Origin of the sequence: Klebsiella sp. D-Nf1 (assembly GCF_002810515.1) — a bacterium.
Taxonomy (GTDB): domain Bacteria; phylum Pseudomonadota; class Gammaproteobacteria; order Enterobacterales; family Enterobacteriaceae; genus Klebsiella; species Klebsiella variicola.
In genome coordinates this window covers 282,186-337,775 of the sequence record NZ_PIOK01000002.1, presented here as the reverse complement: position 1 = coordinate 337,775, position 55,590 = coordinate 282,186, and the positions used below count along the sequence as shown (strand labels likewise).

Annotated in this window: 59 protein-coding genes and 1 tRNA gene (2 of these 60 running past the window's edge); 29 read left to right on the top strand and 31 right to left on the bottom strand. The window is 56.8% G+C overall.

Translation table 11 applies throughout. The features are described 5' to 3' along the window. From mrkC to mrkA, 3 genes are all read right to left on the bottom strand, one after another. Window positions 1-2,311, bottom strand: partial view of a type 3 fimbria usher protein MrkC gene (gene mrkC, locus CWM54_RS11645; protein ID WP_100697155.1) — the 5' portion only. Its footprint begins 176 nt before the window's first position; 2,311 of the gene's 2,487 nt are visible here — the first part of the coding sequence; its start codon is at window positions 2,309-2,311; its stop codon lies beyond the left edge, outside the window. A gap of 11 nt (window positions 2,312-2,322) precedes the next feature. Beyond that, the gene (mrkB, locus tag CWM54_RS11640; RefSeq protein ID WP_061153388.1) at window positions 2,323-3,024 is read right to left on the bottom strand and encodes a type 3 fimbria chaperone MrkB; all 702 of its coding nucleotides are present in this window, start codon (window positions 3,022-3,024) and stop codon (window positions 2,323-2,325) included. 95 nt (window positions 3,025-3,119) lie between these two features. Then, on the bottom strand, window positions 3,120-3,728 hold the full coding sequence (gene mrkA / locus CWM54_RS11635; RefSeq protein ID WP_008806369.1) for a type 3 fimbria major subunit MrkA: 609 nt from the start codon (window positions 3,726-3,728) through the stop codon (window positions 3,120-3,122). 715 nt (window positions 3,729-4,443) lie between these two features. Between mrkA and CWM54_RS11630 the strand changes: the two genes are divergently transcribed. After that, window positions 4,444-4,653 (top strand): DUF1471 domain-containing protein, encoded by a 210-nt coding sequence (locus tag CWM54_RS11630; RefSeq protein ID WP_002916131.1) that lies wholly within the window; start codon window positions 4,444-4,446, stop codon window positions 4,651-4,653. 95 nt (window positions 4,654-4,748) lie between these two features. On the opposite strand, the gene CWM54_RS11625 is transcribed toward CWM54_RS11630, so the two are convergent. Continuing rightward, a complete protein-coding gene (locus tag CWM54_RS11625; protein ID WP_100697153.1) occupies window positions 4,749-5,645 on the bottom strand; it encodes an EamA family transporter in 897 nt (298 codons plus the stop codon). Window positions 5,646-5,726: 81 nt separating this feature from the next. On the opposite strand from CWM54_RS11625, the gene CWM54_RS11620 reads away from it, so the two are divergent. Continuing rightward, the gene (locus tag CWM54_RS11620) at window positions 5,727-6,233 is read left to right on the top strand and encodes a MarR family winged helix-turn-helix transcriptional regulator (protein ID WP_100697151.1); all 507 of its coding nucleotides are present in this window, start codon (window positions 5,727-5,729) and stop codon (window positions 6,231-6,233) included. On the opposite strand, the gene CWM54_RS11615 is transcribed toward CWM54_RS11620, so the two are convergent. From CWM54_RS11615 to yehD, 5 genes are all read right to left on the bottom strand, one after another. Beyond that, complete coding sequence (locus tag CWM54_RS11615) at window positions 6,230-7,186, bottom strand: nickel/cobalt transporter (RefSeq protein WP_100697149.1); 957 nt, start codon at window positions 7,184-7,186, stop codon at window positions 6,230-6,232. The two genes, CWM54_RS11620 and CWM54_RS11615, sit on opposite strands and share 4 nt — an antisense overlap. A gap of 154 nt (window positions 7,187-7,340) precedes the next feature. Next, entirely contained in the window at window positions 7,341-8,330 is a 990-nt protein-coding gene (locus CWM54_RS11610; RefSeq protein WP_100697147.1) for a fimbrial protein, read from the bottom strand. Window positions 8,331-8,342: 12 nt separating this feature from the next. Further along, window positions 8,343-10,823, bottom strand: coding sequence for a fimbrial biogenesis outer membrane usher protein (locus CWM54_RS11605; RefSeq protein ID WP_100697145.1), 2,481 nt, complete (start codon window positions 10,821-10,823; stop codon window positions 8,343-8,345). 12 nt (window positions 10,824-10,835) lie between these two features. After that, window positions 10,836-11,519 carry a fimbria/pilus periplasmic chaperone gene (locus CWM54_RS11600; RefSeq protein WP_061153383.1) on the bottom strand — a complete coding sequence of 228 codons (684 nt, stop codon included), beginning with the start codon at window positions 11,517-11,519 and terminating at the stop codon, window positions 10,836-10,838. 61 nt (window positions 11,520-11,580) lie between these two features. Further along, complete coding sequence (yehD, locus tag CWM54_RS11595) at window positions 11,581-12,123, bottom strand: fimbrial protein YehD (RefSeq protein WP_061153382.1); 543 nt, start codon at window positions 12,121-12,123, stop codon at window positions 11,581-11,583. A gap of 351 nt (window positions 12,124-12,474) precedes the next feature. On the opposite strand from yehD, the gene CWM54_RS11590 reads away from it, so the two are divergent. Then, window positions 12,475-12,720 carry a hypothetical protein gene (locus CWM54_RS11590; RefSeq protein WP_061153381.1) on the top strand — a complete coding sequence of 82 codons (246 nt, stop codon included), beginning with the start codon at window positions 12,475-12,477 and terminating at the stop codon, window positions 12,718-12,720. A gap of 408 nt (window positions 12,721-13,128) precedes the next feature. Here the strand turns inward: CWM54_RS11590 and CWM54_RS29400 are convergent, their stop codons facing one another. After that, window positions 13,129-13,257, bottom strand: coding sequence for a hypothetical protein (locus CWM54_RS29400; protein WP_264753724.1), 129 nt, complete (start codon window positions 13,255-13,257; stop codon window positions 13,129-13,131). A 313-nt stretch (window positions 13,258-13,570) separates the two neighbouring features. Between CWM54_RS29400 and fimB the strand changes: the two genes are divergently transcribed. From fimB to CWM54_RS11530, 10 genes are all read left to right on the top strand, one after another. Beyond that, a complete protein-coding gene (gene fimB, locus CWM54_RS11580; protein WP_061153380.1) occupies window positions 13,571-14,173 on the top strand; it encodes a type 1 fimbria switch DNA invertase FimB in 603 nt (200 codons plus the stop codon). Between the two features lie 468 nt (window positions 14,174-14,641). Then, complete coding sequence (gene fimE, locus CWM54_RS11575; protein WP_074387636.1) at window positions 14,642-15,250, top strand: type 1 fimbria switch DNA invertase FimE; 609 nt, start codon at window positions 14,642-14,644, stop codon at window positions 15,248-15,250. A gap of 480 nt (window positions 15,251-15,730) precedes the next feature. Next, window positions 15,731-16,279, top strand: a complete 549-nt coding sequence (gene fimA, locus CWM54_RS11565; protein WP_061153378.1) for a type 1 fimbrial major subunit FimA — start codon at window positions 15,731-15,733, stop codon at window positions 16,277-16,279. A 70-nt stretch (window positions 16,280-16,349) separates the two neighbouring features. Next, window positions 16,350-16,886, top strand: coding sequence for a fimbrial protein (locus CWM54_RS11560; protein WP_133123758.1), 537 nt, complete (start codon window positions 16,350-16,352; stop codon window positions 16,884-16,886). A 49-nt stretch (window positions 16,887-16,935) separates the two neighbouring features. Further along, window positions 16,936-17,640, top strand: a complete 705-nt coding sequence (locus CWM54_RS11555) for a fimbria/pilus periplasmic chaperone (RefSeq protein WP_165785924.1) — start codon at window positions 16,936-16,938, stop codon at window positions 17,638-17,640. Between the two features lie 80 nt (window positions 17,641-17,720). Continuing rightward, window positions 17,721-20,336, top strand: a complete 2,616-nt coding sequence (locus CWM54_RS11550; RefSeq protein WP_100697141.1) for a fimbrial biogenesis usher protein — start codon at window positions 17,721-17,723, stop codon at window positions 20,334-20,336. A gap of 10 nt (window positions 20,337-20,346) precedes the next feature. After that, window positions 20,347-20,874 carry a fimbrial protein gene (locus CWM54_RS11545; RefSeq protein WP_100680726.1) on the top strand — a complete coding sequence of 176 codons (528 nt, stop codon included), beginning with the start codon at window positions 20,347-20,349 and terminating at the stop codon, window positions 20,872-20,874. 27 nt (window positions 20,875-20,901) lie between these two features. Continuing rightward, window positions 20,902-21,387, top strand: coding sequence for a fimbrial protein (locus tag CWM54_RS11540; protein ID WP_074194464.1), 486 nt, complete (start codon window positions 20,902-20,904; stop codon window positions 21,385-21,387). A 17-nt stretch (window positions 21,388-21,404) separates the two neighbouring features. Then, window positions 21,405-22,310 carry a fimbrial protein gene (locus tag CWM54_RS11535; RefSeq protein ID WP_012540615.1) on the top strand — a complete coding sequence of 302 codons (906 nt, stop codon included), beginning with the start codon at window positions 21,405-21,407 and terminating at the stop codon, window positions 22,308-22,310. Continuing rightward, the gene (locus tag CWM54_RS11530) at window positions 22,307-23,719 is read left to right on the top strand and encodes an EAL domain-containing protein (RefSeq protein ID WP_100680725.1); all 1,413 of its coding nucleotides are present in this window, start codon (window positions 22,307-22,309) and stop codon (window positions 23,717-23,719) included. Before CWM54_RS11535 ends, CWM54_RS11530 begins: the two co-directional genes overlap by 4 nt. 42 nt (window positions 23,720-23,761) lie before the next feature. On the opposite strand, the gene CWM54_RS11525 is transcribed toward CWM54_RS11530, so the two are convergent. Both CWM54_RS11525 and yjdI read right to left on the bottom strand, forming a co-directional pair. Next, complete coding sequence (locus CWM54_RS11525; RefSeq protein WP_002916201.1) at window positions 23,762-24,034, bottom strand: GNAT family N-acetyltransferase; 273 nt, start codon at window positions 24,032-24,034, stop codon at window positions 23,762-23,764. Window positions 24,035-24,045: 11 nt separating this feature from the next. Beyond that, window positions 24,046-24,276 carry a 4Fe-4S mono-cluster protein YjdI gene (gene yjdI, locus CWM54_RS11520; RefSeq protein WP_012540613.1) on the bottom strand — a complete coding sequence of 77 codons (231 nt, stop codon included), beginning with the start codon at window positions 24,274-24,276 and terminating at the stop codon, window positions 24,046-24,048. A gap of 206 nt (window positions 24,277-24,482) precedes the next feature. Between yjdI and CWM54_RS11515 the strand changes: the two genes are divergently transcribed. From CWM54_RS11515 to CWM54_RS11500, 4 genes are read left to right on the top strand one after another with little or no spacing between them, the layout of a single operon-like run. After that, a complete protein-coding gene (locus CWM54_RS11515; RefSeq protein ID WP_008806389.1) occupies window positions 24,483-24,755 on the top strand; it encodes a YtcA family lipoprotein in 273 nt (90 codons plus the stop codon). Window positions 24,756-24,761: 6 nt separating this feature from the next. After that, the gene (gene mdtN / locus CWM54_RS11510; RefSeq protein WP_008806390.1) at window positions 24,762-25,787 is read left to right on the top strand and encodes a multidrug transporter subunit MdtN; all 1,026 of its coding nucleotides are present in this window, start codon (window positions 24,762-24,764) and stop codon (window positions 25,785-25,787) included. A gap of 12 nt (window positions 25,788-25,799) precedes the next feature. Next, window positions 25,800-27,737, top strand: coding sequence for a multidrug efflux transporter permease subunit MdtO (mdtO, locus tag CWM54_RS11505; protein ID WP_100680724.1), 1,938 nt, complete (start codon window positions 25,800-25,802; stop codon window positions 27,735-27,737). Further along, entirely contained in the window at window positions 27,734-29,182 is a 1,449-nt protein-coding gene (locus CWM54_RS11500; RefSeq protein WP_100680723.1) for an MdtP family multidrug efflux transporter outer membrane subunit, read from the top strand. The genes mdtO and CWM54_RS11500 overlap by 4 nt, the downstream gene beginning before the upstream one ends. A gap of 62 nt (window positions 29,183-29,244) precedes the next feature. Here the strand turns inward: CWM54_RS11500 and CWM54_RS11495 are convergent, their stop codons facing one another. From CWM54_RS11495 to CWM54_RS11475, 5 genes are all read right to left on the bottom strand, one after another. Then, on the bottom strand, window positions 29,245-29,544 hold the full coding sequence (locus CWM54_RS11495) for a DUF1889 family protein (RefSeq protein WP_061153372.1): 300 nt from the start codon (window positions 29,542-29,544) through the stop codon (window positions 29,245-29,247). A 184-nt stretch (window positions 29,545-29,728) separates the two neighbouring features. Then, window positions 29,729-31,282, bottom strand: coding sequence for a peptide MFS transporter (locus tag CWM54_RS11490; protein ID WP_100697139.1), 1,554 nt, complete (start codon window positions 31,280-31,282; stop codon window positions 29,729-29,731). A gap of 497 nt (window positions 31,283-31,779) precedes the next feature. Further along, on the bottom strand, window positions 31,780-32,202 hold the full coding sequence (gene arsC / locus CWM54_RS11485) for a glutaredoxin-dependent arsenate reductase (protein WP_100697137.1): 423 nt from the start codon (window positions 32,200-32,202) through the stop codon (window positions 31,780-31,782). 9 nt (window positions 32,203-32,211) lie between these two features. Beyond that, entirely contained in the window at window positions 32,212-33,504 is a 1,293-nt protein-coding gene (locus CWM54_RS11480; protein WP_100697135.1) for an arsenic transporter, read from the bottom strand. Window positions 33,505-33,555: 51 nt separating this feature from the next. Further along, a complete protein-coding gene (locus CWM54_RS11475; RefSeq protein ID WP_100697133.1) occupies window positions 33,556-33,885 on the bottom strand; it encodes a metalloregulator ArsR/SmtB family transcription factor in 330 nt (109 codons plus the stop codon). A 219-nt stretch (window positions 33,886-34,104) separates the two neighbouring features. On the opposite strand from CWM54_RS11475, the gene CWM54_RS11470 reads away from it, so the two are divergent. Beyond that, a complete protein-coding gene (locus CWM54_RS11470; RefSeq protein WP_061153370.1) occupies window positions 34,105-34,398 on the top strand; it encodes a YciI family protein in 294 nt (97 codons plus the stop codon). A gap of 26 nt (window positions 34,399-34,424) precedes the next feature. After that, window positions 34,425-34,997, top strand: a complete 573-nt coding sequence (locus CWM54_RS11465) for a DUF1349 domain-containing protein (RefSeq protein ID WP_061153369.1) — start codon at window positions 34,425-34,427, stop codon at window positions 34,995-34,997. 6 nt (window positions 34,998-35,003) lie between these two features. Here CWM54_RS11465 and CWM54_RS11460 read toward each other — a convergent pair whose 3' ends face one another. Both CWM54_RS11460 and CWM54_RS11455 read right to left on the bottom strand, forming a co-directional pair. Further along, on the bottom strand, window positions 35,004-35,279 hold the full coding sequence (locus tag CWM54_RS11460; protein WP_074387624.1) for a hypothetical protein: 276 nt from the start codon (window positions 35,277-35,279) through the stop codon (window positions 35,004-35,006). A gap of 170 nt (window positions 35,280-35,449) precedes the next feature. Then, on the bottom strand, window positions 35,450-36,349 hold the full coding sequence (locus CWM54_RS11455; RefSeq protein WP_061153367.1) for a LysR family transcriptional regulator: 900 nt from the start codon (window positions 36,347-36,349) through the stop codon (window positions 35,450-35,452). A 138-nt stretch (window positions 36,350-36,487) separates the two neighbouring features. On the opposite strand from CWM54_RS11455, the gene CWM54_RS11450 reads away from it, so the two are divergent. From CWM54_RS11450 to CWM54_RS11440, 3 genes are all read left to right on the top strand, one after another. Beyond that, window positions 36,488-36,796 (top strand): superoxide dismutase, encoded by a 309-nt coding sequence (locus tag CWM54_RS11450; RefSeq protein ID WP_004151785.1) that lies wholly within the window; start codon window positions 36,488-36,490, stop codon window positions 36,794-36,796. Window positions 36,797-36,798: 2 nt separating this feature from the next. After that, on the top strand, window positions 36,799-37,362 hold the full coding sequence (locus tag CWM54_RS11445) for an NAD(P)H-dependent oxidoreductase (protein ID WP_061153366.1): 564 nt from the start codon (window positions 36,799-36,801) through the stop codon (window positions 37,360-37,362). Window positions 37,363-37,464: 102 nt separating this feature from the next. After that, complete coding sequence (locus tag CWM54_RS11440) at window positions 37,465-38,268, top strand: carboxymuconolactone decarboxylase family protein (RefSeq protein WP_100680719.1); 804 nt, start codon at window positions 37,465-37,467, stop codon at window positions 38,266-38,268. Between the two features lie 351 nt (window positions 38,269-38,619). Here CWM54_RS11440 and CWM54_RS11435 read toward each other — a convergent pair whose 3' ends face one another. Beyond that, entirely contained in the window at window positions 38,620-39,549 is a 930-nt protein-coding gene (locus CWM54_RS11435; RefSeq protein ID WP_100697131.1) for a LysR family transcriptional regulator, read from the bottom strand. Window positions 39,550-39,678: 129 nt separating this feature from the next. Between CWM54_RS11435 and CWM54_RS11430 the strand changes: the two genes are divergently transcribed. Beyond that, a complete protein-coding gene (locus CWM54_RS11430; protein WP_100697129.1) occupies window positions 39,679-41,067 on the top strand; it encodes an MFS transporter in 1,389 nt (462 codons plus the stop codon). Window positions 41,068-41,231: 164 nt separating this feature from the next. On the opposite strand, the gene CWM54_RS11425 is transcribed toward CWM54_RS11430, so the two are convergent. Continuing rightward, window positions 41,232-41,305: transfer RNA gene (locus CWM54_RS11425), tRNA-Gly, on the bottom strand. 80 nt (window positions 41,306-41,385) lie between these two features. After that, a complete protein-coding gene (gene actS / locus CWM54_RS11420) occupies window positions 41,386-42,099 on the bottom strand; it encodes an amidase activator ActS (RefSeq protein WP_061153362.1) in 714 nt (237 codons plus the stop codon). Window positions 42,100-42,377: 278 nt separating this feature from the next. Here actS and idi point away from each other — a divergent pair, with 278 nt between their 5' ends. Beyond that, a complete protein-coding gene (idi, locus tag CWM54_RS11415; RefSeq protein ID WP_100680716.1) occupies window positions 42,378-42,932 on the top strand; it encodes an isopentenyl-diphosphate Delta-isomerase in 555 nt (184 codons plus the stop codon). A gap of 231 nt (window positions 42,933-43,163) precedes the next feature. Here idi and lysS read toward each other — a convergent pair whose 3' ends face one another. From lysS to xerD, 5 genes are all read right to left on the bottom strand, one after another. After that, window positions 43,164-44,681 carry a lysine--tRNA ligase gene (lysS, locus tag CWM54_RS11410; protein ID WP_100697127.1) on the bottom strand — a complete coding sequence of 506 codons (1,518 nt, stop codon included), beginning with the start codon at window positions 44,679-44,681 and terminating at the stop codon, window positions 43,164-43,166. A 9-nt stretch (window positions 44,682-44,690) separates the two neighbouring features. Further along, window positions 44,691-45,789 (bottom strand): peptide chain release factor 2 gene (gene prfB, locus CWM54_RS11405; RefSeq protein ID WP_100631279.1). Its coding sequence is split into 2 segments (ribosomal slippage): window positions 44,691-45,713 and window positions 45,715-45,789, totalling 1,098 coding nucleotides; the frame shifts between segments, so codons are not numbered across the junction. Between the two features lie 85 nt (window positions 45,790-45,874). Next, window positions 45,875-47,608: a single-stranded-DNA-specific exonuclease RecJ gene (gene recJ / locus CWM54_RS11400; RefSeq protein WP_100697125.1), complete on the bottom strand. Its 1,734-nt coding sequence runs from the start codon at window positions 47,606-47,608 to the stop codon at window positions 45,875-45,877. Window positions 47,609-47,613: 5 nt separating this feature from the next. Continuing rightward, window positions 47,614-48,327 (bottom strand): bifunctional protein-disulfide isomerase/oxidoreductase DsbC, encoded by a 714-nt coding sequence (gene dsbC / locus CWM54_RS11395; protein WP_061153358.1) that lies wholly within the window; start codon window positions 48,325-48,327, stop codon window positions 47,614-47,616. A gap of 22 nt (window positions 48,328-48,349) precedes the next feature. Then, the gene (xerD, locus tag CWM54_RS11390) at window positions 48,350-49,246 is read right to left on the bottom strand and encodes a site-specific tyrosine recombinase XerD (RefSeq protein WP_043876074.1); all 897 of its coding nucleotides are present in this window, start codon (window positions 49,244-49,246) and stop codon (window positions 48,350-48,352) included. 100 nt (window positions 49,247-49,346) lie between these two features. On the opposite strand from xerD, the gene fldB reads away from it, so the two are divergent. Beyond that, window positions 49,347-49,868, top strand: a complete 522-nt coding sequence (fldB, locus tag CWM54_RS11385) for a flavodoxin FldB (RefSeq protein WP_008806427.1) — start codon at window positions 49,347-49,349, stop codon at window positions 49,866-49,868. Window positions 49,869-49,874: 6 nt separating this feature from the next. On the opposite strand, the gene CWM54_RS11380 is transcribed toward fldB, so the two are convergent. Next, a complete protein-coding gene (locus tag CWM54_RS11380; protein ID WP_002916310.1) occupies window positions 49,875-50,285 on the bottom strand; it encodes a protein YgfX in 411 nt (136 codons plus the stop codon). Beyond that, entirely contained in the window at window positions 50,266-50,532 is a 267-nt protein-coding gene (sdhE, locus tag CWM54_RS11375; RefSeq protein WP_002916312.1) for an FAD assembly factor SdhE, read from the bottom strand. Before sdhE ends, CWM54_RS11380 begins: the two co-directional genes overlap by 20 nt. A gap of 245 nt (window positions 50,533-50,777) precedes the next feature. On the opposite strand from sdhE, the gene ygfZ reads away from it, so the two are divergent. Further along, entirely contained in the window at window positions 50,778-51,761 is a 984-nt protein-coding gene (gene ygfZ / locus CWM54_RS11370; protein ID WP_061153357.1) for a tRNA-modifying protein YgfZ, read from the top strand. A 142-nt stretch (window positions 51,762-51,903) separates the two neighbouring features. Here the strand turns inward: ygfZ and trhA are convergent, their stop codons facing one another. After that, window positions 51,904-52,563 carry a PAQR family membrane homeostasis protein TrhA gene (gene trhA, locus CWM54_RS11365; RefSeq protein ID WP_061153356.1) on the bottom strand — a complete coding sequence of 220 codons (660 nt, stop codon included), beginning with the start codon at window positions 52,561-52,563 and terminating at the stop codon, window positions 51,904-51,906. A 163-nt stretch (window positions 52,564-52,726) separates the two neighbouring features. Beyond that, complete coding sequence (yqfB, locus tag CWM54_RS11360) at window positions 52,727-53,038, bottom strand: N(4)-acetylcytidine aminohydrolase (protein ID WP_100697123.1); 312 nt, start codon at window positions 53,036-53,038, stop codon at window positions 52,727-52,729. A gap of 50 nt (window positions 53,039-53,088) precedes the next feature. On the opposite strand from yqfB, the gene CWM54_RS11355 reads away from it, so the two are divergent. The 3 genes from CWM54_RS11355 to CWM54_RS11345 form a co-directional block, all read left to right on the top strand. Then, window positions 53,089-53,817: a MurR/RpiR family transcriptional regulator gene (locus CWM54_RS11355; protein ID WP_100697485.1), complete on the top strand. Its 729-nt coding sequence runs from the start codon at window positions 53,089-53,091 to the stop codon at window positions 53,815-53,817. Window positions 53,818-53,936: 119 nt separating this feature from the next. Further along, on the top strand, window positions 53,937-55,370 hold the full coding sequence (bglA, locus tag CWM54_RS11350) for a 6-phospho-beta-glucosidase BglA (RefSeq protein WP_100697121.1): 1,434 nt from the start codon (window positions 53,937-53,939) through the stop codon (window positions 55,368-55,370). A gap of 124 nt (window positions 55,371-55,494) precedes the next feature. Beyond that, window positions 55,495-55,590, top strand: partial view of a copper resistance protein gene (locus tag CWM54_RS11345; protein ID WP_100697119.1) — the beginning only. 264 nt of this gene lie beyond the right edge of the window; the window shows 96 of its 360 coding nt (coding positions 1-96); it begins with the start codon at window positions 55,495-55,497; its stop codon lies off the right edge, out of view.

The following is a 55,590-nucleotide window of genomic DNA, read 5'->3' as shown; positions in this document are numbered from 1 at the left end:
GCGGCTCATGGTTCGCCTGGCGCACCTGCAGCGTGAGGTTGTTCTGCACCGTGGTGCCGAACGCCACCTTAACCACGCTGCCTTCCCACGGCACAACCTGCGCCACGGTGCGATCGAAGGCGACATCGTCAAGGCTGCCTTTCGGGTCGATCTCGACGGCGTTAATCCGGTACGGGCGCAGATACGGCAGGATGGCGTAACCATTGCTGTCCACGCGGGTGCCCGGCGACCCCGGGAGCATGGCGCCGGCAGCGTCTTTGGCTTCAATCAGCGCCATCGTCGAGCCGCTTTCCGGCGAGAGCACCACGCCGCCGCTATGGGCGATCATCGTCCCGCTGGCGCCCAGGCCGCTCTGGCGATAGCCTTCACCCTGGCTGTAGCTGCCGTTGAGCGTGGTCCATGGCGTACGGTAGCTGCCGTTGAGCGCCACGTCGTGCTGGCCGCCGGTGGCCGTGGTGGTCGACACGCCGTAGTTAAGGTTGTTTTCACTGTCCAGCGAACCGTTGATACCAATCTGCGAGCTGGCAAAGCGCGAGTTGTTGAACGAGGTGTTCGACGTCAGGTTGGCTGTGCGGTTATCGCCAAACCACAGCGGGTAGCTGAAGTTGAGTGAAATACGATCGTCGCGGCGATGACCGGAGCTGTCTGGCGTGTAAACGCGCTGCGCGCTCGCCGACCATGAGAGACGACCAAATGAGTTGTTGTAGCTGACCTGATACTGCTTCTCGGTCCCGGAGCGGTTCCAGTAGTCGGAGACGCGACCGCTCAGATAAAACCCGCCCCAGCCGTCCGGCAGGTTCTGGTTCACGGTGAAGGTCATGCCGTTTTTCTGCCGCCACAGGGTGTAGTTGCTGCGGCTGTTTTTTTCCTGATCGACGGCATACAGCGCGTCGTTGAGGTTGTAATAGCCTTTCGTCGAGTAGCGATATGCCGCCAGCACGATGCTGGTCTGGGTATCGGTAAACATGCGGTTAAAGGTGGCGCGATAGCTCTGCCCCGAATCATCATGGGTATCACTCTTCAGCCGCGAATGGGTCACGTCAAAGGAGAGCGCGCCGATGCCGGTGTTCATCCCGGTCCCCACCAGGAAGGCCTGATAGTCGTCGAAACCGGTGACCCCGGTGTAGCCGGTCAGCAGGTTGTTGATACCGTGCTGCCAGGTGGCCTGATAGAGCATCGGCTTGTTACGCAGAGAACTGTCGTCCACTTTACCGGCGGAAAGGGCGTAGCGGGTCATTCCCGGGCGCAACAGCTGGGCGACGGAAGCGTAAGGCACGCTAAACACTTCCACCGAACCATCCGCCTCTTTCACCGAGACCTCAAGGTCGCTGCCATAGCCGGAAGGATAGACATCCTGCAGGGTAAACGGCCCGGGCGGAACGGTGGTCTGATAGATAATGTTGCTGCCCTGGCGCACGGTGACGAGGGCGTTGCTCTGCGCCACGCCGCGAATTTCCGGGGCATACGAGCGCATGCCGTCCGGGAACATATTATCATCAGTAGAAAGGTTGACCCCACGCAGACCGATGGTGTCGAAAAATTCACCATTGGTAAAAATCTGCCCGCCGCTGACGATGGAGTTGAGCTGCGGGATGGGACGCTGGAGATAGGTCTGGTTGCTGTTCCAGTGCGCTTTGCCCTGCTGCTGCTGCCAGTTCAGGTTACCGATGTGCTTCAGCAGCCAGCCGTCCCACGACAGACCGGCGTTGACGCCAAGATAGGCGCTGCTGTTATCCGAGCTGCCGACCGAAGAGGTGTGACTGTTCCAGGCGTTGGCCATCCAGCCCAGATTGAGCGCAGTAATGCCTTTGTCCCAGAACTCCGGGCTGACATAGTTTTTCAGACGTTGATCTTCATAGATCTGCGGCACCGAAATGTTCAACCGCAGGGAGGACTGGACCAGGTTGTCTTTGACGTTTTCTTCGTTACGCCAGGATTTGAGGCTACCGCAATAGCCTTCCTTTTCGCTCAGCTGTGGGTTCAGCTTTTCCGCAGCGATACCGTACTGCGTCAGCATTGCTTTGGTGTAGCAAACGCCAAGGTTACCGTCTTTGTCGCGCGCGATGCGCAGATCGTAGCGCCCTTTCCACTCGTCGTTGGTGTAGACGTCAAGGGAATAAGTGCCTTCGGTAATCGCGCTGGTCGAAAAGCGTGACAGGTTGACCTTTTCGCGACTGCCGACAATAAAGCCGTCGTTAAATTGATATACCGTTCCCGGGTTTTCCTGTCCGCTGGAAAATGGCGGAAAGCAGCACAGCGCGAGGGCGATCGCGGTGCTTAATCTTCCCGGGCAGAATGACCTCTGCTTCATTAGCTTTTCCCTTATTTAACGGCCACTTTCACTGCGACATCGGCGCCATAGTCATTAATGTTGTTAACGGTCAGGGTTTCGCCGCGGTTGACGGCGGAGGAGAGTGCTACCGTCTGGCTGGACTGCGGCGCCAGCATCACGGTTTTGCTGTTCAGGGCTTTACCGCCGTCGCGGGAAATACGGCTGACGGTAATGTAGAACGGCGTCGGGTTGTTGATGGCGAGACTGCTGCCGCTTGCGGTAAGCACCAGCTTCTCGGCCGCTGCATCGCGGTTGCCCAGTCCGGCAGGACGGTAAATAAATTTAAAGCGGGAACGGATCGCCAGCTGCAACACGTTCTGGCCTTCATTTTTCTGATCGGCCACCACTGGCGGAATTTCCAGCAGATTCAGCCACCACAGTGTCTCTTTATCTTTTGCCAGACCGGCGCTGCTGCCGAGCTTAATACGCAGCGTCTGGCCGCTTTTGGCGTCAACGCGCGAGATCGGCGGGGTGATAATAAACGGGGTGGTAATGGTATCTGGTGTGGCATCGGCGTCGCCATTATCCAGCCAGGCCTGTGCCAGTGCCGGACGGTCGGCGTTATTTGAAAGCTGTACCGTTATTTCTTTTTCATTTCCTGGATAAATAAAGCGGGTACCGTTAACAATAATGTTGTTGGCATGGGCCGCAAAACTAAAAATGAAACAGAAAAAAAGGGCAATACGCTTCATGCTGACCTCAGAATAAAAATACAAGCGGCGGACATCGCCGCTTTATTATTGTTATTAACTGCCCCATACCGGGGCAGTTTTATTTTCTGGCGGAATTACTGATAGGTAATTTCGTAAGTCGCGTAGCTGTTGACCACACCGGTGGTTACTGTGGTCGGTGCGCTGGTCGCATAACCAACGTAGTAGGTGAAACGCGCGCCATCGGCTACAGCAGCAGCATCGCCTTTCGCTTTCGGCTGAGTGCTGTCACCCGGGATGATTTTGTTGGTCAGCGCGGTGGCGTTGTCGGTAGACAGCACCAGCTGGATGTTCTGGGCACCGGAAGCTTCGGTGTTCGCCAGGTAACCCTGCTGTTTGCTGGTTGCGCCAGCCAGCAGGTTACCGCCGGTCCAGTTCACGCCCAGTTTGGTTACGTCATCCTGTTTGGTGCCGTCAGCAGCCTGGCAGTTAGAGACGTCAATGGTGAAAGATTTCGGTTTCAGGTAAGTATCCGCTGCTGCCGCTTTAACTTCAGTCAGGGTTACCGGAGACAGGTAAACGTTCGCATCGCTGCCCTGGCCGTTAACAGAAACAGTACAGGATACATCGGTAACTTTACCGAAGAAATTAACCTGGCCGCCGCCAACATTGGTATCAGCTGCATGGGCAGCAGTCATGCCAAAAAACGCGGTTGCCATTGCTGCAGAGAGAAGAACCTTTTTCATTGCCATTTCCTTGTCAGAGTGAATTACGAATCAATGAGCACACTGTGAATTCGCATAGAACCAGAAACATCAGGCGATGCTGATTTATGCCACTGCTAATAGAATCTTCGACTGACCGGGAGCCGCAATATTTAAGGCGTCAGGTGACGAACTTAAAAATATAAGTTCGCTGGTGCTATCGGCGTCAAAGAATGCTATTTATTCGCCGACAAATATACATTTGTTCACGTTTCATTAAGTTATATAACAGATATCAATCAACTATTAATAAATGGTTATTGATAGGTGAAAACGAGGCGGTAGTTGTTTACAGCGCAGGAAGTCTAACGCAAGACCATAAGAGAAATGACCGTAACAGCATGCCGAAAAAGCCGTCGGGAAGCCATCGCGATAAGTCTGAATCCGTCCTGAAAGTGGTGAAAATAGCACCAATTCATTCACGCGCTGAATGACGTCAGCGTGAATAAGGTGCATTCCACCCCTGAACGTGAGCAGTCCGTCCGATATCCCCTTCCAGAGATAAATATTTAATCCATTGTTTTTAAAGTAAAAAAATAAATTCATTCATCTCTTTGTCATCTTTTCATCATCTCACCGCCATAAAAATGTGATCTAAATCGCACTTTTTGCAACGCATGTTATAGTTAGCAGACTTATTATAAGTCCATCGAAAGCAAACGCGCTTTCCACCATAAAAGTTAAAAGGACAAACACCATGAAAAACGTAAAATTACTCGCCGCTGCCGGTATGCTCTCCCTGGTTTCTTTCGCTAGCTTCGCTCATCCGGTGAGCGTGACAGCAGATACCCTGGACAGCGCAGAAGCGAAAATCGCGACCATTGCGAAAGAACAAGGCGCTTCCTACCACATCACCGAAGCGTACACCGGCAACCAGGTCCATATGACCGCCGAGCTGTCTAAATAAGCGAATGGTTGCAGAGGGAGCTGCCGGACAGGCCGCCTGCGGGTGGCTGGTCTGGCTCCCGCCGCCCACCCCGCACGCAGCAATGTCGAGCCCCGTTATGGGGCTTTTTTCGTTTTTGCTCCCGCCGCCTGGCGCGCCAGCGCTCGCTGGATAGACAGCACGCTCGCCAGCACCACGATCAACCCCACCAGCGCCACCCCCTGGATCTTTTGTCCAAGGAAAATCCATCCCAGCACCACAGCGGTCACCGGGCTCAGCAGACTCATCGCCGACACCGCCACCGGCGAGAGGCGACCAATCCCCCGGAACCACAGGCCATAGGCCAGCATGGCGCCCGCGACGCACAGCCACAGATAGCCTGCGACCTGCAGCGCTGTCACCTGATGCAGAGGGGGGTCAACGATCAGCGCCACCGGGGCCAGCACCACTCCCCCAATCGCCAGCTGCCAGCCGGTCAACGCGACAATCGGCAAGGAGAGCGCCCAGCGGCGGGAGAGCCAGGTGCCCAGCGCCATACTGATCGCGCCGAGAAACGCCGCGCCGATCCCCAGCGGGTCGAGGACGGTGTGCGGTGACAGCAGCAGCATGGCCATACCGAGTATGCCGGCGATGGCGGAGAACACCGCCAGCCAGGGCGAGCGCTGCCGGTCAACGCACCAGGCGAGGAGCATCACCAGCAGCGGCTGGATTGCGCCAATCACCGCCGCTAAACCGCCGGGTAAGCGATAGGCCGCGATAAACAGCAGCGCCTGGAAAGCGCCGATATTTAAAATGCCGGTAACGATAAGCTTCGCCCACTCGCCGCGCTGCGGGAAGCGACGGCTCCAGATCAGCAGGGCGATGCCTGCCGGTAACACCCTCAGCAGCGCAGCGATAAATGGCCGATCGGGAGGAAGGAACTGGGAGGTGACGATATAGGTCGTCCCCCAGATAGCGGGCGCCAGCGCGGTGAGCAGTAAGTCGATCATCAGACTACGTGAGAGAAAAGCCATGATTTTATCTTCACTTCAAGCTAAATTGGTGACTGAAGTATGTACCGACAAGTATCTTGACATCAAGACAAGTGAGCACTGATGGACAAATCACCCGCGATCGACGCCGTGGATCGCATTCTCGCCCAGTGGCAGCGGGAGCGACCGGATCTGGACTGCAGCCCAATGGGGCCGATAGGCCGCCTGAAACGATGCGCCATGCTGCTGGAGCCGCAGGTGGAAGTGGCCTTTGCGCGCCACGATCTGGTGCGCTGGGAGTTTGATATGCTGGCGACGCTGCGCCGCGCCGCCCCCCCTTTCACTCTTTCGCCGACCCAGCTCTTCTCCACGCTGATGATCACCTCCGGCACCATGACTCATCGCCTGAAGGCGCTGGAGAAACGCGGATTTATTACCCGCCTGCCGAACCCGGAGGATGCCCGCAGTATGCTGGTCGCCCTGACGCCTGTCGGGCGTGAGCGGATCGATCAGGCGGTGGAGACCCATGTCGATAATGAACGGCAGCTGCTGGCAGGACTCAGTGACAGCGAACGCCTGCAGTTGGATCAGGCGCTGCGGGTATTGATGCACCTGCTGGAAAGTCGTTAACAGCCGGCGGCGATAAAGTCGCCGTTGGCGCTGATCGGCACCACGGTGAAAAACAACCCGGCGGCAAAGAGGATCAGCGCCAGCCCGCCGAGGATCTTCACCAGCGGCACCAACCAGGGCCGCGGACGCCTCCCCACCGTCAGCCTGTTGACCGCCCGGTGGCGGGCATAGTGCACCGTCAGTGACAGCGCGAGGATCGAAAGTCCGGTACCCAGCGCCATGGTCATCACCGCGGCGATGCCCCAGCTGACAATCCCCAGCGCGTTGGCGAACAGCAAAATCATGATTGCCCCGCTGCAGGGGCGGGCGCCGATGGCCAGCACCACGCCAAGGCGTGTCTTCCAGTCGGCGCCGTGCAGATCGTGCCCCACGCCGTGGTGGCCGCAGCCGCACGAGGCATCATGCTGATGCGCCGGTGTTATGGCGCGAATCACTCTCTTGCCTGGCCCCAGGCTCTGCAGCGCGCGAAAGATAATGTAAATTCCAAAGACGCCGATGGTCAGGGCGCTGATCTTCTCAACGTACCAGCGGCTGGCGCTGAGATCGCCGGCGGCCAGATTCAGTCCTACCGCGAGAATAAAGACAAAGAGGATGGCGCTGACGCCCTGCAACAGGCTGCCGAGAAAGGGCACCACCCGCGCCGCCGTCAGGCTCTCCTGGTTGGTGCTCAGGTAAGTCGTGACGATAAACTTGCCGTGACCCGGCCCGATGGCGTGCAGCACGCCGTAGAGAAAGGCGCCCACTAACAGCCAGACGCCGCCGCTGTACTGGTGATTATTCAGCAGCAAAAGATACATCACCAGATAGCGATGTAAGGTTATTTGGGTGGCGAGGCACCACTGGAGAAAATCGCCCCAGTGGCTATGCAACATGGTGCCGGCCACCAGCAAAAGGAGCCCGCCGCTCCCGGCCGCCAGCAGGCGCCAGTCGCGCTGCGCAATCGGAGTATTCATCATTATGCCATTGCGTAAAGAGGTTATCTCACCGGACGGCGAACTCACGTCCGGCGAGCGGTCTGTCTGCCCTGTCGGCCAGGGAAAGCGATATGCCGCCCCTGACAGATAGAGATAACATTAGCCTGGGCTGGCGTCGACAGGCAAAGCGGGGTTAGTTGTTGTTGACCACGATGATGACCCGGCTTGTAATCTCTCCGGTACGAATATTCTCGCCATACTTCATTGGCTTGATATTCAGTGTAATCGGGTTTTTGCCGTGCACGGCTTCCTGTGGCGTTTCGTACAGGTAGCCATTGTCATACTGGATATCCGCGCCGTTGGCATCCTGAATATGGAACCCGACCTCACCGGCGCCGGTGGCAGATAATTCCTCATCGTTAGCTAACACCTGACCGTTTTTCAGTCCCGATGCGCTCCTGAACGAGTACTCAATCTTGCCCGGCGTCAGCTCCAGCACACCGGACTCCCCCTGGCGACAGTCGATATTGATCACCTCCGGACGGTACGCTACGGTTCCCTGTTTAATATCGATGAAATTATATTCACCCATTTTGATTTCCGTCGTCGGATTCTCAAAACCACAGGTCATCACGTTGATTTGCAAAATGATATGATAAATATAGGTAATGGGGATATCGGTGCACTCTTTATCCTTATTCTGACAATATTTTAGATTGAGTTTATAACTTACCGTAAAGGGCTGACCGGGGGTGATGACCGGCCTGCCTGCGACCTCTCCCTTACTGATGGCATAGCTAATCGAGGCGGTATCATTAAAAATGTCAGACAATTTATAGTGGATTTTTTCGGTCAAATCTGTACCGGAAAGATTATGCGGCGACAGGTCGAATTTAATTTTATATTTTTCGTGGCCCACCAGGAAATTATACTCGGTGCTGTGCTGCGCCTCTCCTGTCAGGGTAATCACGACGTTCTGTAATGACTGACAAACAAACAGCCAGTCATCATTGGTAAAGGTGCCTTCGCGTAACGCCAAAGTACCGGAGAGGGTGACGGGTTTGAAAATATAGGTACCGTACCCCTCAATCCCTTTCTGGATATGACTGGTGTTCAGGTCGCAGTTCCCCGCCCAGGCGCCAAAGGTACTGAAGGTGAATAGCAGAAACAGTAGCCATCTCATCGTAATATTCCTTTACCGGCAGACATAGGTCTGCTCTTCATCAATGGTTTGTTTAAAGGTGATCGTGCAGTACTGATTATTTGCTTTATCAACAGCCACTTTCAGCGTCGACGGAACAGTATCCGTGCGGATGTATAATAAGCTGCCCTGGCCCACGACCCCGACATTCTGCCCCTGGTTATCCTCGATTTCATAACCAAACGGCAGCGGCTCACCCGCGGCTTGTCGGGCATGAATCAACCACGGCTTACGCTGGTCGGTATCAAAGTGGCTAACCACCACAGCGCCCCGATACGGGGCCACCATTTTCCGGTTGCCTTTCAGTTCCGTCGTACTGTGGGAATCCGACACATCCAGCATCAGGGCGTTTTCACGGAACGGAGTGAGGTTGTCGTAAAGCACGATCCCTTTCCCGTTGGTGGTGCGGTATTTCTGACCATTGACATAAGCCCCCTCCAGCCCCGGCGCCTGCAAAATCGCGAAGGTGTCTGATAACCGATTCGCCAGGCTGACGCCCCCGGACCAAAGCACCACGCCCCCGGAGAGGCTTCCGCTGGCCTGGGTGTAGTTTGACGACTGGCTGTAACTACCGCTCAGTGTGGCCAGCGGGGCATTCCAGGTGAGGTTAGCCCCGGCAGCGGTTTCATTATTTTGCTGCTGATGACTGAGATTAACCCCGTAGCTGAACTGATCGCGGGAGCCGGCAATGCCGTTCAGACCGATGTTATTGGAGGCAAAGCCACTGTTATCGAAGGTGGTGGAGTTAGACAGATTCAACCGACGACGCGGCGCGCTCAGGTCGTCCCCCCAACTGAACGGAATGGAGAAATAAAGATTAAATCGCTTATCCTGGTGATGATATTCGTCATAGGTTTGGCTGGCCGATAGCGTATAGGTCAGCCGCTGCCAGGTATTCGAATAGCCGAGCTGATAATCTTTATTGCTGCCGCTTTTTCCCCAGTAGTCGCGCCACAGGGCGCTCAGGGAAATCGCGCCATAGCCCGCCGGAAGCGCCTGGCTCAAACTGGCCGACAGGGAATTTTTCCTGCCGAAATCATATTGATAATAATCGGCAATATCGTAGACATCATTTTCGTCACGGTGATAGTGGGTTCTGTTCTTCGCCCACACGTGATCGTTAAAGGTGCGGTAATCCCGGCTGGAATAGCGGTAGGCCGCCAGGCCAAAACGGGTCTGGGTTGGCGTCAGGAATTTACTGTAAGCCACCTGATAGCTTTGACCATCATAGGTGCCATTATCTTGTTCGCTATGCGATTGGGTGGCATCGACGGAAATAGCGCCGAGCCGGGTATTCCAGCCCGTTCCGAGGGTAAAAGCAGAATAGTGATTCGACAGCATCGAACCACCGTACAGCGTCAGCAGGTTGTTCAAACCATACTGATAGGTCCCCTGGATAAAATCAGCCTGCCGATCGGCCCCCTCAATATGGCTGCGTCCGGCAGCAAGATCGTATTTCGAGACACCTGCCTGCAGCATGTTGGGAACGGAAGAAAAGGGCACCAGATAGCTGGTGATCGTCCCGTCAGCTTCTCTGATGCTCACGTCAAGGTCGGCCCCGCCGCCGGCCATCTGTAAATCAGCAATAGCAAAGGGACCGGGCGGCACCTCTTTCTGATAAATGACAAAGCCATTTTGCTCAATGGTGACCAGGGCATTGCTTTGCGCAATCCCCTGAACGATCGGCGTAAAGTTGCGCCTGGAGTTGGGCAACATCTGCATATCGCGATATAAGCGCACCCCGCGAAAGCGCACGGTGTCGAAAATATCGCCTGATGTGTACATATCCCCGGCGCGAAGCGTACTCTCTATCTCGCCGAAGCCTCTCTCCAGATAAAGCGTGTTACTTTTCCACTCACCGGCGCCAGAATCATTGTTGTTATAGCTGGCGTCAGAGTGCAGTTGCCATCCCAATAGATTTAAACCGCTGGTAAAACGGGCAAAGGTACTTTTGTTATTCCCGGCGCTTTTATAATCGCTGTAATACTGACTGGCATAATAGGACGTATAGAAGGCATTGACCCCGCGGTCCCAGCTTTCCGGGGAAGCATAGCCTGCTTCCAGTTCATTAACAAAAGCCTGCGGGACAGTGAGCGCGAGGGTCAGGGTGGAGATATCAAAATGATATTTCCCCCCCTGCACAGCCTCGCGTAGCGTGATGCATTGCGCCTGGTTCTTATTGTCCAGCCCCTCGGCTTTAATACCGAGCTGCTGCAGTTGGGAGTGCGACAAGCAGCTTTCCCCTGGCTGCTCCTTCACCGTCAGGTCATACTTCCCACGCCACTTGTTATTGACATACACATCCAGGTTATATTCACCCGCAACCGGCGCGTCATCTGTAAACTGATAGTGACTGTCTTTGACCCCTTTCATTCCGCCGAACATAAAGTTGGTATCAAAGGTTTCTTCTGCCGCCAGAGCTTCAGCAAATAACGATGCTATAATCGCCAGGGCAAGTGATGTCATCCTTAACATAACCACCTCTTTTTATTTTACGCCGATGCTATCACTAATATAATTTCCATGATCATCAATAATCGTTATATTATATTGTCTGGCACCAGTGCCACTGAGGGTAATCATTTGTTGTGAAAATGGCGCCAGCATAATAGCCTTACTGCTTGCCTTCACATTATTCATTTTAATTTCAGGGATCGTGATCCAGTTTGCACTGTTATTTTTAACCAGTACATTTTTGCCTTTTTGCTGCAGGCCTAAATGATGAAAACTGGCCTGCGTAACGCCAGCGACACCTTCCGGGCGATAAAACAACTTAATTCGGTTTTGGATCGCAAATTTCACCACATTCTTACCATCGTTCACGCTGGCATTGGGTGGGATATCGAGGACATTGAGGTAAAATAAACTTTCCTGGTTTTGCGGTAACGTATTGGATAATGCTTTTATTTTAAGCTGCTGACCGGTATTGGCTCTAACGCGCACCACCGGCGGTGAAATAAGAAAAGGAACGCGGATATTCTCCGGAGCAATGGAAGTATTACCGTCGTCGATCCACGCCTGTACCAGGGCGCCGCGATCGCCGCGATTCATTAACTGCACCATCACCTCATTTTTACCGGCCGGATAAATAACGCGCGTCCCATAGATCACAATACCCGCCTGCGCGGGGATAATGAAAAATGTCAGTAGCAGCAGAATGAATCCTTTCATCTCTTTCACTCCATGTAAACAGAGACCCGGCGAACGCCCTGCGTCTCGCCGGGTGACAACATCACTCGGTTACCACGGTCAGCGTAAGGGTTGACTCAACATCGCCCTGGGTGACTGCGTTACCTGCGGCCACCAGCGCATACTGCGCTGAAAAATCAATGGTATATACACCGTTCTCATCAGGATCCCCATTAAGAGGAATCAGCGAGTTGGCGTTTAGTTCGGCGTTATTCGCTGTCACCACAAAGCCGACGCCGGATGCGCCACCCGCTACGGTATTTTTAGTGATGTTCGGGTAAGTCGTATCAAACTGGTTACGTGCCAGGCTGATTTTCGGCGCAGTACCGGTACATTTTAATTTTAATGGCACCGTGGTGCTGTTTTTAATCCCGGTATAGGTGGCGCCGGCATTGAGACCAGCAAGACTTTCCTGCCCGACCTGGTTCATCGTAATAGTGGTAGAGTTGTTGCCGTCAAGAAACTGACAAGTGGTACCCACAACGCGTCCGGTGATAATAACTTCACCCTGGTCAGTATCCGCAAAAGCACCGGCACTCATAAATACGGTAGACAGGACTGCTGCAGCAACAGTTAAACGCTTCATAAAATAGTTCCTTTTATTTGTTTATCCATTTGGTTTGTGAGATGAGAAAAAACTCATGAGTTAAATATTGCACGCGATTTAACCATTCACAACATGCTTATTTAATTCACTTGACCAATATCAAGCCAAATAATTCATTATGTCTACGACTCATCCAAAGGCCATAGTGTTTATATATTGTTAAAAGACAATAAAAACATATACATCAGAAACAACTGAACTCCATTTAATAAAAAACAAAGTTGCCACAGACAACGATGCATTTTGTGCTATCCTCGCTTAAACCATATGATAACTTTATAATTAGCTGCTAATTATTTATTGTGTTTATAAAAACAGAAGGCCATCCTAATGAAAAAAGGCTTACTTGCCCTGGTCTGCGTCGCGCTGCTGGTGCCATCGCTTTCGGCGCAGGCGACCTGGCGCGGCGAAAAGCGCCAGGACGCCCGCGATATCCGTCAGGATAGTCGCGAGCAAGGTCGTGATACCAAGCAGGAATGCGTCCGCAATAACAATCAAAGCAACGCCAGCTGCCGTCACGATAAACGGGAAAACCGCCGTGAAGGTCGTCAGGAAGCACGTGACGAAAAATGGTGAACCTGCAGGCTTCGACGTCTCCAGGACGTAAGTCCTCCCGCCGCCGGAGCCTTTAACGCCCCCTCATACTTCAGCTGTCTGGCTGACGTTTTCTGCCTGCACCTTATTCTTAGCATAGAGCAGAATATTCCCACCTAATCGTCAGACATTATCCCGATACTCATGATGCCCCCTTTTCTTCCAGCCCACTGATATCGCCGCTACCGGCGCTTACCGTGCCTGATTCCTATCAACTTTACTCCCCTTTAGATTAAGCTTATTTTCTGAAATACAGCGTAAAGTGCCCTCATACAGACAATGGCTATTATCCCCAGGCTTTTTGCAGTATGGTTTAATCGCTGTTGTAGTTTTGCAGTGAATGCTATCCAGACGATTCAGTGTTGTATTCTGTCTGAGACGTTTCTCACGCTATTCCCGGGCGTTGTCGGCGCGGGAGAGTGCTTTGCTGGCGAGATGTTGCCCAGCATGCAGGCAATAAATCATGACGGCATTGATGGCCGTCTTGCCGTGGCCGGAAGCCCGTGCCTTCATCATCATGCGGGCATCATCAAGAGGATCAGGGATGTACAGGACGTGGAAACCACCAGGAAAGCGACGCCACTTCAACCCGCTAGCCCTTTCTTTACCCTTCAGCTTGCGGCGTCTTATCGTTGGTAATGGAGATAGCCTATGATACCGCACGCTCACTCAGCGATAACGTTCAGATTTTGCCTTCACCCGGTGAAACGCTTTCGCATGAGATTAAAACGTTATCAGCACGCTGCTTCAAAATAAAAAGGCTGTCGAATTTAACAATGACCTGACGCAGGCCTGGACAGAGAAAAATATGCCTGCAATAAAAGGGAAAACCATGACGAATAACGCCGATATAAAAAAAAGGAACTTCCTGACTCAGAATGAAATCGAGTCTTTACTTAAAGCCGCCGATACCGGCCTCTATGCCGCACGGAATTATTGCCTGACATTACTATGCTTCATCCATGGTCTGCGAGCCAGCGAGATCTGCCGTCTACGAATATCGGATATCGACCTTGCTGCCCGATGTGTTTATATCCATCGGCTCAAAAAGGGGTTTTCGACCACTCATCCGTTGCTGGAGAAAGAGATCCACGCCCTAAAGCGATGGCTGGCCATTCGCAACAGCTGGCCGCAGGCAGCCAGCGAATGGCTGTTTCTCTCCCGCAAAGGTAATCCCCTTTCACGCCAGCAGTTTTATCAGATTATCGCCTCATCAGGGGATCTTGCGGGATTACCGCTGGAGATCCACCCGCACATGCTGCGCCACTCCTGTGGCTTTGCGCTGGCCAATATGGGGATCGATACCCGTTTGATCCAGGATTACCTCGGGCATCGCAATATCCGCCATACCGTCTGGTATACCGCCAGCAACGCGGGGCGCTTCTATGGCATTTGGGACAATACGCGCGACAAACAGCGATCGTCTTTGATCTAATAACCTTGACGCCACGGATGGCGTTGTCCCGCAACCTGCCCGAAAATTAAAATATGTATTATCATTAACCCTGCGTTAATTATGCTTACTGTTCCCGCAAGTTCTTATTTATTCTCTCCAGCTCCGCGCCAATTTAACCCTGCGTTCATTCTGGATTTGGCCAAATTATTTATTGCTCGAACAAAATTTCTGCACCGCTTTTTTCAATTGCAGTACGTATCAGAAAAAAGTCCTTTTAATTTATGCACCTGGCGATAACATCTATAGATGCTATTGAGACAACCATTAAAATCTTTAAAATTAAGAATTATCGCCCGGCGATATTTTTAGTATCAGTCAATGTAATGTGCTATCTATTCGTGGTTAATCAACTTCACCCTACAACGTTTTAGCATTACGTATTCTTTTCGTCATGGCGTAAGGTTTCGCCGTGACGGTCATTCATCCCCTTTTTCAGGAGCCAATATTGTGAACCGACGTCGTTTTCTTACCGCCAAAGAAGTTCAGGCAATGATGCAGGCCGCTCGTCAGGGACCCACCGGCGAACGGGACTACTGTCTCATCCTGCTTGCCTTTCGTCACGGCATGCGCATCAGCGAACTGCTGGATCTGCACTATCACGATCTGGATCTGCATGAAGGACGGGTCAATGTGCGGCGGCTAAAGAATGGTTTTTCGACTATTCATCCGCTGCGCTTTGATGAGCGCGAGGCGATCGAACGCTGGAGTCTGGTCCGCGCCGGCTGGAAAGCGGCGGCAAAAACCGACGCGCTGTTTATCTCTCGTCGCGGAACGCCACTCTCACGCCAGCAAGCGTATCGTATTATTCGCTCCGCCGGCGAAAATGCGGGCACCGTCACGCACACGCACCCCCATATGCTGCGTCACGCCTGCGGCTATGAACTGGCGGAAAGAGGTACAGATACCCGTTTGATACAGGATTATCTGGGACATCGTAATATTCGTCACACGGTACGCTACACCGCCAGTAATGCGGCACGTTTTGCCGGAATTTGGGAAAGAAATAATCTTTTAGAGGAAAAAGGCTTGCAACAGAAAAACGATTTAACTGATTGATTTAATGCAATATAATTAATTGCGAACAGGTCAATTGGGGCCAAACTGTTTATATCATAAAAATGTTTTGTAATGTTTTGCAACTCACTGCGCCATATTTCTGCAGAAAAAATCATATTCTATTGATTATTATGTGTTTTTAATCCCTCAATCACTCACTTTTCTCTCATCAGATTCCAGCTGCACCGGCGATCCTTCGCCAGCACCATCGCTATACCTTTCGCACTCCCCCCCACTACGCCAGATAATATAGCCATAAAAAACCAATTACACAGAATTTAAAACCACAATAACGCCAAAGTAAAACTAAAAACAGGTCACTTATCCCGACGAGTCAAAATGGCCCCAATTGTCTCATCAGTTGGGTGAAAACTGTGCAGAGCCGGCAGCCTGACTACTCGGCTGAAATCTGAAATGCCTGGAAGGCACATCGGCTGCAAATCCGGTTCGTTATTTCGACATCGTTCAAAGGAAAACAGTATGAAAATCAAAACACTGGCAATGGTTGTTGTGTCAGCCCTGTCTCTGAGCTCCGCGGCGGCGCTGGCCGATACCACCACGGTCAACGGCGGGACAGTGCATTTTAAAGGGGAAGTCGTCAATGCGGCCTGTGCGGTGGATGCCGGCTCTATCGATCAAACCGTCCAGTTAGGTCAGGTGCGTTCCGCGAAACTTGCCACCGCGGGTAGCACCAGCTCCTCCGTCGGTTTCAACATCCAGCTGGATGACTGCGACACCACAGTGGCGACCAAAGCTTCCGTCGCTTTCTCCGGTACCGCCATTGACAGCAGCAACACCACCGTTCTGGCACTGCAAAACTCTGCCGCTGGCGGCGCAACCAACGTTGGCGTGCAGATCCTCGACAACACCGGCACGCCACTGGCGCTGGACGGGGCCACCTTCAGTGCCGCGACCACCCTGAATGACGGCACCAACATTATCCCGTTCCAGGCGCGTTACTACGCGACCGGCGCAGCGACCGCCGGTACGGCGAACGCGGATGCCACGTTCAAAGTGCAGTACGAGTAAGGCCCGATCCACGCAGGGAGGCAATCAGGGCCAGGAGGGCCCGCTCTCTATTTCCAACTGGAGTGAAACGATGCAGGGAATGAAATCAGGTCTGCTGCTGCTACTACCCCCGCTGGCCCTGGCCGGTAATCAGTGGAACGTCACGCTGCCTGGGGGCAGCATGCGTTTTCAGGGCCTGATTATGGCGAGTTCCTGCCGCGTCGAAGCGGGCGATCGGCAGATGACGGTCAATCTGGGGCAGATCAGCAGTAACCGATTTCATGATGTCGGGGAAGACAGTAACCCGATCCCTTTCGCGATTCATTTACAGGATTGCAGTACCGCAGTCAGCCAGCATGTGGGCGTGACATTTCACGGTGTGGCTGATGGTAAAAATCCCGATGTGCTCTCGGTGGGCGAAGGCCCGGGGATCGCCAGCGGGATTGGCATTGCGTTGTTCGACAGTCAGGGCCAGCAATTGCCGCTCAATCGTCCGCCGGATCGCTGGGTGCCGCTCTACCGCGGACCGACGACGCTCAATTTTGTCGCCAAATATCGGGCGACCGGACGCCAGGTCACCGGCGGCGCGGCCAACGCCCAGGCCTGGTTCTCATTGACCTATCAGTAATTAATCCGCAGACAAACAGGACAACACGGTGAGCAGACAAGGAGATAACGTGAGAAAAATGGCAACGACGACACGCGGCATACTGGCGGGATGTTTACTTTTCGTCGCCGGTGCGTTGAGCGCCAGCGCGCAGGCGGGTGTTGCGCTTGGCGCGACCCGGGTTATCTACCCGGCGGGACAGAAACAAGTCCAGCTCGCGGTGACCAATAATGATGACAACAGCACCTGGCTTATTCAGTCATGGGTGGAAAATGCCGATGGTCAGCGAGACGGCCGGTTTATCATCACTCCCCCGCTGTTTGCCATGCAGGGCAAAAAAGAGAACACCCTGCGCATTATCGACGCCACCAATAACCAGCTGCCGCAGGATCGGGAAAGCCTGTTCTGGATGAACGTGAAGGCGATCCCCTCGATGGATAAATCCAAGCTCAGCGACAATACCCTGCAGCTGGCGATTATCAGCCGCATCAAGCTCTACTACCGTCCGGGAAAACTGGCCCTGCCCCCGGATCAGGCAGCGGAAAAGCTGACCTTTAGCCGCAGCGGATCGTCGCTGACGCTGACGAACCCAACCCCTTATTACCTGACGGTGACCGAACTGAACGCCGGGACGCGCATTCTGGAAAACGCCCTCGTGCCGCCGATGGGCAAAACCAGCGTCAAGCTGCCCGCAGATGCCGGGAACACCATCACCTATCGCACGATTAACGATTACGGCGCGCTGACGCCGAAAATGAATGGCGTACTGCGTTAACCCAGAGAACCCCGCCGCGCGGGCCACGCTGCGCATGACCAGAAGCACTGACAGCCGGGCAACGTCGGACCGGAGGGATTATGTCACATCGAAAATATGGACTGGACCATTGGGGTTGCCGAAGCGCCCGGCGCCTGATTACTCCGGCGCTGACGCTGTGGCTCTGCTCACTGCCGTTTGCCGCGCGGGCGGACCTCTATTTTAACCCCCGCTTTTTAGCTGACGATCCGGCGGCGGTGGCTGACCTGTCGGGATTTGAAAAAGGCCAGGAGGTGCCTCCAGGCACCTATCGCGTCGATATTTATCTCAACAATGGTTTTATGACCACCCGGGACGTCACTTTCCAGGCGGATGCGCAGGGCCATGGTATGTCACCCTGTCTGACGCGCGGCCAGCTGGCGAGCATGGGCGTGGATACCGGTCGGGTACCGGGCATGGCGACGCTGGACAGCGCAGCCTGCGTGCCGCTAACGACGCTTATCAGCGAAGCCACTACGCGCTTTGACGTTGGCCAACAGCGTCTGTATCTCACCGTGCCTCAGGCATTTATGGGCACCCGCGCGCGCGGCTATATTCCGCCGGAGCTGTGGGATGACGGTATCACCGCCGGGCTGATTAACTATAACTTCACGGGCAATAACGTCCATAACACCACGGGTGGCAGCAGCCGTTACGCCTATCTGAATCTGCAGAGCGGCCTGAACGTTGGCGCCTGGCGTCTGCGCGATAACAGCACGTGGAGCTACAGTAGCGGCAGCGGCAGCGCTTCCTCCAGTGAAAACCGCTGGCAGCACGTTAACAGCTGGCTTGAGCGGGACATCACGCCTCTGCGTTCGCGACTCACCCTCGGGGACAGCTATACCAACGGCGATGTCTTCGACGGGATCAATTTCCGCGGCGCCCAGCTGGCCTCGGACGACAATATGCTACCGGACAGCCAGAAAGGCTTCGCGCCGGTGATCCACGGGATCGCCCGCGGCACGGCGCAGGTGTCAATCAGGCAAAACGGCTATGAAATCTACCAGAGTACGGTGCCACCGGGGCCGTTTACCATCGACGATCTCTACGCCGCGGGCAATGGCGGCGATCTGCAGGTCACGATTAAAGAAGCGGATGGCTCCCGCCAGGTCTTCAGCGTGCCCTGGTCAACGGTGCCGGTGCTGCAGCGTGAAGGCCATACCCGCTTCGCCCTCACCGCCGGGGAGTACCGCAGCGGCAACAGCCAGCAGGAGACGCCCGATTTTTTCCAGAGTACGGCCATGCATGGCCTGCCGGCGGGCTGGACCCTGTACGGCGGCACTCAGCTGGCGGACCGCTATCGCGCCTTTAACCTTGGGGTGGGGAAAAATATGGGCTATTTCGGCGCCCTGTCGCTGGATATCACCCAGGCCAACGCCACGCTGGCGGACGACAGCGAGCATCAGGGGCAGTCGGTGCGTTTTCTCTATAACAAATCCCTGGATGAGACCGGGACTAACCTGCAGCTGGTGGGCTACCGCTACTCCACCCGCGGCTACTATAACTTTGCCGATACCACCTACCGCCGGATGAGCGGCTACAGCGTGGAAACCCAGGACGGCGTTATCCAGGTGAAACCCAAATTTACCGACTACTACAATCTGGCTTACAGCAAGCGCGGCAAGGTGCAGCTGAGCGTGACCCAGCAGTTGGGGCGCACCGCCACCCTCTATCTGAGCGGCAGCCACCAGACCTACTGGGGTACCGACGATGCCGATGAGCAACTGCAGGCCGGCCTCAACGCCGCCGTAAACGATATCAACTGGTCGCTAAGCTACAGTCTGACCAAAAACGCCTGGCAGCAAGGGCGCGATCAGATGCTGGCGGTCAACGTCAATATCCCCTTCAGCCACTGGCTGCGTTCCGATAGCCGCTCGGTCTGGCGGCACGCCAGCGCCAGCTACAGCCTTTCGCACGATCTCAATGGCCGCATGACCAATCTGGCGGGCCTGTACGGCACCCTGCTGGAAGACAACAACCTCAGCTATAGCGTGCAGACCGGCTATGCCGGCGGCGGCAACGGCGACAGCGGGAGCACAGGCTATACCGCGCTCAACTACCGCGGCGGCTACGGCAACGCCAACGTCGGCTATAGCCGCAGCGATGGCTTTAAACAGCTCTACTACGGCGTCAGCGGCGGCGTGCTGGCGCACGCCAACGGCATCACCCTGAGCCAGCCGTTGAACGATACCGTGGTGCTGGTGAAAGCCCCCGGCGCTGGCGGCGTGAAAGTGGAAAACCAGACCGGGGTACGCACCGACTGGCGCGGGTATGCCGTCCTGCCCTATGCCACCGAGTATCGCGAAAACCGGATCGCGCTGGACACCAACACCCTGGCAGACAATGTCGACCTTGATGATGCAGTGGTCAGCGTGGTGCCCACCCATGGGGCGATCGTCCGCGCCAACTTTAACGCGCAGGTGGGGATGAAGATCCTGATGACACTGACCCATCGCGGCAAACCGGTGCCGTTTGGCGCCCTCGCCACCGGCGACAGCAACCAGAGCGGCAGCATCGTCGCGGATAACGGCCAGGTCTACCTGAGCGGGATGCCGCTGGCGGGCAAGGTGCGGGTGAAATGGGGCGATGGCCCGGACGCTCAGTGCGTGGCCGATTATCGTCTGCCGCCGGAGAGTCAGCAGCAGGCGCTCAGCCAGCTGTCGGCCGCGTGCCGCTAAGGAGATCATGATGAAAACACTGCAGTATCTGCTGGGCGCCCTGCTCACCCTGGTGACGCCGTTTGCCTTCGCTGCCGATAGCACGATCACCATCAGCGGCTATGTGCGCGACAACGCCTGCGCAGTGGCCGGCGAGTCGAAGGATTTCACCGTCGATTTTCAGGACAACGCCGCGAAGCAGTTTTATGCCGTCGGGGCGACGACGACGCCGGTGCCGTTCCGCATCGTGCTGTCGCCCTGCGGCACTTCCGTCACCGCGGTGAAGGTCGGTTTCACCGGCGTGGCGGACAGCGTCAACACCAGCCTGTTAAAACTCGATGTCGGCGCCTCGGCGGCGGCGGGAATGGGGGTGGAAATTCTCGATCAGCAGCAGTCCCGGCTGCCGGTCAATGCGCCGTCGTCAGCCATGTCCTGGACCACGCTGACGCCGGGCCAGACCAACATTCTCAACTTTTACGCCCGTCTGATGGCCACTCAGGTGCCCGTCACCGCCGGGCATGTCAATGCGACAGCGACATTCACGCTGGAATTTCAGTAAGCGGAGGCTGAAATGAAATGGACCCACGTGGGCTGGCTGCTGGCCGGCCTGTTAACCGCGAGCGCTTCCCTGCGGGCGGCCGACGTCACCCTCACCGTCAACGGGAAGGTGGTGGCCAGACCCTGCACGGTTTCCACCGTCAATGCCACCGTCGAGCTGGGCGATCTCTATACCTTTAGCCTGATCGGCGCGGGCTCGGCATCGGCCTGGCACAGCGTGGCGCTGGATCTCAGTAACTGCCCCGTGGGTACTTCACGGGTGAAGGCCACCTTCAGCGGGACGGCGGACAGCACCGGCTATTACAAAAACCAGGGAACGGCGGGCAATATTCAGCTCGAACTGCAGAGCGAGGATGGCACCACGCTGAACAATGGCAGCAGCCAGTCGGTACAGGTGGATGAGGCCAGCCAGTCCGCTCGCTTCCCGCTGCAGGTTAGAGCCCTGTCCGTCAACGGCGGCGCCACGCAAGGCACCATTCAGGCGGTGATTAACGTCACCTATACCTACGCCTGAGCCAGGAGAGCATCATGATGAAAAAAATTATCCCCCTGTTCACCACCCTGCTACTGCTGGGCTGGTCGATGAACGCCTGGTCCTTTGCCTGCAAAACGGCCACCGGGGCGACGATCCCCATAGGCGGCGGGTCAGCCAACGTCTACGTTAATCTGACACCGGCGGTTAACGTCGGGCAAAACCTGGTGGTCGACCTCTCCACGCAGATTTTTTGCCATAACGACTATCCGGAAACGATCACTGACTACGTCACCCTGCAGCGCGGATCCGCCTACGGCGGCGTGCTGTCGAGTTTCTCCGGCACCGTGAAATATAACGGCACCTCTTACCCCTTCCCGACCACCACGGAAACGGCACGGGTGGTTTACGATTCACGGACCGATAAGCCCTGGCCCACCGTTCTGTATCTGACGCCGGTCAGCACCGCCGGTGGGGTGGCGATCACCGCAGGATCGTTAATCGCGGTGCTGATCCTGCATCAGACCAACAACTACAATAGCGACTCCTTCCAGTTCATCTGGAACATTTACGCCAACAACGACGTGGTGGTCCCCACCGGCGGCTGCGATGTCTCCGCCCGCGATGTCACCGTCACCCTCCCCGACTACCCGGGATCGATGGCCGTGCCGCTCACCGTGCACTGCGCGCAAAGCCAGCAGCTGGGGTATTACCTCTCCGGCACCACCGCGGATAGCGCCAACGCGATCTTCACCAATACCGCCTCCGCCTCGCCGGCGCAGGGGATAGGCGTTCAGTTGACCCGCAACGGCAGCGCCGTGCCGGCGAACAGCACGGTCTCGCTGGGCACCGTCAGTACCTCGCCAGTTAATCTCGGCCTCACGGCAACCTATGCCCGGACCACAGGCCAGGTCACCGCCGGCAACGTGCAGTCGATCATCGGCATCACCTTTGTCTATCAATGATGACCGATTATATCCTCTCACCCTGCTCGCTGGCCGCCCGCGGGTTGAGCCAGCTGATGCTGAACGCCGCGAAGCGGCCCGTTGAGCTGCCGGTCGAGGGCGTGTCCCTCCGGGAGCTGACCGCCGTGAAGCGGATCGTGGTGTTTCTCCCTGACGATCCCCTGTGGATGCTCACCACGCTGCGCCAGGCGGCAAGGCTGCTCGACCAGGCCTTGCAGCCGTTACCGATGTTGATTCTGAGCCGCAGCCCGGCCATCTGGCTGTGGCAAACGCTGCTTTATCAGGTGAGTCATCCGGATCGTCTGCGCAACGTCCATACCGCCCCCGCCGATCTGTCCTGCACGGAGCTGGCCGATCGGCTGGAGAACGCACCGCGACTTGAGCGGCTTGCCAGTGAAGCCGCCCTGCTCCACGACAAACGAGCCGCCGGGTTGAGCCATGCTGAGTTCAAAGTGATCCTCGCCCTGCTGCAAGGGCAGACGATAGGCGAGCAGGCCCGGCGTCTCGGATTGAGCCAGAAAACGCTCTACACCCAGCGGCTGGCCGGGGTGAAAAAGCTGGTGGAATATCACCCGCATCTGGCCCCCCGCTTTCCGCGCACGCTGCTACCGCGCTCATCCGCCAGCTCACTGTCGGCGTTTGAACAGGAATGGGTACAAGCGATCCACGATCGCCAGGTCTTCCCGGTTTTTCAACCTATCGTCGATAGTCGCTCACAGCTACAGGGGGTGGAGATCCTGATCCGCTGGCGCCACCGCGGCCAGGTTCTCCACCCGCAGGCTTTTTTGCCGCAGTTCCGCGCCGACTACGCCTGGCTGCTGCTCACGGCCTTTGTCCTGCAGGAGGCCGTGCAGAATATTAATGAGCATCCGGGTACTTTCTATTTTTCGGTCAATATTCCTTCCTCGCTCGCCGCCAGCGATAGCCTGCTGCGGATGGTGGAAGCCGCTCGCCAGCAGCTCCGGCAGACAGAGGGCGTGGAAAGGCTGGTACTGGAATATGCTGAAACCATCGATTTTCGCCGTCAGAGCCGCTCCACCGCCCAGGTGGAGGAACTGCAACGTGCTGGCGTGCGGGTGATGCTGGACGACTGCTTTTCTCAGGGGAGCGTCATTTTTCCGGCGCGTCGCCTGCACTTCAATGCTTATAAACTGGATATGAGCATCGTCAACGACGCCCAGCACGATCCAAAGGCGCTTGCGCTGATAAAAAGCCTGGCCTACTACTGCCAGTTAAGCGACAGCCGCTGTGTGGCGGAAGGGGTGGATTCGCTGGCGAAGTTTACGCAGTTAAAATCGTTGGGTATTGACCGTTTCCAGGGCTATCTGTTTTCACCGCCGATGCGGCGCGAGCATCTCCCGGATCTGATCCGCCGCTTTTCCCATCAGCGCGATCCGGCGGATCGTTGATGGCGCGAGAAAAGCGCACCGGCTGGCACCGGTGCCGGTACGTCAGGCGCGAATATCGTCGTATTCGCGGGTGTTATCGAATTCATGTTTGGCAAACGGGCAGAGAGGGATGATCTTCCGCTGCTCCTGGCGCATTTTTTCCACCACCTTCGCCACCAGCTGTTTCCCCACGCCCTGGCCTTTCAGGCTGGGATCAACATCGGTATGTTCGATAATACTGAGGTGTTCGCCGGTGGGAACAAAAACAATTTCCGCCACCTGGTTTCCCTGCGCGTCGTTAACATAAAACTTGTTGTGCCCTTCCAGTATTTCCATCTTCTCCTCGCTTATTTATGACGATAGTGCAGGGCGCCACTCGGGCAGGTATCGATCACTTTTACCACCGTTGCCACATCCACTTCATCCGGGATAATCCACGGTTTACGCTTCAGGTTAAAAAGCTTCGCGCTGCCGCGCACGCAGTTCCCCGAATGCTGACAGATCGCCGTATTAAAGTAGACGTCGATTTTCTCTCCGGTGTAGGCCCGGTAGCCCGCTTCCAGTAATTCCTTATCCATGACATTGCCTCGTTCTTTTTTTATGTTTCAGGCTAAGCATAGTCCTACACGTCGAGGCTGACTACGCGTAAGCGTGGGAATTGGCGCCTCACATCATGCTTTCCCATCGGGTAAGGATCCCGCAGTCGGCGATCCGTTGACTTTCATTCCCGCAACGAGGCGATTACACTCATCACACACTGGTATGATCACTCAGGGATGCTCTATTGAATCATATTGCCACCATCGCCCGCCCGGCGCGGTTACTGCTCGTCTTACCGCTTTCCGGCTGCTCACTTTCGCCCGCGATCCCGGTATTGGGCGCCGCGTTCCCCGGCTGGTTTTTCTGCTTATTGGGCGGGGCGTTTTTACTGATCCCCTGCCATATCCTGATTACCCGTAAAGGCTGGCAGCCACGCTTTTCTCCCCTGGTCTTCAGCTATGTCGCGCTGATGTTCCTGTTCGCCACGCTGCTGTGGTTTCTGTTTTTTGTTCACTGATCGCTTATGACAACTTCCCGCACTCCCCTGTTACGCAAAAAGTGGCCTCTGCTGGCGCTGGTCCTTGCCGCTATCCTGGCGCTGATCCTGGTTATCTGGCAGTTGCAAACCTCGCCGGAGACCAATGACGCCTATGTCTATGCCGATACCATCGATGTGGTGCCCGAGGTCAGCGGACGCATCGTGGAGATGCCCATTCGCGATAACCAGCGGGTGAAAAAAGGCGATCTGCTGTTCCGCATCGACCCCCGCCCCTATCAGGCGATGCTCGATGACGCGAAAGCGCGGCTGACGACCCTCGACGCGCAGATCATGCTGACCCAGCGCACCATCAAAGCGCAGGAGTATAACGCCCAGTCGGTGGCGGCCGCCGTCGAGCGCGCCAGAGCGCTGGTCAAGCAGACCACCTCCACGCGCACCCGCCTTGAGCCGCTGGTGCCGCAGGGGTTTGCCTCCCAGGAAGATCTCGATCAGGCGCGCACCGCTGAGAAAGCGGCGCGGGCGGAGCTGGAGGCCACGCTGCTGCAGGCCAGACAGGCCTCGGCGGCCGTGACCGGCGTGGATGCCATGGTAGCGCAACGCGCCGGGATCCTGGCGCAAATCGCCCTCGCTGAACTGCATCTGGAATTTACCGAAGTGCGCGCGCCGTTCAACGGCGTGGTGGTGGCGCTGAAAACCACCGTCGGCCAGTACGCCTCGGCGCTGAAGCCAGTCTTTACCCTGCTGGATGACGATCGCTGGTATGTGATCGCTAACTTCCGCGAAACCGACCTGAACAACGTGCGCCCCGGCGTGGCGGCGCGGATCACCGTGATGACCAACCACAACCGGACCTTTAACGGCGTGGTAGATTCGGTCGGCTCCGGGGTCCTGCCCGAAGGCGGGAGCGTCATCGAAGGGCTGCCGCTGATCCAGAAAAGCATTAACTGGGTTCACGTCTCGCAGCGCTTCCCGGTGAAAATCGCCGTCAGCGATCCCGATCCGGCGCTGTTCCGCATGGGCGCCTCGGCCAGCGCCGTGCTGCAGCCGTAGCCGGGCGACGCTATGTTTCCTCTCGCCCATTTTTTACGCCAGGAGCTGCGCGACGCGCCAGGACGCGCCAGCTACACGCTGCGCCTGACGCTGAGCTGCGCGGTGCTCATCACCCTGTTTATGACCCTGCAGATCCCCTTCCTGGCCGTTGCGCTGATCGTCGTGTTCTACGTCAGTCAGCCTAACGTGTTGATGATCAAGCTGGTCAGCGTGGTCTTTTTTGTCACCGTCACCGTGGCGCTCGGCGGCGTACTGCTGATCATCAAGTGGACCTATGACTACCCGCTGATCCGTCTGGCGGCCTCCGTGGCGCTCTTTTTCTGCGCCATCTACCTGATGCGGGTGCTGGGTAAGCTGGGACTGGCTTTTTTCGTGGTGGCGCTGGCGGTGATTTACGCTCAGACCTTCCCGTCAATGACCAGTCAGAGCGAAATCCTGGTGCGGCTGCTGCTCTGGCTGTGGGTGGCGATTAACACCGCGATCCTCGTCACTTTGCTGGTCAACGCCTGTTTTCAGCAGGCCTTTCCCGGCAACCAGTTTAAGGCGCGCCTGGCAGGGATGCTGCACGAGGTCGCCCGGCGGCTGACGGCTCCTGGCGATGAAGCGCCACCGACCTTCGGCGAGACCGCCGCGCAGTTCAACCAGCTGCAGTCGCTGTTCGCCCAGGCCAGCCGGGCCACGCCGGAGATAGCCGCCGAACCGCAGGCCTGGCGCTCGCGGCTGGCCGCCACCCTGCGCTGCTACCAGCTGGCGGCGCTGCTGCAAGCGGACGAGGCGGATAGCGACGATCGTCAGCAGTTGTCGCAGGCGGTACTGAAGCTGAAGAGTGCCCTCAGCGAGGAACAGTTTGACGGCGCTATTCCTCCCCTGACGCTCAGCGGTCGTGGCATTAATCGCGCCGTTCTGCAGGAGATGGCTACCCTCCTGCAGCAGCTGGCGCAGGGTGAGCCCGTCGCCTTGCCGCAGGGTGAGGTGGAGAAGGCGCCCCTGCTGGCGCCGGATGCCTGGCGCAACCCGGCTTATCTCCATTTTGCGCTCAAGACCCTGCTGGCGACGCTAATCTGCTATGTCTTCTATACCGCTGCCGACTGGCAGGGGCTGCACACCATCATGCTGAGCTGCGTCATCGTCGCCCAGCCCGGGCTGGGCGCCACGATGCAAAAGACATGGCTACGCATCGGCGGGGCGCTGCTCGCCACCCTGCTGGCGCTGCTGTTAATCGTTTTTGTCCAGCCCTGGACCGATTCGCTGTCGGGCCTGCTGGCGATGTCCCTGCCGGTGCTGGCGCTGGCGGCGTGGATTGCCGCCGGCTCGGAGCGTATCGCCTACGCCGGGATCCAGATTGGTTTCACCTTTGCGCTGGCCTTCCTCAGCTGGTTTGGCCCGCTGACGAACCTCACCGAGCTGCGGGATCGGGTGCTCGGCATCCTGCTCGGGGTGCTGGTCTCCTCCATTGTCCATTTGTATCTCTGGCCGGACAGCGAAGCGCCACAGCTGAAATCCCGTCTTGCGGCGCTTTATCGCCGGCTGGCGGACTGTCTCGCCGCCCCGAAGGAGGCGGTGCCGCTGGCCCCTCTGTTTGTCGCCTTCACCGACAGCGAAGCGCTGCTCCATCGGGTTCGCGCTGAACCGCTGGGCACCTGGGCCCATCCCTGGCCCCAGGCGAAAGGCTGGCCGATGCGCGCCACCCTCGCCCAGGCCGAGGAGATCGCCCGCCTCAGCGAAGGCTATCGGCTCAACGCCGCGCCGGGAGACCCGACGCTGGCCCGCTGCGCCGAACAGCTGCGGCGCTACGCCGAACGTATCGAACAGGAGGCGGCAGCACCTGACGGGACGCTGGCCGCCGATCTCAGCAACCCCTTTGGCCCGGCGCTGGCTGCCGCGCTGGCCACCCTGCCCGACTGGGGCCCGACACCGATAGCGACTGAGCAACAGGCTAAAACGTCATGATGATGCTTCCTTTCCCCGCGCGACTGCGGGTCACTCTCTTTACCCTGACGCTGACGCTGCTCAGCGGCTGCGCGCTGATCCAGGATGAGCCTTCCCAGGTCGCCATCGTCAATCCGCAGCAGGCCCAGCTGGCCCAGGTGATCCACCTGGCGAACAGCGACTGGCCGGCAGCCCGCTGGTGGGAGGCCTATGATGATCCTCAGCTCAACCTGCTGATCAACCGGGCGCTGCAGAACTCGCCGACCATGCAGGCCGCCCGGTTGCGCATCTCCCAGTCGCAGTCCACGGTGGAACTCGCCCAGTCGGCAATGGGCCTGCAGGCCACCGCTGTCGCGGCGCAAAACCGCCTGCGGATCACCGACAAATCCTTTAGCTGGCCCTACTCGTACTCCCTGCCGGTGGATAAGAACGGTCCCTGGTATACGCTGAATACCGTTGGCGTCGGGGCGCAGCTGAATATCGATCTCTGGGGAGCCGATCGCGCCCGGGTCGCCGCCGCCATTGGCGAGAAAAATGCCCGGCTGGCGGAAACCGCCGGCATTGAGCTCGACATCGCCAGCAGCGTGGCGCAACTCTATTTCGCCATGCAGGCGACGTTCCAGAAAATCGCGCTGCTGCAGGAGCTGGAGGGTATTGCCCAATTCTCGGTAGCGGCCCACGAGCACCGGACCCAACGCGGCGTGGAAGACAGTGTGGATGTGGCCAATGCCCGGGCCGAGCAGCTCGCCGCTCGCCAGCAGATCATTAGCGCCGAGGGAACGCTGACCCTGTATCGTGAAACCCTGCGGGCGCTGATCGGCGCCGATGCACAGAGCATGCCGGCCATCCATCCGGTGGCGCTGCCGGCGCTCCAGGAGACGCTGCCGCCATCGCTCTCATTCGAGCTGCTGGCCCGCCGCCCGGACCTGCAGGCGCTGCGCGGCTACGTCACCGCCTCCCTGAGCCAGGTCGATGCGGCGAAAGCGGCCTTCTATCCTCATTTTGATATCAAAGCGTTCTGGGGATATAACGCCCTAAGCGTCGGGGATCTGTTTAAGTCCTCTTTCCAGCAGATCAACCTGCTGCCCGGGCTGTATCTGCCGATCTTCGACGGCGGTCGTCTGAACGCTAATCTGCAGTCGGTGCGCACCGCCAGCAACATCCTGATCAAACAGTACAACCAGGCGGTGCTGGACGCAGTTCGCGATGTCGCCATCAGCTCCAGCCAGCTTAACGATCTGAACCAACAGCGTGCGCTGCAGCAGCTAAAAGTCACCGCGGCGCAGACCACCACCGACAGCGCTCGCGCCCATTATCAGCGCGGCCTGCTCAGCCGCTACGCCGCCGAAGAAGCCCGCCGGGCGGTCCTCGTCCAGCAGCTGTTGCTGCTGGACATTGAGGCCCAGCAGCTAAGCACCGACATTACCCTGATCAAAGCCCTGGGCGGCGGCTATCGCGGGCAGTAACAAAAATGCCTTCCCAATAGGGGAAGGCATTAAGCTGAAGAGGCGGGGTGGATGCGCGGCGATTACACCAGGGCGCGCAGCTCCTCCTGCATATAGGTGGAAAAGAATTCCGGATGCTTGATGACCATCCGCTCGCCGGCGGCGACCCGTTCAGCCCATTCCGCCACTTTGTCGGTAAACCCGGCGCTCCAGCCCTGCTGCTGACCGCGTTCAGCGACGTCGGCCGGGGTGGCGGGCACGCCCAGTTCTTTCAAATATTTGAGAATTCCCTTCGCGGTACTTTCATCCATAGACTGTGGTACTGGCTCAGACGTATTCATACCACCAATAAAATCCAATGCTTTATCAATGACTGCTGGCATAGGTGTGTCCTTATATTAACCACATAGTAAACCTGACTACACTATGGACCGGAAAGCGACGTAATTTCAAAGAACACGCTCACGTTATGGGACATCGCGCATTCTGAAAAACGGATTTTGTTCTGCTGAGGCGGGTTTCGTGCAAAAAATAAGCCGGCCCCGTAGGGCCGGCCTGAGGAGCGCGTCAGGCGTTGCTGACGGATTTTTGCCCGGCGCTGGACCGACTGTTCTCCAGCATCCGGCGGACCGGGACAATCAGCACAGCCAGCACGGCGGCGCAGATCAGCAATGCGATGGAGCAGCGGGCGAAGAGGTCAGGCAGCAGCGACAGCTGATCGGCCTTCACATGACCGCCAATCAGGCCCGCCGCCAGGTTACCCAGCGCGCTGGCGCAGAACCACAGCCCCATCATCTGGCCGCGCATTCTCTCCGGCGCCAGCAGGGTCATGGTCGCCAGACCAATCGGACTCAGGCACAGCTCACCGAGCGTCAGCATCAGGATGCTGCCCACCAGCCACAGCGGCGACACACCGGCCCCGCCGTTACTCAGGACGTTCTGCGCCGCCAGCATCATCAGGCCAAAGCCCGCCGCGGCGCACAGGATACCAATGACGAATTTGGTCATACTGCCCGGACGCACGTTTTTGCGCGCCAGCGCAGGCCACGCCCAGCTGAATACCGGCGCGAGCAGAATGATAAATAAGGCGTTAATCGACTGGAACCAGACCGCAGGGATCTCAAAATCACCGATCATCCGGTTGGTGTAGTCGTTGGCAAACAGGTTAAAGGAGGTCGGTTTCTGTTCAAACGCCGACCAGAAAAAGGCCGCCGAGACCAGCAAAATAAAGCACACCAGCAGGCGCGCCCGCTCTTTACGATTCAGCCCGGCGAAGACGAACAGCCAGATGAAATAGAGCGCTACGGAGGCGGCAATCACATAGACCAGCACGCTGGCCACCGCCACCGGGTTAATCACGATCGTGCCCAGGCTAATGAGCGTGACCAGCACCGCCACTCCCAGCGCCAGCGCCAGCAGCCACGCTCCGACGCCATTCTTTTTCGCCACCGGGCTGTTCCAGGTGGAATCAAGGCCGACCTCCGCGTCATAGCGCTTCATCGACGGCACGGCAAAGACGCGGAAAATGACCAACGCCACCAGCATCCCGATCCCCCCGATGCCGAAGCCCCAGTGCCAGCCATGGGATTTAATCAGCCAGCCGGAGATCAGCGGCGCAATAAACGAGCCGATGTTGATCCCCATGTAGAACAGAGAAAAACCGCCGTCGCGACGCGCGTCGCCTTTTTTATACAGGGTGCCGACCATCACCGAGATACAGGTTTTAAACAACCCGGAACCGAGGACGATAAACATTAGGCCGATAAAGAACAGGTCGTTGCCCAGCCATGCCGACAGGGCGATCGACAGGTGCCCCAGCGCAATCAGGATAGAGCCGTACCAGACGGCCCGCTGCTGACCAAGCCAGTTATCCGCCAACCAGCCGCCCGGCAGCGCGGCCAGATACATACTGCCGGCAAAAATTCCGACGATCGCCGAGGCGTTCTCCCGCGCCAGTCCCATCCCGCCGTCGTACACCGTCGCCGCCATAAACAAGATCAGTAAGGGACGGATGCCGTAAAACGAGAAACGCTCCCACATTTCCGTGAAAAACAGGGAGCCCAGGGGGTAAGGATGACCTAAAAAGGTTCGGCTTTCGTTTTTATTAACAGAGGAATGCATAAATTCTCCAGGTAAGGTGCGCCACAGCGCAAGTTAACCGTATAAAGCGGGCTGACGATTTATAATTTGTTTGCATTAACATAAACTACAAGAATTTTTAACTATTTGATAACCACGCAATGGTTTTGTCCAGCCCCACACCCTCTCTTTTTAGATGAAAACTCGACAAACATCTAGTTTTACAGATTTAACGCTCGCAAAAACGCAAACGACGTTGACTTTATATTTTCAGGCCAAAAACTAAAGTTATTAATTAAAAACAATATGTTAACTTATTATCAAAGGACACAGACAGCCGGTTCAGACGGGGAAGATAACGGCAGGAAGAGTAAGGGAAATGAGCGTAATGATGAAGAAATGGCGTTAAGCGGCAATATTGCTTAGCAATGCGGACCTCCCCCTGGGGAGAGGTCCGGGCTTTGCCCGGGGAACATTCCGCCATGCCGGGACAAAAACGACATGCAGAGGATGATGGAGGCCAGCGGCTAAAGCCGGCGCTATTTCACACGCTGCCCCGCGGCATCAATGACTTGCTCACCGTCTTCCTTAAAGAACGCGCCTTTTTGCGCCGCCGCCAGGATCTCCAGCACCACCTCTGACGGGCGGCAGAGTCGAGTGCCCCGCGGCGTCACCACGATCGGACGGTTAATCAGGATCGGATGCAGAAGCATAAAGTCGATTAACTGGTCGTCTGTAAACCGATCGTCCGCCAGACCCAGCGCGTCGTAGGGTTCCACATTTTGCCGTAGCAGGGCACGTACCGGGATCGCCATCGCGGCAATAAGCTGGCATAGCTCATCGCGCGACGGAGGCGTCTCCAGATAATAAATAATGGTGGGCTCGGCGCCACTGTTGCGGATCAGCGCCAGCGTATTACGCGAGGTCCCGCACTCCGGGTTATGGTAAATGGTGATGCTCATAGCACGTTCTCATGGCAGGTTGAAGGAGAGACGCAGCGCCAGCGCGGCCAGCGTCACAAGCAGCACCGGCAGGGTCATGGTGATGCCGCAGCGAAAATAATACCCCCAACCGATGGTGATGTGCTTTTGCGCCAGCACATGCAGCCAGAGCAGCGTGGCCAGGCTACCAATCGGCGTGATCTTGGGCCCCAGATCGCAGCCGATGACGTTGGCATAAATCATGGCCTCTTTGATCGTCCCTGTGGCCGCGCTGCCATCAATCGACAGGGCGCCGACCAGCACGCTGGGCATATTATTCATTATTGAAGAGAGGAAGGCCGACAGGATACCGGTGCCCAGCGTCGCGGCCCAGAGCCCGCGTTCCGCCAGCATGTTCAACACCGTGGTCAGATAATCCGTTAACCCGGCATTACGCAGGCCATACACCACCAGATACATTCCCAGCGAGAAGATCACGATCTGCCAGGGAGCGCCGCGTAGCACCTTGCTGGTGTTAATCACCCGTCCGCACTTCGCGACAGCAAACAGGATCCCCGCCCCTAGCGCTGCGATGGCGCTGACCGGGATCCCCAGCGGGTCAAGAACGAAAAAACCGACCAGCAACAGCAGCAGCACGCCCCAGCCGGTGCGGAAGGTCGCCGGATCTTTTATCGCCGTGACCGGCGCTTTCAGTAACGCCATATCCCAGGCTGGCGGGACATCCTTGCGAAAGAACAGGTGCAGCATCGCCAGGGTGGTGAGGATCGCCGCGAGATCGACCGGCACCATCACCGAAGCGTACTCCCTGAAGCCGATGGCAAAGAAATCTGCCGAAACGATATTCACCAGATTCGACACCACCAGCGGCAGGCTGGCGGTATCGGCAATAAATCCGGCGGCCATGACAAAGGCCAGCATCGTTCCCTTGCTGAATCCCAGCGCTCGCAGCATGGCAATCACGATAGGGGTGAGGATCAGCGCCGCGCCGTCGTTGGCAAACAGCGCCGCCACCGCGGCGCCGAGCAGGATAATCCAGGTAAACAGCAGACGACCCCGCCCTCTTCCCCAGCGGGAAACGTGCAGCGCGGCCCATTCAAAAAAGCCAGACTCATCAAGCAGCAGGCTGATAATGATAACGGCGATAAATGTGGCGGTCGCATTCCAGACGATATGCCACACCACCGGGATATCGGCTAGTTGTACTCCACCGGTGGCCAGCGCCAGCGCCGCACCAAAGGCCGCGCTCCAGCCGATCCCTAAACCCCGCGGCTGCCAGATCACCAGCACCAGGGTCAGGACAAAAATCGCACCTGCCAGCAACATTCTTCCCCCGCCAATCACATTCGAAAAAACAGATATATTTAGGTAAAATTTTTACTGACAACCCGCCCCGCCAGCCAGTCTGCTGACCATCAGCCGCACATCGTCCTGCTGACTGAGCCAGGCCTGCTCTATCACCTGCGCCGCCCAGGCTGGCATCTGCGGAGAGAGGCGGTAATGGACCCATTTACCCTGTTTACGATCCAGCAGCAATCCGCTCTCCCGCAGCATCGCCAGATGGCGAGAGATCTTGGGCTGGGACTGGGCGAGCGCCGTACAGAGATCGCAAACACACAGCTCTCCACGCGCCTTGAGCAGCAATACGATCCCCAGCCGGGTTTCATCGGCGAGGTTTTTGAACAGTTGCAGGGGCAATAAAGACATGATTTCTCCTCAAGCGTGACAGACAGCATACGAAACCACCAATAAAGATCAATATACATTCGTAAAAACATATGTGTTATTCCACGCCTGCGATAAGCCTCTATTAAGTGGCTACACGCCATCCCTTGCTCAATAGCACGGAAAAATGCCGCGCTTTCTTTTATCCCTCATCGAAATGTGTCAGGCTGGAGATCCCATCGGATTGACAGGGTTTTCAGGATGAGTACGATTTATGTAGTTGTTTTAACGTATATAAAACCGCTCGAAGAGGTGGATGACGCCATTCCCGCGCACGTCGAATGGCTCAAAAAAGGCTATGCTGACGGCCTCTTTCTCGCCTCTGGCCGCCGCCTTCCCCGCACCGGCGGGGTGATTCTGGCGAAATGTGACAGCCGGGAAATTCTGGAATCGCGTCTGAGTCAGGACCCCTTCCAGCAGCTGGGTCTCGCCCGTACAGAGATTATTCCCTTTGAGGCCAGCATGGCGTCACCCGCGCTGCAGTCATTGTTATAGGTCGTCTGAACGGTTCCGGAGGATAAATGCAGCCGTCATTTCACTGGATCAATGAACCTGCCGAATGGCGCTGCACTTCCGGCGGTCTGACGGTGGTCACCGATAAGCATACCGACTTCTGGCGCCATACCTGGTATGGCTTCGAGCGCTTCTCTGGCCATCTTTACGCTGCTGAGGTGGAAGGGGATTTTACCCTGCAGGCAAAAATATGTGCGGATTTCACCACGCTTTACGACCAGGCCGGGCTGATGATGATGGCGGACGAGCAGACCTGGCTGAAGGCGGGAATTGAATTCAATGACGATGCCCCGGCCATCGGCAGCGTACTGACGCTGAATCACTCCGACTGGGCCACCGGGCTTTTTCCCGGCGATCCACGCACCTTCTGGCTGCGGCTGACCCGCAAAGGCGATGCGTTAAGGCTGCAATATTCGACTGACGGCGAGCGCTGGCCGCTGCTGCGTCTGGGATACTTTCCGCCAGGCCCGGTGAAAGCGGGCGTCATGTGCTGCTCACCGGAGCGTGGCGGACTGGCGGTTGAGTTTCAGGATATTCAGCTTTCCCCGCCATCAGACAAAGCGCTGCACGATCTGAGCTGAGCGGCGCTAGCGGGAGGACCTGACTTTCTCTGCATCCTGGGTGCCAGGATTGCAGGGTTCGCTGGTGCCAGGCAGGTAAAAATGGCCGTGCTTATCAGGATCGGTGCCACCCGGGCACCCTGCCCGGCCCGATGAGTTATCGCTATTGCCACCGTCTGAACCGTTGCCGCCGTCGGCGCCAGCGATCACCGACTGGCCGTTATGGCCACCGTGAACGCCCTGCGCTGCACTGGCCGAAAACGCCACCAGCGCGAACATACAGACCATTAAGCGTCTGCCCATTGCTGCCTCTCCCTTATTGATATTTCCCGCCCATCGCGTTGACGATGGGATGGCCGTTGAACGGCAAAATGCACCGCGATAAAAACTGATTTATCCGCATGGAGTATAGGGTTAAGACTGAGGGAAAGACAGGGCCGGCGCCTTCAGACATTTCGCACGCAAAATAGCCTCTATTCCGCGGTATGCGCTATCAGAAAATCAATCAGGGCTTTCACTCTTTTCGTTCTGCCCGCGTTTTTCGGGTAATAGAGATAAACCGGCGGGTAGGTTTTCCAGTAGTCTTCCATCACCGGTATAAACTGTTCTCGATCGGGCTGAAGCCGCCAGATGGGTTCAAATAAGCGGCCAATCCCCAGTCCATGGCGGATACCATCTGCCATGACGTCAATATCATTGCTGATTAACTGTCCGGGCATCTCGACGGTCAGTTGCTCGCCGTGGTCATTGAGGATCAGCGGCAGGATGCGGTTGTTGGTAATAAAGCGATAGCCAATCAGCCGGTGGTGGTTGAGATCGGCGGGCACCGCAGGCACGCCATATTCGGCCAGATAGGCTGAGGAGGCATATAACCCTTCCCGAAACGGCTTCATTAACGGGCGGGCGACCACTCCGCCTTCGAGAATATCGCCAAAGCGGATCCCCAGGTCGAATCGTTCTTCAATGATATTAACGGTACCGTCATAGACCGATATTTCCAGCTGGATCCCCGGATATTGCTGACAAAATGCCGCCATCGCCGGTTTCAAAATAAGCAGGTAGGCAAAGCGCGAGAGGGTTATTCTCACTGCTCCGGAGGGTTCCTGATTCTGGTCGCGGAGGCTCTCCAGCGATGTTTCCAGAACCTCCACCGCCGCCGCAGTCTGCTCCAGCAGCTGTTGCCCGGTTTCCGTCAGCTCGATTCGCCGGGTAGTGCGCACAAAAAGCGGATGACCAATGTGCTCCTCCAACAGCTTGAGCGCATTGCTGACTGACGGCGGCGTGATTTCTAATTTCCTCGCGGCGGCCGAGATATTGCCTTCGCGCGCAATGCTCTGAAAGATGCGTATCTGATTATAAAGGGCGTTATTCATAGCATTTCCTTAAGCCAACCTCGCCTGATTATTAAGTACAGGCTAAATATTCTTAAGTCAATGACCGCCTAATCTTCGCCAGCTGTGGCTCGTATACTTTTGTCTCTTCCCGCTGATAACTGAATTCTGGAGACCATCATGCGAATTTTATGTCTGGATATTCCCGCGCCCGGCGCGACGCTGGAACACTATGCGCCGCATCTTACCGCGGAAGCCCTGCATGCCTGGGGACTGTATAAGTCTGGCTTTATCCGTGACATTTATTTCCGTCAGGACAGACCCGGCGTCGCTATTTTCCTCGAATGCGACACCGTGGAAGAGGCGAATAACGTCATGGCCGAATTTCCGCTGGCAAAAGCGGGTTTATTAACCTTCGAGTGTATTCCACTCGGCTCGTTTATTAGCTGGGAAAACCTCTTCTCTGCCGAATTTAAACATCAGGAGTAACGATGGAAAGGCCTCATATCCTTGTCGTTTCCGGGCATCCGGACCTCAACCATTCCATCGCCAACACCACCATCCTCGACGAAGTGGCGACCGCCCTGCCCGACGCGGAAATCCGCCGTCTGGACTGGCTCTATCCGCACGGCAACATCAACATCACCGCAGAGCAGGAAAGCCTGCTCAGGGCCGATGTGATTGTCTGGCAGTTTCCTTTTTCCTGGTATGGGCTGCCCGGGTTAATGAAACAGTGGCTGGACGAGGTCTTTGTTCACGGCTTTGCTCACGGCTCAACGGCGAAACTGGGCGGTAAAAAGCTCCTTCTCTCTTTCACTACCGGGGCACCGCAGGCGCTCTACACCACTGACGGTTTCTTTGGCCACGCCATTGAAGAGTACCTCCTTCCTTTCGAGACCACGGCCAGGCTGTGCAATCTTGAGCTGCTGGCACCGGTTTATACCTGCGGCATCAGCTACGCCGACCGGGATGCCGACAAAATCGCCCAGCAAAAGGCGCGTGCCCGGGAACACGCGGCCAGACTGATCGCGCAGCTTAAATCCCTGGCCGAATAAACTAAAGCAGCAAATGAAGATGCCGTTGATAGCGCTAAATCTTCTGCAAAGCAAAGGCATGGGTGCAGTCGTTTTTCGTTCTTTCAGCAGGGAGAATAAAACATGAAAAGGGCGATTGCCGCGGCGGTCATGTCGCTTGTACTGTCTGATTTTGCTTATGCCAACGAAAAAAGAGATCAAATGATGATGAAAATACCCCCTTCCACTCTTTCGGACGCTGACATTCACGCGGTCTCCCCGGCGCTGGCACGCTTCGGCCGTGAAGCGATTACTAACGACCTGTGGCAACGTGACGCCCTGTCCACCCGCGACCGCAGCATCGTGACTGTGGCCATGCTGATTGCCCGCAACCAGCCAGGCGAGCTTAAGCACTATATTGAAGTCGCCCTCGATAGCGGTGTAACGCCAGCGGAAGTATCAGAGATCATTACCCATCTGGCGTTCTACTCAGGTTGGCCCAATGCGATGTCAGCCGTCAGCGTGACCAAAACGATCTTTGCAGCCCGCGGCATCACGGCAGAGGCCCTGCCCGCCGCCTCGCCGACACTGCTGCCACTCAATGAACAGGTAGAGAAACAGCGTGCAGAGACCGTGGAGAAAAATGTCGGTCCCATTTCGCCTGGCCTGGTTAAATTTACCGCCGACCCGCTGTTTCTCGACCTCTGGCAACGGCCCGCGCTTACGCCCCGCGACAGAAGTCTGGTGACGGTCAGCGCGTTAATCGCCGCCGGACAGAGCGCGCAGATTGGCTACCACCTAAACAGAGCCATGGATAATGGGCTTTCGGCTGAAGAGGCCGGAGAAGTGGTCGCCCAGGCGGCGTTCTACGCGGGATGGCCAAATGCGTTTACCGCTGCCCCGGTGGTCGGTGAAGTGTTGCGATCGCGCGAGAGCAAAGCTGAATAAAAAAGGATAAAGGACAGGAAAGCTGTCCTTTATTTATCAGTTTAAAGGTAGCACGAGGGCTTTCGATTAAATCTCGCGGAAAGGACATAAACGGTCTATCGACGCGTGGAAACTTCGATCGTGAGTCTGTTCACATCGCTCATTGAGAAAATTTCCGTTCCGTATGCCGTCATGAGTCTCATCCTTTGAAAGTAGCGATCGCTGTGGTGAGACGGTAGCGCGGACATGTCTATTTGGTCAGAGATGGACATCTCAATTTAGCTACTACACCGCTACTTCGTTTGATTTTTTTATCTTAAATATCAGTAATTTGAACTATTCATTTAATATAAATTGATGTTATAGCAATCGCTATACAGGCTCCTTAGTCATGACTGACCTCCCCACACCGCATATCGCAAGAATTTGCTCTCTCAGCCAGCGGTGACCGGGGTCGCGTTCCATTCTTGGGTGCCACATCTGCGATACCGTAATACGACGGCTTTTGAACGGCAGCTCGAAAACGTGTACCTGGTCCGTTACCTGCTGATTGAGTAAATAGAGTGCGGGTATCATGGCGATAAGATCCGATTCCAGCGCCACGGACAGTGCCGTCGGAAATCCCGGTACGACGCTCGCAATTTTACGTTTTGTCCCCAGTTCGGCCAGCGCATCGTCAACGGATCCGTGCAACGCGCCCTCGGGTGACGCTATCACATGGCCCCAGGCGACATAATCACCCACGCCTATTTCTGCCTGCTTAGCCAGAGGGTGCCCTTTACGCACGACGCCAACAAACCGATCCTCAAACAGTCGTTGCAGCCGTATTTCTGGCCCCATATTACTCTGAACGCCAATCTCCAGATCAACCAGCCCTTCCCGAAGATAGCGCGACGTTTTTTCCGGCTTAGGCGCGAAGCGTATACAGACGTCCGGCGCGGCATCGGCAACCGCGGCTATGAGCGCAGGCCCAAACGCCACCACAAAACCATCGTTTGCCCTGATGGTAAAAAGACGCGCCAGACTTCTCGCGCTGAACGTTTCCGTTGAGGGCTGCAATACCGCCCTGACCTCGTGCACTGCACGCCTGGCGCGATCCCGGGTCGCTTCGGCCCACGGGGTCAGTACCATGTTACGCCCGGCGCGCACCAGGATCGGGTCTCCTGTGACATCGCGTAACCTGCTTAATGTCCGGCTCATGGCCGAGGTGCTGAGGTTCAGACGACGAGCCGCTCCTGCGACACTCGCTTCACTCAGCAATATGTCGAGTGCTACCAGCAAATTAAAATCGGGATCAGACATCACCCTTCCTCCCAGCACATTAAGATAAGGCGTTTGATGCAACAATAAAGTGAAAGTAGTGCGCCTTCCGCCCAGTAAAAGCCATCTTTATAGTTTTGTCATCCATACACTCTTCTCAGAGGACAAATGATGACGCTCTTTTCCAGTCAACCCGGCGACGAAGGACTGCCTGGCCCGGCGCGCGCACGGGTGATGGCCGCAATAATGACCACCACCTTAATGGGCGTGTTTGATGGCACCATGATCAACATTGCCCTCCCCTCAATGGCTCAGGAGATGCAGGTACCTGCCAGTATTGCCGTCTGGTTCGCCAACGGGTATCTGCTGGCGGCTGCGATGACGCTGGCGATATTCGCGGCGCTTGCGGCCCGCCTGGGTTATCGCCCCGTATTTCTGGCGGGCCTGACGACCTTTACCCTGACATCACTGGGTTGCGCGCTGGCGAATAAGCCCGAAGTGCTAATCGGTATGCGCGTACTTCAGGGGATCGGCGGCGCGGCGACGCTGAGTATTGCCCCCGCAATACTCAGGTCCGTATTTCCCGGACGATTACTTGGCCGCATTCTGGGGTTCCATGCCCTGCTCATTGCCTCCAGCTCCGCTATCGGCCCGGTATTGGGCGGTACGATCCTTCACACCCTGAGCTGGCAATGGCTGTTTGCGATAAACGTTCTTCCCGGCACCCTCGCCTTACTGCTGGCGGTCAGAGCGCTGCCGCGTGATGCGATCCGTATGCAGGCGCCCTTCGACACCCTGGGCGCCATATTGTCGGCGCTGCTGTTGGGTTCGACGATCATGGCGGCGAACAGCCTACAGGACGCTACTTATCAATTCGGCAGCCTTTGTTGGATGGCTCTCGCTGCGCTGAGCGGCATGGCTTTTATCTGGCAAATCCGCCGCACGGGTCATCCCTTACTGCCGCCGACCATGTTTAAAAATGAACGTTTTACCCTCGCGGCCTTCACGTCGATGATTGCTTTTGTCAGCCAGGGGATCACTTTTATTGCGCTGCCCTTCCTGTTTCAGAGCGAATACGGCTACAGTCCGGTGATGTCTGCCCTGCTGTTTACGCCGTGGCCGTTAGGGATCGTGCTGATTGCGCCGCATGCAGGCCGTTGGGCGGACACGATATCAGCCCCGGCGATATCCACCCTGGGGCTGGTGATTTTTGTCGTCGGTTTGATCCTGCTGGCGACGTTACCCGCCAGCCCTTCAATGTGGGATATCTGCCTGCGAAGTCTGGTGTGCGGAATAGGGTTTGGCTGCTTTCAGAGTCCCAATAACCGGGAAATGCTCTCAAACGTTATTCGTGAGCACGCGAGTTATGCGTCCGGTGTTTTATCCATTATGCGCACTTTCGGGCAGTGTCTGGGAGCCGCCGCCGTAGGCGTTCTGCTGGCAGCAGATGAAAGGTCAATTCATGTTGCGCTGTGGTGCGCTGCCGCGGCCTCTGCGGTATCGGTCATCGTCAGCGCGAGCCGGTTGCGTAAAATTACTCATCCTGCGGAAACAGGATAAATGCGAAAATATCACTAAACGCTACTCCAGCGCCAGCAGCGCAAGACGCTGATCCCGCAACCAAAGTGGAGTCCTCCGTCGGAGTTCAATAGACTAACAGAATGCTATAACCGCTGATTTATCAAGGGAAAATTGAGTTGGGTAGACTTCAGGAGACTTGAGTTTGGAGCGGGCGAAGGGAATCGAACCCTCGTATAGAGCTTGGGAAGCTCTCGTTCTACCATTGAACTACGCCCGCGAAGAGGTGCGAGAAGCATTATAGCCCTTACGCACCCTGTGACAAGCCCGCCGGATGCTGACTGGCGATAAAATAACCTTTTAGCACTTAGGTTTACTGCCCTGCGGCGGCAGATAGCGCAGCGGATCGATGGCCGTCGCCCGATAGCGGATCTGGAAATGCAGGCGCACTGAATCAGCATCCGTACTGCCCATGGTGGCAATTTGCTGGCCGGCCTTCACGCTCTGGCCATTATTCACCATCAGCTTATCGTTGTGGGCGTAGGCGGTGATGTAATCCTCACTGTGCTTAATCATGATCAGGTTGCCATAGCCGCGCAGCTGGTTGCCGACGTACACCACCTTGCCCGCCCCGGCGGCATACACCGGCTGCCCGCGGGTCCCGGCAATATCAATGCCCTTATTGCCGCCATCGGCGGTGGAATAAGGCAGGACCACTTTGCCACTGGTCGGCCAGCGCCAGCAGCGCTGTCCCACCGGCGGCCAGGAGGATTGAGGTACCGCAGAAGAAGGGGTGACCGCCGCAGTGCGCGTAGAGGAAGACTTTTTCTTCGTCGTCTTTGACGCGCCACTACCGTTAAGCTTCAGCTTCTGCCCCACCTCAATGGTGTAAGGCGGGGAGATGTTATTCAGGCGAGCCAGATCGCGAACGCTGGTGCCGGTGGTGCGGGAGATGCCATACAGGGTATCGCCACGTTTGACGGTGTAGGTCGCACCGGAATCGGAGGTGCTGGAGCAACCGACCAGCACCAGACTTGCCACCAGCATCAGTGTCATATAAAAGCGTTTCATCATCAGGCATCCTGCACTTAACACAACCACTTACCTCGCAACCAGGGCGATTATCATACCAGTCCGCGGCGCAAGGCGTCATCCCTGATGGCTAACAGATGCCCCTCAGGCATCGCATGCGGCCAGCGACGGAAAGATTCACGCCCGTACCACGCGTCGTGAGACCAGCCTCCAGGGCTTGTTTTGGTAATGCCTTTCTGCCGTTTATGGGCTACCCTAATGGCCTGTGTACATGACCCGGCGGGTTTGTGCCGGGTCATTTTTTATTTTCAGGAGTCGTCATGGCCGGGGAACACGTCATTTTACTGGATGAGCAGGATCAGCCTGCCGGTATGCTGGAGAAGTATGCCGCCCACACGCTTGATACCCCTTTGCATCTCGCGTTTTCCTGCTGGTTGTTTAATCGGCAGGGTCAGTTTCTGGTCACCCGTCGTTCGCTGGGCAAAAAAGCCTGGCCCGGGGTGTGGACTAACTCGGTCTGCGGACACCCCCAGCAGGGCGAGACCTTCGAGCAGGCCGTCACACGCCGCTGTCGTTTCGAGCTCGGCGTGGAGATCGCCGATATCGCGCCGATTCACCCGGCCTTCCGCTACCGGGCGGTCGCCCCGAACGGTATCGTTGAGAACGAAGTGTGTCCGGTGTATGCCGCGCGCGTAGTGAGCGAAGTGCAGCCTAACGATGATGAAGTCATGGACTATCAGTGGGTTGACCTGCCAACCATGTTAAGCGCGCTGGCCGCCACGCCGTGGGCGTTTAGCCCGTGGATGGTGCTGGAAGCCGAAAACCAGGACGCCCGCCAGGCGCTGAACGACTTCGTTGCGCGTCTGCGCGCGTAAGCTGACTATTCTCGCAGCCGCCCCCCCTACCTGTCATCATTGCCTGGCGGCGCTACGCTTGCACAGGCCTACGGTTCTGCGCCGTTGCGTAGCCCGGATAAGGCGTTTTACGCCGCTATCCGGGATCCCCCGGCTTGCGCTGCGCTGAGCCGGGCTACGTCAGGCTTCGGACCTCACATCAGACATAAAAAAACCCGGCAAGCCGGGTTTTTTGTCTTTCGCGAGACGCGATTATTTCTGCGGACGCATCGCCGGGAACAGGATCACGTCGCGGATGGTGTGGCTGTTGGTGAACAGCATGACCATACGGTCGATACCGATACCCAGACCAGCGGTCGGCGGCAGGCCGTGTTCCAGCGCGGTGACGTAGTCTTCGTCGTAGAACATCGCTTCGTCGTCGCCAGCGGCTTTCGCATCAACCTGATCCTGGAAGCGCTGCGCCTGATCTTCAGCGTCGTTCAGCTCGCTAAAGCCGTTACCGATCTCACGACCGCCGATGAAGAATTCAAAGCGGTCGGTGATTTCCGGGTTCTCATCGTTACGGCGCGCCAGCGGAGAAACTTCTGCCGGGTATTCGGTGATGAAGGTCGGCTGGATCAGGTGTGCTTCCGCCACTTCTTCGAAGATCTCGGTCACGATACGGCCCAGACCCCAGCTCTTCTCAACTTTAATGCCGATGGACTCAGCGATCGCTTTCGCGGAATCGAAGTTATCCAGATCCGCCATCTCGGTTTCCGGACGGTATTTCTTGATCGCTTCGCGCATGGTCAGTTTTTCGAACGGCTTGCCGAAGTCGAACACCTGGTCACCGTAAGGCACTGCGGTGTTACCGAGGATATCCTGCGCCAGGGTGCGGAACAGGGATTCGGTCAGCTCGATCAGATCTTTGTAATCCGCGTACGCCATATAGAGTTCCATCATGGTGAACTCTGGGTTATGACGAACGGAAATCCCTTCGTTACGGAAGTTACGGTTGATCTCGAAGACGCGTTCGAAGCCGCCAACCACCAGACGCTTGAGGTACAGTTCCGGCGCGATACGCAGGTACATGTCCAGATCCAGCGCATTGTGATGGGTGATGAACGGACGCGCGGAAGCGCCGCCCGGGATCACCTGCATCATCGGGGTTTCCACTTCCATAAAGCCGCGGCCAACCATGAACTGACGGATACCCGCCAGGATCTGCGAACGCACTTTGAAAGTATTGCGGGATTCATCGTTGGAGATCAGATCGAGGTAACGCTGACGATAGCGCGCTTCCTGATCCTGCAGGCCGTGGAATTTGTCCGGCAGCGGACGCAGGGCTTTGGTCAGCAGACGCAGCTCGGTACAGTGAATGGACAGCTCACCGGTTTTGGTCTTGAACAGCTTACCGCGGGCGGCAATGATGTCGCCAAGATCCCATTTTTTGAACTGGTCGTTATAAACGCCTTCCGCCAGGTCATCACGCGCGACGTACAGCTGAATACGGCCGCCAACGTCCTGCAGGGTAACGAAAGACGCTTTACCCATAATACGACGGGTCATCATGCGGCCAGCAACGGCCACTTCAACGTTCAGCGCTTCCAGCTCTTCGTTTTCTTTCGCATCGAAGTCAGCGTGCAGTTGGTCAGAGGTATGGTCACGACGGAAATCGTTCGGGAAAGCGACGCCCTGCTCACGCAGCGTGGCCAGCTTCTCACGGCGGGTTTTCAGTTCATTATTAAGGTCAATTGCCGCGTCAGCGCCCTGTGCTTGTTGTTCAGACATGTTGGTTCCTCATAACCCTGCTTTCAAACTTGCTTCGATAAATTGGTCCAGGCTGCCGTCGAGCACCGCCTGAGTGTTGCGGGTTTCCACCCCGGTACGCAGATCTTTAATACGCGAGTCGTCCAGCACGTAAGAGCGGATCTGGCTGCCCCAGCCGATGTCGGACTTGTTGTCTTCCATCGCCTGCTTCTCGGCATTTTTCTTCTGCATTTCCAGCTCATAAAGCTTCGCTTTCATCTGCTTCATGGCCTGGTCTTTGTTCTTGTGCTGTGAACGGTCGTTCTGGCACTGCGTCACTAAGCCGGTCGGAATGTGGGTGATACGCACCGCGGATTCCGTACGGTTAACGTGCTGTCCACCGGCGCCGGATGCGCGATAAACGTCGATACGCAGATCGGCCGGGTTAATTTCGATATCGATATCGTCATCCACTTCCGGATAAACGAACGCCGAGCTAAAGGAGGTATGACGACGGCCGCCGGAATCGAACGGGCTTTTACGCACCAGGCGGTGAACACCGGTTTCCGTACGCAGCCAGCCATAGGCGTAATCGCCAATGATTTTGATGGTCACGGATTTAATGCCCGCGACTTCACCTTCGGATTCTTCGATGATTTCGGTCTTAAAGCCGCGTGCTTCCGCCCAGCGCAGGTACATGCGCGTCAGCATGCTGGCCCAGTCCTGGGCTTCGGTGCCGCCAGAACCGGCCTGAATGTCGAGGTAGCAATCGGCGCTGTCGTATTCGCCGGAGAACATGCGGCGGAACTCAAGCTGCGCCAGCTTCTCTTCCAGCCCGTCCAGCTCAGCAACCGCTTCGTTGAAGGTCTCTTCGTCTTCGGCTTCAACCGCCAGCTCCAGCAGACCAGCCACGTCTTCCAGCCCCTGGGACATCTGATCCAGGGTATCCACGATGGCTTCCAGGGAAGAACGCTCTTTACCCAGCGCCTGGGCGCGTTCCGGTTCGTTCCAGACGTCCGGCTGTTCCAGCTCGGCGTTTACTTCTTCGAGACGCTCTTTCTTGGCATCGTAGTCAAAGATACCCCCTAAGAACGTCGGAGCGCTCCGTGAGGTCCTGAATGCGGTTTTTTACCGGATTTATTTCAAACATGGTCGGTTTCTTTTAATGGATTTGTCAAAATGCGGTGATAAGAGCGGAATTCTACCGGATTCGCGCCCTTATTAATACACTGTTGTCAATTTGGCCAGAGGTGATCGATGATCAGCTGCAGGCTGCGGTTGCCGCGGAACTCGTTGATGTCGAGCTTGTAGGCTAACTGCACTTCGCGCACGCCGTTGTCCGGCCAAATGGAAGTATCAACGTTGAAAGCAATACCGTCCAGCAGCGGCCCGCCGCCAACCGGTTCGACCATCACTTTCAGGTGACGCTCGCCTACCAGCCGCTGCTGCAGCAGGCGAAAACGGCCATCAAACAGCGGTTCCGGGAACATCTGCCCCCATGGTCCGGCATCGCGCAGCATCTGCGCCACTTCCATGCTCATCTCCGTCGCCGCCAGCGGGCCGTCGGAGACCACCTCGCCCTGCAATAATGCGGGATCCAGCCATTCGGTCACCAGCTCGCCGAAGCGCTGCTGAAACTCCTCAAAGCGCGCCTCTTCCAGCGATAAACCCGCCGCCATCGCATGGCCGCCGAACTTCAGGATCAGTCCCGGATAGAGCGTATCCAGGCGCTCCAGCGCATCGCGCATGTGCAGCCCCTGAATAGAGCGGCCGGAACCTTTCAGCGTGCCGTCGCCGGTCGGCGCAAAAGCGATAACCGGGCGATGGAAGCGCTCCTTAATGCGTGATGCCAGAATGCCGACCACCCCCTGATGCCACTGCGGATGGTACATCGCCAGCCCGCCAGGCAGGGTGTCGCTGCTACGTTCCAGTTGCTGACACAGGGTCAACGCTTCGGCCTGCATCCCCTGTTCAATCTCTTTACGCGTCTGATTAAGCGCATCGAGCTCATTGGCTAACACGCGCGCTTCGCCGATGTTATCGCACAGCAGCAGCGCGACGCCGACGGACATATCATCCAGCCGCCCCGCCGCATTCAGGCGCGGCCCGAGGGCGAACCCGAGGTCGCTGGCCGCCAGTTTTTGCGGGTCGCGGTTGGAAATTTCCAGCAGCGCTTTAATGCCTGGGCGACATTTACCGGCGCGAATGCGGCTTAATCCCTGCCAGGTCAGAATGCGGTTATTGGCATCCAGCGGCACGACGTCCGCGACGGTGCCAAGCGCCACCAGATCCAGCAGCTCAGCCAGGTTTGGCGCGGCGATACCGCGGGCGTCGAACCAGCCTTTATCGCGCAGGAAGGTACGCAGCGCCAGCATCAGATAGAACGCCACCCCAACCCCGGCCAGCGATTTTGACGGGAAGTCGCAATCGCGCAGGTTAGGGTTAACGATGGCCTCGGCCGCCGGTAGCGTCTCGCCCGGCAGGTGGTGATCGGTCACCAGCACCGGAATGCCCAGCGCATGGGCATGGTCGACGCCGGCATGTGACGAAATGCCGTTGTCGACGGTCATGATCATCTGCGCGCCACGGGCGTGCGCCTGATCGACCACTTCCGGGCTTAAGCCGTAGCCGTCTTCAAAACGGTTCGGCACCAGATAGGAGACGTTGCCATAGCCCAGCGCACGTAAGGCGAGCACACTGAGCGCGGTGCTGGTGGCGCCGTCGGCGTCAAAATCGCCGACCACGACAATGTGCAACCCATTCTCGAAAGCGTCGTGCAGCATCTCAACCGCTTTTTCAACGCCGGTGAGCTGCGCCCACGGCAGCATGCCTTTGACGCTGCGCTCCAGCTCCTGCGCACTGCGCACCCCGCGGCTGGCATACAGCCGCTGCAGCAGCGGCGGCAGGTCGGCGGGGAGATCGACGCCGTCAACCGCCTCACGGCGGCGTAGTTGTATCTGTTGTTTCACGCGAATCAGTTACCGCTTGTCTGTTTTTTATGCTCGTCGAGGAACGCTTTCAGCTCTTTCGGCCCCTGATAGCCCGGCAGCACCATACCGTTGCTGAGGACCATCGCCGGGGTGCCGTTGACGCCCATCTGCACGCCGAGGGTGTAATGTTTAGCGATATCCACGCTGCAGCTTGCCGGCTGCACGCCTTTGCCGTTCATAGCGTCATCCAGCGCTTTGTTGCGATCTTTCGCGCACCAGATGGCTTTCATGTCCTGCTCGGCCTGGCTTTGCAGCCCCTGGCGCGGGAAGGCCAGATAGCGCACGGTAATGCCCAGCGCGTTGTAGTCGCTCATCTGCTCGTGCAGTTTATGGCAGTAGCCGCAGGTGATGTCGGTGAAGACGGTAATGACGTGCTGCTCCTTCGGCGCTTTATAGACAATCATCTCGTTGCTCAGCGCGTTCAGCTTACCGACCAGCAACTGGTTGGTGACGTTAACCGGCTGCGCGCCGCTCACATCGTACATCGGCCCCTGGATGATGTGTTTGCCATCGTCAGTGACGTACAGGACGCCGCTGTCGGTCAACACCGTGCTCATCCCGGAAACCGGCGACGGTTGGATATCGGTACTCTGCACACCCAGCTTCGCCAGCGACTGTTTGATCGCCGCGCTATCGGCATGCGCCGCGCCGGAAAGCGAGGCCGCCAGCAGAGTGAACATCAATAAACCTTTTTTCATACTCAGTCCTTTTGTTCAGCACTCACGCCCGCGGGTGGTGCTGTTGATGAAGTTGTCGCAGACGCTCGGTCGCCACGTGGGTGTAGATCTGCGTGGTGGAGAGATCGCTGTGTCCTAACAGCATCTGCACCACGCGCAGGTCGGCGCCGTGATTGAGCAAATGCGTGGCGAAGGCATGGCGTAATACGTGCGGGGAGAGTTTCGCGCTGTCGATCCCCGCCAGGACGGCATAGTGTTTAATGCGGTGCCAGAAGGTCTGACGCGTCATCTGCTGTGCGCGCTGGCTGGGAAATAAGACATCCGACGCCACGCCGTTCAGCAGCCACGGGCGACCGTATTCGAGGTAATTTTCCACCCACATTACCGCCTCTTCGCCCAGCGGCACCAGCCGTTCTTTGTTGCCTTTACCAATGACCCGCAACACGCCCTGACGCAGGCTGATATCGCTCATCGTCAGGCCAACCAGCTCCGAGACGCGCAGGCCGGTGGCATACAGTACCTCCAGCATCGCCTTATCGCGTAATTCCAGCGGTTGCTCCACCAGCGGCGCCTGCAGCAAGCGTTCAACCTGCGCCTCGCTGAGATCTTTCGGCAACCGCTGCGGCAGCTTCGGCGAAGCCAGCAGCGCGCTGGGATCGTCCGGGCGAATTTTCTCCCGATACAGATGCTGGAAGAACCGGCGCACGGCGCTGAGCAACCGCGCGGTGCTGGTGGCTTTGTAGCCGCCGGACTGCCGCTCGGCCAGCAGCGCCTGCAGATCGTCGCTGCCGACGCTTACCAGCGACAGGCCGCGATGGTGCAGCCACTCGACTAACATCGTCAGATCGCGACGGTAGGCGCTGAGCGTATTCTCCGCCAGATTCCGCTCCAGCCAAAGGGCATCGAGAAACTGTTCGATTTGTGCCAGATCCTGTTTCACATCGGCCTCTTTGTTCGTTATACGGTCTCATTATGCCTTAAGAGGCCGCCTTTCTGGTACACTGGGCGCAATTCACGGCAAGAATTGAGACGTTTACGCGATGAATATAGGTCTTTTTTACGGCTCCAGTACCTGCTACACCGAAATGGCTGCGGAGAAAATCCGCGATATCATCGGCCCCGAGCTGGTGACGCTGCACAATCTGAAAGACGATTCCCCCGCGCTGATGAGCCAGTACGACGTACTGATCCTCGGCATCCCGACCTGGGATTTCGGCGAAATTCAGGAAGACTGGGAGGCGGTCTGGGAGCAACTGGATACCCTGGACCTGGAAGGCAAAATCGTCGCGCTGTACGGCATGGGCGATCAGCTGGGCTATGGTGAATGGTTCCTTGACGCACTGGGCATGCTGCACGACAAGCTGGCGACCAAAGGCGTGAAATTTGTCGGCTACTGGCCAACCGAAGGCTATGAGTTCACCAGTCCAAAACCGGTTATCGCCGATGGCCAACTGTTCGTTGGCCTGGCGCTGGATGAAACCAACCAGTACGACCTGAGCGACGAGCGCATCCAGAGCTGGTGCGAGCAGATCCTTGGCGAAATGGCCGAACACTTCTCCTGACGCCGCTTACTCCTGCGCCGGTTTTTGCAGCACCAGCCGGCGCAAATCTCGCCATTCTCCGGCATCCATACTATCCGCCGCCAGCCACAGATGCTGTCCGCGCCGGGTATCGACATGGCGTAACCGCAGCAGCATACCGCTATTGATGACCCACGGCGTCCCGAGGATCTCCCATTCGGCGTTTTGCCAGCGAAGACGGGAATCGGTGAGCAGTTTTATCTCTCCGCGACGGGCATGGATCCGCCGCTGGCTGCGCACGCAGTCAAACACCACCAGCGACAACAGCAGCAGCCAGATCGGGGTGTAGCTCAGCGGCCAGGGGACCAGCAGCACCAGCGCCGCCACAACGCCGTGGAGCAGCAGGGAAAACCACTGCGCGCGCCAGGAGATACGGAGATCAGATTGCCACAGGACCACGTTCCCGATTCCGTGTCTGAATTAAGGTTACCATCCGCTGCAGCTCCGCATCGGCCGGTTTGCCGTGGTTCATCAGCCAGTTGAACAGATCCGGATCGTCATTTTCCAGCAGGCGAATGAACAGCTGTTTGTCAGCGTCGCTGAGGGTATCGTACTCATACTCAAAGAACGGCATGATGGAGATGTCGAGTTCGCGCATCCCGCGGCGGCATGCCCAGTGGATACGTGCTTTATTGTTAATGTCCATGTTGACCTTCCAGCAGCAAAATATAGGTTAGTTTAACCCGTTTTATGCCGTAACTTTACAGGAATATCGCTGAATGCGAGCATCATTCCATAAAAACCATAAAATAATGATGGGCTTATTGATTCCCTGCGTCAGGCGGCTGTCTCACGCCAGCGCACAAATGGCCTGTTGAAAGCACTTGCAATGCACTATAGCTCTTTTACCATTGGTCACACACACTGCGTTAAGCGATTCAGGATATGACTATGGCTTTTACACCTTTTCCTCCGCGTCAGCCTTCCTCTTCCGCTCGTCTGCCGTTAACGCTGATGACCCTGGATGACTGGGCGCTGGCGACGATTAGCGGGCCGGATAGCGAAAAATATCTGCAGGGCCAGATTACCGCCGATGTGAGCAGTCTCACCGATGCTCAGCATCTGCTTGCCGCCCACTGTGACGCCAAAGGCAAGATGTGGAGCAACCTGCGCGTGTTCCGCCGCGACGGCGGCTTCGCATGGATCGAGCGCCGCAGCCTGCGCGACGTACAGCTGACCGAACTGAAAAAATATGCCGTCTTCTCCAAAGTCACCATCGCCGCCAACGACGATCTGGTCCTGCTGGGGGTGGCCGGCTTCCAGGCGCGCGCCGCGCTGGCGCCGTTGTTCGCCGCCCTGCCCGACGCGGCCACCCCGGTGGTCAGCGAAGGCGCCACCAGCCTGCTGTGGTTTGACCATCCGGGCGAACGCTTCCTGCTGGTGACTGATGTCGACACCGCTAACCGCATTACCGACGCGCTGCGCGGCGAAGCGCAGCTCAACAACAGCCAGCAGTGGCTGGCGCTGAATATTGAAGCCGGTCTGCCGGTTATCGACAGCGCCAACAGTGCGCAGTTCATTCCTCAGGCCACCAACCTGCAGGCGCTGGGCGGTATCAGCTTCAGGAAAGGCTGCTACACCGGCCAGGAAATGGTCGCGCGGGCAAAATTCCGCGGCGCCAATAAACGCGCGCTGTGGACGCTGTCAGGGACCGCCAGCCGGGTGCCGGAAGCCGGGGAAGACCTGGAGCTGAAGATGGGCGATAACTGGCGCCGTACCGGTACGGTGCTTGCGGCGGTTCAGCTGGATGATGGCCGTTTGCTGGTGCAGGTGGTAATGAATAACGATATGGAGCCAGACAGCGTGTTCCGCGTGCGCGACGATGCCGGCAGCCTGCGCATCGAACCGTTGCCCTATTCGCTGGAAGAAGAGTAGTAAGGCGTCATGATTCCCGGCTTGCGGCGCTTGCGCCTTAGCCGGGCTACCAGGCCGCATAATACCGTAGCCACGGTAAGCGTAGCGCCACCGTGGAAGTAATCAGAACGAGTCACCAAAAAGCCCCTGTTGGGGCTTTTTGTCAGTGTTGACCGATGTAAAGATAGATCGCCAGGAAGTGACACACGCTGCCGCCGAGCACGAAGCCGTGCCAGATAGCGTGGTTATAGGGAATGCGTTTGCAGACGTAGAAGATGACCCCTAGCGAGTACACCACCCCGCCGACCGCCAGCAGCGTTACGCCGCCCACCGCCAGCTTCACTGCCAGCTGATAGACCACGATAAGCGACAGCCAGCCCATGGTCAGGTAAGTCACCAGCGACAGAATTTTAAAGCGGTGCGCGATGGTCAGCTTAAACAGGATCCCCAGCAGCGCCAGGCTCCAGATGACGATCATTAGCCCCTTCGCCAGCGGTGAATTCAACCCCACCAGCAAGAACGGCGTGTAGGTCCCGGCAATCAACAGGTAGATAGCGCAGTGGTCGAACTTTTTCAGCCACTGTTTCGCCCGCTGATGCGGGATAGCGTGATAGAGCGTGGAGGCGAGGAACAGCATAATCATGCTGCCGCCGTACAGGCTGTAGCTGGTGATCGCCGTCGCGCTGGCGTTCGTGTCTACCGCCTGCACCAGCAGCAACACGAGGCCGACAATACCGAACACCAGCCCGATCCCGTGACTGATACTGTTGGCAACTTCCTCTGCCAGAGAATATCCCTGAGTGATTAATGGTTTGCGCACCATATTTGACTCCGTGAAAACAAGAACGCTTTCATTGCCCACTTAGGGTAACTGAGAATGATTCCAGTGAACACCTGTTAGCTAAAATAAAACGATGTATATTTGTAAATACATTAAAATCATAATGTTACAATATTATTTCAACTAACAGCCGTGCTGGTTTTATTTAAAGGCGTTTGAATTCAATAACATAAAACCGATCTTCCGCAGGATAGATTTCCATGATGACCTGCCGCAGTTGTTCGAGGGTCATATTCTCCTGTTGAGCATGCTGTTCAGTTAGCGTATCGAGCGTCACCGTCGAGGTGGCGGTCACGGCGATGGTGCAAAAATAGCCGTCATCTTCATAGCGCCCGACGCGCAGGACGTCACCCGGTTTAAAATGCGATTCCGCCGCATCGCGGATGGTAATCGTTTTGCGCCCGGCGAGGATGTCGTCCTGAAAGCGCTGAAAAAAGGTAATGTCATTGGCCTGCATGATATAATTCCGTCCTGGTCATTATGAATTGTGAGTTCGCCACTGTGAGTATGTTCTCCCACGCCGCTGTCGCCAGTCTCAATAATCTTGAGATGATGGTCTACCACTACGTCATTAAGAATCGTGACAAAGTGATGTACATGACCATCCGCGAACTGGCCGAAGCCGCCGGGGTCTCCACCACCACCGTGTTGCGCTTCTGCCGCAAACTGCAGTGCGAGGGCTACTCTGAATTTCGCGTACGCTTTAAATTATATCTTGAGCAGAATGAGCCTCAACAGGCAAATATCGGCGCCAGCGAAATAATGAGTTTTTTTAAAAGCGTCAATAATGACGAGTTCGATGCGTTACTCGAACAGGCGGTCGATATTATTCTCGCCTCCGAACGTATTATTTTCGTCGGTGCCGGCACCTCCGGCGCGCTGGCGAAATATGGCGCACGCTTCTTTTCCAACGTCGGTAAATTCAGCAACCATATTGACGACCCCTATTTTCCGGTAACCAATGATATGGCCCGTAACGCGCTGGCGATCGTGCTTTCCGTCTCCGGTGAAACCGAAGAGATCCTGCGCTTCGCCAGCCAGTTCAGCCTGCACCGCTGCAAGGTGATGTCGATTACCAGCCACGAACATTCGCGGCTGGCCAAACTGACCGATTTCAATCTCTCGTGGCACGTGCCGCAGACGCGCATCGGCGGCGTCTACGATATTACGACGCAAATTCCGGTGATCTATATCCTTGAATCGCTGGGACGTAAATTAGCGCGCAAAATCAGCTAAAAATAACAGCCTGTTTTTTCGATGTAACATATTACGTTTGGCGGGATTTGTTATATCGTGACATTCAATTTCGCTTTGCTAGACTCAATCGCAATAGTTATTCAAAGAGATTAGCAAAGATGAAAAAATTGACTCTTCCAAAAGACTTTTTGTGGGGCGGCGCGGTCGCCGCGCATCAGGTTGAAGGCGGCTGGAATAAAGGCGGCAAAGGCCCGAGCATCTGCGACGTGCTGACCGGCGGGGCGCACGGCGTACCGCGCGAAATCACCCACCAGGTCGAAGCGGGTAAATATTACCCTAATCATGAAGCGGTCGATTTCTACGGCCACTATAAAAAAGACATCAAGCTGTTCGCCGAGATGGGCTTCAAGTGCTTCCGCACCTCAATCGCCTGGACCCGCATCTTCCCGCAGGGCGACGAGACCCAGCCGAATGAAGAAGGGCTGCAATTCTACGATGACATGTTCGATGAACTGCTGAAGTACAACATCGAGCCGGTGATCACCCTTTCCCACTTTGAAATGCCGCTGCATCTGGTACAGCAGTACGGCGGCTGGACCAACCGCAAAGTGGTCGATTTCTTTGTGCGCTTCGCCGAAGTGGTCTTCGAGCGCTATAAGCACAAAGTGAAATACTGGATGACCTTTAACGAGATCAATAACCAGCGTAACTGGCGCGCGCCGCTGTTCGGCTACTGCTGTTCCGGCGTGGTCTATACCGAGCATGAAAACCCGGAAGAGACCATGTACCAGGTGCTGCATCACCAGTTCGTCGCCAGCGCGCTGGCGGTGAAAGCGGCGCGGCGTATCAACCCGGACATGCAGGTCGGCTGCATGCTGGCGATGGTCGCCCTCTACCCTTACTCCTGCAAACCGGAAGATGTCATGTTCGCCCAGGAGTCGATGCGCGAACGCTACGTCTTTACCGATGTCCAGCTACGCGGTTACTACCCGAGCTATGTGTTGAATGAATGGGAACGCCGCGGCTTCAACATCAAAATGGAAGACGGCGATGCGCAGATCCTGCGCGAAGGCACTTGCGCCTATCTCGGCTTCAGCTACTACATGACCAACGCGGTAAAAGCCGAGGGCGGTACCGGCGACGCCATTTCCGGCTTCGAAGGTAGCGTGCCGAACCCGCACGTCAAAGCCTCCGACTGGGGCTGGCAGATTGACCCGGTTGGCCTGCGCTACGCCCTGTGCGAACTGTATGAGCGCTACCAGAAGCCGCTGTTTATCGTGGAAAACGGCTTTGGCGCCTACGACAAAGTCGAAGCCGACGGCAGCATCAACGATGACTACCGCATCGATTATCTGCGCGCCCACGTCGAAGAGATGATTAAAGCGGTGACTTATGACGGCGTCGATCTGATGGGCTATACCCCATGGGGCTGCATCGACTGCGTCTCCTTCACCACCGGCCAGTACAGCAAACGCTACGGCTTCATCTACGTCAATAAACACGACGACGGCACCGGCGACATGTCCCGCTCGCGCAAGAAGAGCTTTAACTGGTACAAAGCGGTTATCGCCAGCAACGGTGAGAATCTGTAACTGACCGCCCTCTCCCGGACGGGAGGGGGCAAATCACTTATCCGCCAGACACTTCTTTACAGCTTTACCATTGCCAAAACGCGTTCGCCCGATAAGATAGGCCTCGTGAATATTTGAGGCAATCATGATTAAGCGACAACGCAAAGCCATTCTTTTTGTCCTCCTGGCCTGTCTGGTGGTGCTAACCTGCACCGCCCAGCGGATGGCCGGGATGCACGCG

Bases quoted from the DNA above. Each gene is read 5' to 3' on its own strand.
- mrkB (WP_061153388.1), bottom strand. From the start codon at position 3,024: ATGAAGCGTATTGCCCTTTTTTTCTGTTTCATTTTTAGTTTTGCGGCC.
- mrkA (WP_008806369.1), bottom strand. From the start codon at position 3,728: ATGAAAAAGGTTCTTCTCTCTGCAGCAATGGCAACCGCGTTTTTTGGC.
- CWM54_RS11630 (WP_002916131.1), top strand. From the start codon at position 4,444: ATGAAAAACGTAAAATTACTCGCCGCTGCCGGTATGCTCTCCCTGGTT.
- CWM54_RS11625 (WP_100697153.1), bottom strand. From the start codon at position 5,645: ATGGCTTTTCTCTCACGTAGTCTGATGATCGACTTACTGCTCACCGCG.
- CWM54_RS11620 (WP_100697151.1), top strand. From the start codon at position 5,727: ATGGACAAATCACCCGCGATCGACGCCGTGGATCGCATTCTCGCCCAG.
- CWM54_RS11615 (WP_100697149.1), bottom strand. From the start codon at position 7,186: ATGAATACTCCGATTGCGCAGCGCGACTGGCGCCTGCTGGCGGCCGGG.
- CWM54_RS11610 (WP_100697147.1), bottom strand. From the start codon at position 8,330: ATGAGATGGCTACTGTTTCTGCTATTCACCTTCAGTACCTTTGGCGCC.
- CWM54_RS11605 (WP_100697145.1), bottom strand. From the start codon at position 10,823: ATGTTAAGGATGACATCACTTGCCCTGGCGATTATAGCATCGTTATTT.
- CWM54_RS11600 (WP_061153383.1), bottom strand. From the start codon at position 11,519: ATGAAAGGATTCATTCTGCTGCTACTGACATTTTTCATTATCCCCGCG.
- yehD (WP_061153382.1), bottom strand. From the start codon at position 12,123: ATGAAGCGTTTAACTGTTGCTGCAGCAGTCCTGTCTACCGTATTTATG.
- CWM54_RS11590 (WP_061153381.1), top strand. From the start codon at position 12,475: ATGAAAAAAGGCTTACTTGCCCTGGTCTGCGTCGCGCTGCTGGTGCCA.
- CWM54_RS29400 (WP_264753724.1), bottom strand. From the start codon at position 13,257: ATGATGATGAAGGCACGGGCTTCCGGCCACGGCAAGACGGCCATCAAT.
- fimB (WP_061153380.1), top strand. From the start codon at position 13,571: ATGACGAATAACGCCGATATAAAAAAAAGGAACTTCCTGACTCAGAAT.
- fimA (WP_061153378.1), top strand. From the start codon at position 15,731: ATGAAAATCAAAACACTGGCAATGGTTGTTGTGTCAGCCCTGTCTCTG.
- CWM54_RS11560 (WP_133123758.1), top strand. From the start codon at position 16,350: ATGCAGGGAATGAAATCAGGTCTGCTGCTGCTACTACCCCCGCTGGCC.
- CWM54_RS11550 (WP_100697141.1), top strand. From the start codon at position 17,721: ATGTCACATCGAAAATATGGACTGGACCATTGGGGTTGCCGAAGCGCC.
- CWM54_RS11545 (WP_100680726.1), top strand. From the start codon at position 20,347: ATGAAAACACTGCAGTATCTGCTGGGCGCCCTGCTCACCCTGGTGACG.
- CWM54_RS11535 (WP_012540615.1), top strand. From the start codon at position 21,405: ATGAAAAAAATTATCCCCCTGTTCACCACCCTGCTACTGCTGGGCTGG.
- CWM54_RS11530 (WP_100680725.1), top strand. From the start codon at position 22,307: ATGATGACCGATTATATCCTCTCACCCTGCTCGCTGGCCGCCCGCGGG.
- CWM54_RS11525 (WP_002916201.1), bottom strand. From the start codon at position 24,034: ATGGAAATACTGGAAGGGCACAACAAGTTTTATGTTAACGACGCGCAG.
- yjdI (WP_012540613.1), bottom strand. From the start codon at position 24,276: ATGGATAAGGAATTACTGGAAGCGGGCTACCGGGCCTACACCGGAGAG.
- mdtN (WP_008806390.1), top strand. From the start codon at position 24,762: ATGACAACTTCCCGCACTCCCCTGTTACGCAAAAAGTGGCCTCTGCTG.
- mdtO (WP_100680724.1), top strand. From the start codon at position 25,800: ATGTTTCCTCTCGCCCATTTTTTACGCCAGGAGCTGCGCGACGCGCCA.
- CWM54_RS11500 (WP_100680723.1), top strand. From the start codon at position 27,734: ATGATGATGCTTCCTTTCCCCGCGCGACTGCGGGTCACTCTCTTTACC.
- CWM54_RS11495 (WP_061153372.1), bottom strand. From the start codon at position 29,544: ATGCCAGCAGTCATTGATAAAGCATTGGATTTTATTGGTGGTATGAAT.
- CWM54_RS11490 (WP_100697139.1), bottom strand. From the start codon at position 31,282: ATGCATTCCTCTGTTAATAAAAACGAAAGCCGAACCTTTTTAGGTCAT.
- arsC (WP_100697137.1), bottom strand. From the start codon at position 32,202: ATGAGCATCACCATTTACCATAACCCGGAGTGCGGGACCTCGCGTAAT.
- CWM54_RS11480 (WP_100697135.1), bottom strand. From the start codon at position 33,504: ATGTTGCTGGCAGGTGCGATTTTTGTCCTGACCCTGGTGCTGGTGATC.
- CWM54_RS11475 (WP_100697133.1), bottom strand. From the start codon at position 33,885: ATGTCTTTATTGCCCCTGCAACTGTTCAAAAACCTCGCCGATGAAACC.
- CWM54_RS11470 (WP_061153370.1), top strand. From the start codon at position 34,105: ATGAGTACGATTTATGTAGTTGTTTTAACGTATATAAAACCGCTCGAA.
- CWM54_RS11465 (WP_061153369.1), top strand. From the start codon at position 34,425: ATGCAGCCGTCATTTCACTGGATCAATGAACCTGCCGAATGGCGCTGC.
- CWM54_RS11460 (WP_074387624.1), bottom strand. From the start codon at position 35,279: ATGGGCAGACGCTTAATGGTCTGTATGTTCGCGCTGGTGGCGTTTTCG.
- CWM54_RS11455 (WP_061153367.1), bottom strand. From the start codon at position 36,349: ATGAATAACGCCCTTTATAATCAGATACGCATCTTTCAGAGCATTGCG.
- CWM54_RS11450 (WP_004151785.1), top strand. From the start codon at position 36,488: ATGCGAATTTTATGTCTGGATATTCCCGCGCCCGGCGCGACGCTGGAA.
- CWM54_RS11445 (WP_061153366.1), top strand. From the start codon at position 36,799: ATGGAAAGGCCTCATATCCTTGTCGTTTCCGGGCATCCGGACCTCAAC.
- CWM54_RS11440 (WP_100680719.1), top strand. From the start codon at position 37,465: ATGAAAAGGGCGATTGCCGCGGCGGTCATGTCGCTTGTACTGTCTGAT.
- CWM54_RS11435 (WP_100697131.1), bottom strand. From the start codon at position 39,549: ATGTCTGATCCCGATTTTAATTTGCTGGTAGCACTCGACATATTGCTG.
- CWM54_RS11430 (WP_100697129.1), top strand. From the start codon at position 39,679: ATGACGCTCTTTTCCAGTCAACCCGGCGACGAAGGACTGCCTGGCCCG.
- actS (WP_061153362.1), bottom strand. From the start codon at position 42,099: ATGATGAAACGCTTTTATATGACACTGATGCTGGTGGCAAGTCTGGTG.
- idi (WP_100680716.1), top strand. From the start codon at position 42,378: ATGGCCGGGGAACACGTCATTTTACTGGATGAGCAGGATCAGCCTGCC.
- lysS (WP_100697127.1), bottom strand. From the start codon at position 44,681: ATGTCTGAACAACAAGCACAGGGCGCTGACGCGGCAATTGACCTTAAT.
- dsbC (WP_061153358.1), bottom strand. From the start codon at position 48,327: ATGAAAAAAGGTTTATTGATGTTCACTCTGCTGGCGGCCTCGCTTTCC.
- fldB (WP_008806427.1), top strand. From the start codon at position 49,347: ATGAATATAGGTCTTTTTTACGGCTCCAGTACCTGCTACACCGAAATG.
- sdhE (WP_002916312.1), bottom strand. From the start codon at position 50,532: ATGGACATTAACAATAAAGCACGTATCCACTGGGCATGCCGCCGCGGG.
- ygfZ (WP_061153357.1), top strand. From the start codon at position 50,778: ATGGCTTTTACACCTTTTCCTCCGCGTCAGCCTTCCTCTTCCGCTCGT.
- trhA (WP_061153356.1), bottom strand. From the start codon at position 52,563: ATGGTGCGCAAACCATTAATCACTCAGGGATATTCTCTGGCAGAGGAA.
- yqfB (WP_100697123.1), bottom strand. From the start codon at position 53,038: ATGCAGGCCAATGACATTACCTTTTTTCAGCGCTTTCAGGACGACATC.
- CWM54_RS11355 (WP_100697485.1), top strand. From the start codon at position 53,089: ATGTTCTCCCACGCCGCTGTCGCCAGTCTCAATAATCTTGAGATGATG.
- bglA (WP_100697121.1), top strand. From the start codon at position 53,937: ATGAAAAAATTGACTCTTCCAAAAGACTTTTTGTGGGGCGGCGCGGTC.